At 73.0% G+C, this 56,959-nt stretch carries 52 protein-coding genes (1 of these 52 cut by a window edge); 28 read left to right on the top strand and 24 right to left on the bottom strand.

The features are described from left to right. Positions 1–667, bottom strand: the 5' portion of a protein-coding gene (locus tag VK611_14065; protein ID HMG42460.1) for a class I SAM-dependent methyltransferase. Its footprint begins 77 nt before the window's first position; the window shows 667 of its 744 coding nt (coding positions 1–667); the start codon lies at positions 665–667; the stop codon falls past the left edge of the window. Positions 668–827: 160 nt separating this feature from the next. On the opposite strand from VK611_14065, the gene VK611_14060 reads away from it, so the two are divergent. The 3 genes from VK611_14060 (at position 828) to VK611_14050 (ending at position 7,139) form a co-directional block, all read left to right on the top strand. Beyond that, positions 828–2,045 (top strand): glycosyltransferase family 4 protein, encoded by a 1,218-nt coding sequence (locus VK611_14060; GenBank protein ID HMG42459.1) that lies wholly within the window; start codon positions 828–830, stop codon positions 2,043–2,045. 8 nt (positions 2,046–2,053) lie between these two features. Then, complete coding sequence (locus VK611_14055) at positions 2,054–6,415, top strand: alpha-(1->3)-arabinofuranosyltransferase family protein (GenBank protein ID HMG42458.1); 4,362 nt, start codon at positions 2,054–2,056, stop codon at positions 6,413–6,415. Between the two features lie 76 nt (positions 6,416–6,491). Beyond that, positions 6,492–7,139 (top strand): hypothetical protein, encoded by a 648-nt coding sequence (locus VK611_14050; protein HMG42457.1) that lies wholly within the window; start codon positions 6,492–6,494, stop codon positions 7,137–7,139. Positions 7,140–7,194: 55 nt separating this feature from the next. Here the strand turns inward: VK611_14050 and VK611_14045 are convergent, their stop codons facing one another. Continuing rightward, the gene (locus VK611_14045; GenBank protein HMG42456.1) at positions 7,195–8,064 is read right to left on the bottom strand and encodes a glycosyltransferase family 2 protein; all 870 of its coding nucleotides are present in this window, start codon (positions 8,062–8,064) and stop codon (positions 7,195–7,197) included. Between the two features lie 169 nt (positions 8,065–8,233). On the opposite strand from VK611_14045, the gene VK611_14040 reads away from it, so the two are divergent. The 9 genes from VK611_14040 to VK611_14000 all read left to right on the top strand — a co-directional run bounded on the left by VK611_14040 (position 8,234) and on the right by VK611_14000 (position 16,586). After that, positions 8,234–9,535 carry a M18 family aminopeptidase gene (locus tag VK611_14040; GenBank protein HMG42455.1) on the top strand — a complete coding sequence of 434 codons (1,302 nt, stop codon included), beginning with the start codon at positions 8,234–8,236 and terminating at the stop codon, positions 9,533–9,535. Between the two features lie 133 nt (positions 9,536–9,668). Continuing rightward, the gene (locus tag VK611_14035; GenBank protein ID HMG42454.1) at positions 9,669–10,247 is read left to right on the top strand and encodes a J domain-containing protein; all 579 of its coding nucleotides are present in this window, start codon (positions 9,669–9,671) and stop codon (positions 10,245–10,247) included. A gap of 26 nt (positions 10,248–10,273) precedes the next feature. Beyond that, entirely contained in the window at positions 10,274–10,690 is a 417-nt protein-coding gene (gene msrB / locus VK611_14030; protein ID HMG42453.1) for a peptide-methionine (R)-S-oxide reductase MsrB, read from the top strand. 67 nt (positions 10,691–10,757) lie between these two features. Next, positions 10,758–11,243: a bifunctional adenosylcobinamide kinase/adenosylcobinamide-phosphate guanylyltransferase gene (locus tag VK611_14025; protein ID HMG42452.1), complete on the top strand. Its 486-nt coding sequence runs from the start codon at positions 10,758–10,760 to the stop codon at positions 11,241–11,243. After that, on the top strand, positions 11,243–11,947 hold the full coding sequence (locus tag VK611_14020; GenBank protein HMG42451.1) for an adenosylcobinamide-GDP ribazoletransferase: 705 nt from the start codon (positions 11,243–11,245) through the stop codon (positions 11,945–11,947). The genes VK611_14025 and VK611_14020 overlap by 1 nt, the downstream gene beginning before the upstream one ends. 44 nt (positions 11,948–11,991) lie before the next feature. Next, a complete protein-coding gene (locus tag VK611_14015; GenBank protein HMG42450.1) occupies positions 11,992–12,969 on the top strand; it encodes a CobD/CbiB family cobalamin biosynthesis protein in 978 nt (325 codons plus the stop codon). Beyond that, the gene (locus tag VK611_14010) at positions 12,966–13,874 is read left to right on the top strand and encodes an aminotransferase class I/II-fold pyridoxal phosphate-dependent enzyme (protein HMG42449.1); all 909 of its coding nucleotides are present in this window, start codon (positions 12,966–12,968) and stop codon (positions 13,872–13,874) included. The genes VK611_14015 and VK611_14010 overlap by 4 nt, the downstream gene beginning before the upstream one ends. Continuing rightward, positions 13,871–15,307: a nicotinate-nucleotide--dimethylbenzimidazole phosphoribosyltransferase gene (cobT, locus tag VK611_14005; protein ID HMG42448.1), complete on the top strand. Its 1,437-nt coding sequence runs from the start codon at positions 13,871–13,873 to the stop codon at positions 15,305–15,307. Before VK611_14010 ends, cobT begins: the two co-directional genes overlap by 4 nt. A gap of 88 nt (positions 15,308–15,395) precedes the next feature. Continuing rightward, positions 15,396–16,586, top strand: a complete 1,191-nt coding sequence (locus tag VK611_14000; GenBank protein ID HMG42447.1) for an LCP family protein — start codon at positions 15,396–15,398, stop codon at positions 16,584–16,586. A 186-nt stretch (positions 16,587–16,772) separates the two neighbouring features. On the opposite strand, the gene VK611_13995 is transcribed toward VK611_14000, so the two are convergent. Both VK611_13995 and VK611_13990 read right to left on the bottom strand, forming a co-directional pair. After that, the gene (locus tag VK611_13995; protein HMG42446.1) at positions 16,773–19,865 is read right to left on the bottom strand and encodes a BTAD domain-containing putative transcriptional regulator; all 3,093 of its coding nucleotides are present in this window, start codon (positions 19,863–19,865) and stop codon (positions 16,773–16,775) included. A gap of 72 nt (positions 19,866–19,937) precedes the next feature. After that, positions 19,938–20,843, bottom strand: coding sequence for a hypothetical protein (locus VK611_13990; GenBank protein HMG42445.1), 906 nt, complete (start codon positions 20,841–20,843; stop codon positions 19,938–19,940). Between the two features lie 155 nt (positions 20,844–20,998). On the opposite strand from VK611_13990, the gene VK611_13985 reads away from it, so the two are divergent. Continuing rightward, a complete protein-coding gene (locus VK611_13985; GenBank protein HMG42444.1) occupies positions 20,999–21,250 on the top strand; it encodes a hypothetical protein in 252 nt (83 codons plus the stop codon). Between the two features lie 39 nt (positions 21,251–21,289). On the opposite strand, the gene VK611_13980 is transcribed toward VK611_13985, so the two are convergent. From VK611_13980 to VK611_13940, 9 genes are all read right to left on the bottom strand, one after another. Beyond that, positions 21,290–21,514, bottom strand: a complete 225-nt coding sequence (locus tag VK611_13980) for a hypothetical protein (GenBank protein ID HMG42443.1) — start codon at positions 21,512–21,514, stop codon at positions 21,290–21,292. A gap of 98 nt (positions 21,515–21,612) precedes the next feature. Continuing rightward, complete coding sequence (locus tag VK611_13975; protein ID HMG42442.1) at positions 21,613–22,374, bottom strand: HIRAN domain-containing protein; 762 nt, start codon at positions 22,372–22,374, stop codon at positions 21,613–21,615. Beyond that, the gene (locus VK611_13970) at positions 22,371–23,264 is read right to left on the bottom strand and encodes a HipA domain-containing protein (GenBank protein ID HMG42441.1); all 894 of its coding nucleotides are present in this window, start codon (positions 23,262–23,264) and stop codon (positions 22,371–22,373) included. Before VK611_13970 ends, VK611_13975 begins: the two co-directional genes overlap by 4 nt. A 194-nt stretch (positions 23,265–23,458) precedes the next feature. Further along, positions 23,459–23,827, bottom strand: a complete 369-nt coding sequence (locus VK611_13965) for a VOC family protein (protein ID HMG42440.1) — start codon at positions 23,825–23,827, stop codon at positions 23,459–23,461. A 224-nt stretch (positions 23,828–24,051) separates the two neighbouring features. Further along, the gene (locus VK611_13960) at positions 24,052–25,248 is read right to left on the bottom strand and encodes an NADH:flavin oxidoreductase (protein ID HMG42439.1); all 1,197 of its coding nucleotides are present in this window, start codon (positions 25,246–25,248) and stop codon (positions 24,052–24,054) included. Positions 25,249–25,275: 27 nt separating this feature from the next. After that, on the bottom strand, positions 25,276–26,103 hold the full coding sequence (locus tag VK611_13955; GenBank protein ID HMG42438.1) for a MerR family transcriptional regulator: 828 nt from the start codon (positions 26,101–26,103) through the stop codon (positions 25,276–25,278). A gap of 35 nt (positions 26,104–26,138) precedes the next feature. Next, complete coding sequence (locus VK611_13950) at positions 26,139–27,530, bottom strand: FAD-binding oxidoreductase (GenBank protein HMG42437.1); 1,392 nt, start codon at positions 27,528–27,530, stop codon at positions 26,139–26,141. Then, complete coding sequence (gene fahA / locus VK611_13945) at positions 27,527–28,765, bottom strand: fumarylacetoacetase (GenBank protein ID HMG42436.1); 1,239 nt, start codon at positions 28,763–28,765, stop codon at positions 27,527–27,529. Before fahA ends, VK611_13950 begins: the two co-directional genes overlap by 4 nt. Before the next feature lie 52 nt (positions 28,766–28,817). Further along, entirely contained in the window at positions 28,818–29,585 is a 768-nt protein-coding gene (locus VK611_13940) for a hypothetical protein (protein HMG42435.1), read from the bottom strand. 73 nt (positions 29,586–29,658) lie between these two features. Here VK611_13940 and VK611_13935 point away from each other — a divergent pair, with 73 nt between their 5' ends. Then, entirely contained in the window at positions 29,659–30,888 is a 1,230-nt protein-coding gene (locus VK611_13935) for a homogentisate 1,2-dioxygenase (GenBank protein HMG42434.1), read from the top strand. On the opposite strand, the gene VK611_13930 is transcribed toward VK611_13935, so the two are convergent. Next, the gene (locus tag VK611_13930) at positions 30,834–32,069 is read right to left on the bottom strand and encodes an ABC transporter substrate-binding protein (GenBank protein ID HMG42433.1); all 1,236 of its coding nucleotides are present in this window, start codon (positions 32,067–32,069) and stop codon (positions 30,834–30,836) included. The genes VK611_13935 and VK611_13930 overlap by 55 nt on opposite strands. 65 nt (positions 32,070–32,134) lie before the next feature. After that, positions 32,135–32,569, bottom strand: a complete 435-nt coding sequence (locus VK611_13925) for a flavodoxin domain-containing protein (protein ID HMG42432.1) — start codon at positions 32,567–32,569, stop codon at positions 32,135–32,137. A gap of 80 nt (positions 32,570–32,649) precedes the next feature. On the opposite strand from VK611_13925, the gene VK611_13920 reads away from it, so the two are divergent. The 4 genes from VK611_13920 (at position 32,650) to VK611_13905 (ending at position 37,286) form a co-directional block, all read left to right on the top strand. Next, positions 32,650–33,618: an aldo/keto reductase gene (locus VK611_13920; GenBank protein ID HMG42431.1), complete on the top strand. Its 969-nt coding sequence runs from the start codon at positions 32,650–32,652 to the stop codon at positions 33,616–33,618. Positions 33,619–33,725: 107 nt separating this feature from the next. Further along, entirely contained in the window at positions 33,726–34,478 is a 753-nt protein-coding gene (locus VK611_13915; protein HMG42430.1) for a hypothetical protein, read from the top strand. Between the two features lie 17 nt (positions 34,479–34,495). After that, entirely contained in the window at positions 34,496–35,407 is a 912-nt protein-coding gene (locus VK611_13910; protein HMG42429.1) for a 1,4-dihydroxy-2-naphthoyl-CoA synthase, read from the top strand. 97 nt (positions 35,408–35,504) lie between these two features. Further along, positions 35,505–37,286: an ATP-binding protein gene (locus VK611_13905; GenBank protein HMG42428.1), complete on the top strand. Its 1,782-nt coding sequence runs from the start codon at positions 35,505–35,507 to the stop codon at positions 37,284–37,286. A gap of 66 nt (positions 37,287–37,352) precedes the next feature. Here VK611_13905 and VK611_13900 read toward each other — a convergent pair whose 3' ends face one another. Further along, positions 37,353–37,910, bottom strand: a complete 558-nt coding sequence (locus VK611_13900) for a YceI family protein (protein HMG42427.1) — start codon at positions 37,908–37,910, stop codon at positions 37,353–37,355. A gap of 98 nt (positions 37,911–38,008) precedes the next feature. On the opposite strand from VK611_13900, the gene VK611_13895 reads away from it, so the two are divergent. Beyond that, entirely contained in the window at positions 38,009–38,506 is a 498-nt protein-coding gene (locus VK611_13895; protein HMG42426.1) for a MarR family transcriptional regulator, read from the top strand. Positions 38,507–38,560: 54 nt separating this feature from the next. Here VK611_13895 and typA read toward each other — a convergent pair whose 3' ends face one another. From typA to VK611_13880, 3 genes are read right to left on the bottom strand one after another with little or no spacing between them, the layout of a single operon-like run. Next, positions 38,561–40,399 carry a translational GTPase TypA gene (gene typA / locus VK611_13890; protein HMG42425.1) on the bottom strand — a complete coding sequence of 613 codons (1,839 nt, stop codon included), beginning with the start codon at positions 40,397–40,399 and terminating at the stop codon, positions 38,561–38,563. Positions 40,400–40,420: 21 nt separating this feature from the next. Continuing rightward, positions 40,421–41,128, bottom strand: a complete 708-nt coding sequence (locus tag VK611_13885; protein HMG42424.1) for a zf-HC2 domain-containing protein — start codon at positions 41,126–41,128, stop codon at positions 40,421–40,423. Beyond that, entirely contained in the window at positions 41,125–41,685 is a 561-nt protein-coding gene (locus VK611_13880) for a sigma-70 family RNA polymerase sigma factor (protein ID HMG42423.1), read from the bottom strand. The genes VK611_13885 and VK611_13880 overlap by 4 nt, the downstream gene beginning before the upstream one ends. A 74-nt stretch (positions 41,686–41,759) precedes the next feature. Here VK611_13880 and VK611_13875 point away from each other — a divergent pair, with 74 nt between their 5' ends. Together VK611_13875 and VK611_13870 are read left to right on the top strand one after the other, a co-directional pair. After that, positions 41,760–42,254 carry a hypothetical protein gene (locus VK611_13875; protein ID HMG42422.1) on the top strand — a complete coding sequence of 165 codons (495 nt, stop codon included), beginning with the start codon at positions 41,760–41,762 and terminating at the stop codon, positions 42,252–42,254. Continuing rightward, entirely contained in the window at positions 42,235–42,912 is a 678-nt protein-coding gene (locus VK611_13870; protein ID HMG42421.1) for a cytochrome b/b6 domain-containing protein, read from the top strand. The genes VK611_13875 and VK611_13870 overlap by 20 nt, the downstream gene beginning before the upstream one ends. Before the next feature lie 39 nt (positions 42,913–42,951). Here VK611_13870 and VK611_13865 read toward each other — a convergent pair whose 3' ends face one another. Continuing rightward, positions 42,952–44,502 carry a long-chain fatty acid--CoA ligase gene (locus tag VK611_13865; protein HMG42420.1) on the bottom strand — a complete coding sequence of 517 codons (1,551 nt, stop codon included), beginning with the start codon at positions 44,500–44,502 and terminating at the stop codon, positions 42,952–42,954. Positions 44,503–44,536: 34 nt separating this feature from the next. Here VK611_13865 and VK611_13860 point away from each other — a divergent pair, with 34 nt between their 5' ends. After that, positions 44,537–45,145, top strand: coding sequence for a DNA-3-methyladenine glycosylase I (locus VK611_13860; protein HMG42419.1), 609 nt, complete (start codon positions 44,537–44,539; stop codon positions 45,143–45,145). Here the strand turns inward: VK611_13860 and VK611_13855 are convergent. Genes VK611_13855 through VK611_13845 form a run of 3 tightly spaced genes read right to left on the bottom strand, consistent with a single transcriptional unit; the run spans position 45,129 to position 48,841 of the window. After that, positions 45,129–47,546, bottom strand: coding sequence for a glycoside hydrolase family 3 C-terminal domain-containing protein (locus VK611_13855; GenBank protein HMG42418.1), 2,418 nt, complete (start codon positions 47,544–47,546; stop codon positions 45,129–45,131). The genes VK611_13860 and VK611_13855 overlap by 17 nt on opposite strands. 21 nt (positions 47,547–47,567) lie before the next feature. Then, entirely contained in the window at positions 47,568–48,275 is a 708-nt protein-coding gene (locus VK611_13850) for an anti-sigma factor (protein ID HMG42417.1), read from the bottom strand. Next, positions 48,272–48,841, bottom strand: coding sequence for a sigma-70 family RNA polymerase sigma factor (locus VK611_13845; GenBank protein HMG42416.1), 570 nt, complete (start codon positions 48,839–48,841; stop codon positions 48,272–48,274). Before VK611_13845 ends, VK611_13850 begins: the two co-directional genes overlap by 4 nt. A 213-nt stretch (positions 48,842–49,054) precedes the next feature. Here VK611_13845 and VK611_13840 point away from each other — a divergent pair, with 213 nt between their 5' ends. Continuing rightward, positions 49,055–50,734: an Hsp70 family protein gene (locus VK611_13840; protein ID HMG42415.1), complete on the top strand. Its 1,680-nt coding sequence runs from the start codon at positions 49,055–49,057 to the stop codon at positions 50,732–50,734. Positions 50,735–50,797: 63 nt separating this feature from the next. Here the strand turns inward: VK611_13840 and VK611_13835 are convergent, their stop codons facing one another. After that, complete coding sequence (locus VK611_13835; GenBank protein HMG42414.1) at positions 50,798–51,514, bottom strand: ankyrin repeat domain-containing protein; 717 nt, start codon at positions 51,512–51,514, stop codon at positions 50,798–50,800. A gap of 126 nt (positions 51,515–51,640) precedes the next feature. Here VK611_13835 and VK611_13830 point away from each other — a divergent pair, with 126 nt between their 5' ends. The 5 genes from VK611_13830 (at position 51,641) to VK611_13810 (ending at position 56,794) form a co-directional block, all read left to right on the top strand. Continuing rightward, positions 51,641–52,450, top strand: a complete 810-nt coding sequence (locus tag VK611_13830) for a phytanoyl-CoA dioxygenase family protein (protein HMG42413.1) — start codon at positions 51,641–51,643, stop codon at positions 52,448–52,450. Between the two features lie 75 nt (positions 52,451–52,525). Beyond that, a complete protein-coding gene (locus VK611_13825; GenBank protein HMG42412.1) occupies positions 52,526–53,404 on the top strand; it encodes a M24 family metallopeptidase in 879 nt (292 codons plus the stop codon). Further along, positions 53,401–55,197 (top strand): SDR family oxidoreductase, encoded by a 1,797-nt coding sequence (locus tag VK611_13820; GenBank protein ID HMG42411.1) that lies wholly within the window; start codon positions 53,401–53,403, stop codon positions 55,195–55,197. The genes VK611_13825 and VK611_13820 overlap by 4 nt, the downstream gene beginning before the upstream one ends. Beyond that, positions 55,197–56,096: a metal-dependent hydrolase gene (locus VK611_13815; GenBank protein ID HMG42410.1), complete on the top strand. Its 900-nt coding sequence runs from the start codon at positions 55,197–55,199 to the stop codon at positions 56,094–56,096. Before VK611_13820 ends, VK611_13815 begins: the two co-directional genes overlap by 1 nt. Next, positions 56,093–56,794 carry a MerR family transcriptional regulator gene (locus VK611_13810; GenBank protein ID HMG42409.1) on the top strand — a complete coding sequence of 234 codons (702 nt, stop codon included), beginning with the start codon at positions 56,093–56,095 and terminating at the stop codon, positions 56,792–56,794. Before VK611_13815 ends, VK611_13810 begins: the two co-directional genes overlap by 4 nt. The last annotated feature ends 165 nt before the right edge of the window (positions 56,795–56,959 follow it).

Raw genomic sequence — 56,959 nt, 5'->3', positions numbered from 1 at the left:
TCGTCACGTTGCGGAGGAACCACGGCAGCTCGGCGAGCTGGCGGCCCACGTTCCCCACCCGGGCAGCCCCCTTCACCGACACCTTGCGGTACTCGGCCAGGGACCGGGAACGGCCCACGTAGCGCCAGTGCCCCGACGGCGTCAGCGACGAGAGGATCGCCGCGGTCACGCCCACCGACGAGAACGAGTCGTGGATCAGCATCGAGCCGCCCTCCACCACCCGGTTGCCCCACGCCAGGATGTCCTCGCGGGCGGGGCCGAAGCGGTGGGCGCCGTCGATGTGGAGCACGTCGATCTCCCCGTCGACGTCGCCGTGGGCGTCGTGGGAGAACTTGCGGACGTGGCGCACCCGCTCGGCGACACCGGCCTTCTCGAGGTTCCGGAGGAAGACCACGTTGTCCTCCGCCGCCTCGTCCTCGAACCCCTCGATCTCCTGCGGGCCCCGGTCGTTGCCGGCGTGCGGGTCGATCGCCACGATCTCCACGCCGTCGGGGGCGGAGCGGGCGATGGCGATCATCGACCGCCCCCGGAACGACCCGATCTCCACGATCCGCCCCCCGGGCGGAGCGGCCGCGGCCGCGGCCGAGACCCGTTCGACCTGTTCGGGGCTGAACCAACCCTCGACACCCTCGAGTGCTTCGATGAGGTCCGGACTTGCGCTAGACACGATGTGCTCCATGTTCGACGAGTAGAGGCAAGTAAGTAGCTGAAGGACGCTGGTACGAGGGGGCGAGGTTCCGTAGCATACGGGCCACCCGGCGCCTGATCTTCGGGACCGATAGAGCGACCCACCGGGCGCCGGTGCTGCTGGGGGAGGACAACGATCCGTGACCACTGCCGACTTCGACGAGCCTGAGTCCCAGACCGTCGACAAGATCGGAGACCTGGCTGCGTCGGCGGGCATCCGGCGGGTCCACGCCCTGGCGTGGCGCGACCTCGACGACGTCGAAGCCGGCGGGTCGGAGGTCCACATCGACGAGATCGCCAAGCGCTGGGCGGCCGCCGGGGTGGAGGTCACCCTGCGCACGTCGTGGGCGCAGGGCCAGCCCACCGAGACGCTGCGCAGCGGCTACCGGGTCATCCGCCGGGCCGGGCGCTACATGGTGTTCCCCCGGGCCGCCGCCGCCGAGCTGGCCGGCCGCACCGGCCCCCGCGACGCCCTGATCGAGATCTGGAACGGCATGCCGTTCCTCAGCCCCCTGTGGTGCTTCGGCCCCCGCATCGTGTTCCTCCACCACGTGCACGCCGAGATGTGGGGCATGACGCTGCCGCCCGGGATCGCCAGGTGGGGCGAGCTGCTGGAGTCGAAGCTCGCTCCCCCGCTCTACAGCCGCACCCACATCGTCACGCTGTCGGAGTCGTCGAAGCAGGAGATGGTCGAGGACCTCGGCTTCCGCGACGACAAGGTCAGCGTCGTCCACCCCGGCATCGACCCCCGCTTCACCCCCGGCACCGACGACCAGCGGGCCCCCGAGCCGCTCGTGGTCGCGGTCGGCCGGCTGGCGCCCGTGAAGCGCTACGACCTCCTCGTGCGGGCCGCCGCCAAGGCCCGGGAGCAGGTGCCCGGCCTGCGGCTGCACATCGTCGGCGAGGGCTACGAACGCCCGATCGTCGAAGCCGCGGTCGACGAGGTGGGCGGCGGCGACTGGGTCACCCTGCGGGGCTACCTCAGCGACGCCGAGCTGATCGACCTGTACCGCCAGGCCTGGGTCGTGGCGTCGGCGTCGGCGCGCGAGGGTTGGGGGATGACGCTCACGGAGGCCGCCGCCTGCGGGACGCCCGCCGTGGCGACCCGCATCGCCGGCCACGAGGACGCCGTGGTCGACGGCGTGAGCGGCGTGCTCGCCCCCGTCGACGGCGACCTGGGCGCCGTGCAGGCCAACCTGGCCGCGGCATTCGTCGACGTGCTCGGCGACCCCCGTCGCCTCGCCCAGCTCCGCCAGGGCGCGCTCGCCCGGGCCGCGGCGCTGACCTGGGGCCAGACCGCGACGCAGGTCATGCGGATCCTGGCAGCCGAAGTGTCCAGGCGCCGCGGCGCCAGATGAGGAACCCGTTGGCGCGCGCCTCCACGGGCACGACGCTCAAGCTCCACGCCGGCCTGGCCGCCGTCGCCTACCTGCCCCTGCTGCTGACGCGGCCGGGCTGGGTGAGCGCCGACACCAAGACCTACCTGTACCTCGACCCCGCCCGGCTGATGAGCCGCGCCTGGTCGATGTGGGACCCGTCGATCGGCATGGGCACGGTCACCCACCAGAACATCGGCTACCTGTGGCCGATGGGGCCCTTCTACTGGGTCACCGAGAAGCTCGGGTTCCCCGACTGGGTCTCGCAGCGGCTGTGGTGGGGCACGATCATCTTCGCCGCCGGGGCCGGGGTCGCCTACCTGCTCCGGGTCCTCGGCTGGCGGGGGCCGGGCGTGAACGCCGCGGTGTTCGTCTACGCGCTGACGCCGTACCTCCTGACGCTGGTGTCGCGCCTGTCCGCCATCCTGCTGCCGTTCAGCGCGCTCCCCTGGCTCGTCGCCCTCACCATCCAGGCCGTGCGGCACAAGGGCTGGCGCTACCCCGCGCTCTTCGCCCTGGTGGTGACCACCTGCGGTTCGGTGAACGCCACCGCGCTCCTGCTGGTCGGCCTCGCGCCCCTGCTGTGGCTGGTGCACTCGGTGTGGGGTGCCCGCGAGGTCCCACCCCGCACCGCCGTCCGGGCGGCGCTGAAGATCGGCGTGCTGACCGTGCCCCTGTCGGCGTGGTGGATCGCCGGCCTGAGCGTCCAGGGCAGCAACGGCATCGAGATCCTGCGCTACACGGAGACCGCCAAGGTGGTCAGCTCGGCGTCGGTGAGCCACGAGGTGCTGCGGGGCCTCGGCTACTGGTTCTTCTACGGCACCGACCGCCTCGGCCCGTGGATCGAGGCCAGCCGGGGCTACACCCAGTGGCTGCCGCTGGTGCTGCTCACCTACCTCGTCCCGATGAGCGGCATCTGGGGTGCGGTCGTCGCCCGCTGGCGGCACCGGGCCTACTTCGTGCTGCTGGTGCTGATCGGCACGGCGCTGGCGATCGGCGCCTACCCGTGGGACCACGGGCCGCCGTTCGCCCGGATGGTGCAGGCCTTCCAGAGCTCCGACGCCGGCCTGGCGATGCGCAGCCTCCCGCGGGCCGTGCCGCTGGTCGTGCTGGGCATGGCCGTGCTGCTGGGCTCCGGGGTCGCCAGCGTCGCCCGGCGCTGGCCGCACGTGGCCCGACCGTTGGGGTTCGCCGTCCCGCTGGTCGCCGTGCTGTGCCTGCCGCCGCTGTGGATGGGCCAGTTCGTGCCCGACAACCTGCGCCGGCCGTCCGACATCCCCGAGTACTGGAACGAGGCGGCCGCCCATCTCGACGAGCAGGGCAGCGACACCCGCGTCCTGGTCGTCCCCGGCAGCGACTTCGCCAGCTACCGCTGGGGCAACACCGTCGACCCGATCCTGCCCGGGCTCCTCGACCGGCCGTCGGTGCAGCGCGAGCTGATCCCCTACGGGTCACCGGCATCGGCCAACCTGCTCAACGCCTTCGACCTGCGCCTGCAGGAGCGCACCGCGGATCCCGACGCCCTCGCCGCCATCGCCCGCCTGCTGCGGGCCGGCGACGTCCTGGTGCAGAGCGACCTCCAGTACGAGCGCTACAACACCCCACGTCCCCGCAACTTCTGGGACTTCGTGCTGTCGGCCCCCGGCCTGGGCGAGCCGGTGCCGTTCGGGCCATCCGACCCCAACCTCACCGTCGAGGACGTGCAGCTCGACGACGAGCTGCTGCTCGTCACCGACCCCAGCCTCCCCGACCCGCCCGCCGTCGCCGTCCTCCCCGTGGAGGACGCGGTGAAGCTGGTCGAAGCCCAGTCGGCGTCGAACCCGCTGGTGGTGGCGGGCGACGGGGCCGGGCTGGTCGAGGCCGCGGGCGCCGGGCTCATCGACGGCACCGAGCTGATCCGCTACAGCGCCACCCTGGACGACGACGACGTCGCCGCGGCCCTCGAGAACGACGCCGCCCTGCTGATCACCGACTCGAACCGCAAGCGCGGCGAGCGCTGGACCACCGTGCGCCACACCCGCGGCTACACGGAGACGGAGACCGGCGGCCAGCTCGAGACCGACGCGGGCGACAACCGGCTGCCGATCTTCCCCGACGCCGGCAGCGAGTCGCAGACCGTGGTCGACCGGGCCGGCGACGTCGACGCCGAGGCCTCCTCCTACGGCAACCCGATCACGTTCTCGCCCGAGGAGCGGGCCATCCTGGCGGTCGACGGCGATCCGCAGACCGCCTGGCGCACCGGCGCCTTCGTGTCCACCACCGGCGAGCGCCTCGAGCTGACCCTGCGCCGGCCCGCCACCGCCGATCGCCTCCGCCTGCTCCAGCCCATCAAGGGGCCCGCCACCCGGTTCATCACCAAGGTGCGGCTCCACTTCGACGACGGCACCGACGTGGACGTCGACGTCACCGAGCAGTCGCGGACGCAGCCCGGGCAGACTGTGACGCTGCCGTCGCGGCTCACGTTCCAGTCGTTCGAGATCGAGATCCTCGAGGACTCGAAGGGCGTGCTCCCCCGCTACGCCGGGCAGAGCAGCGTCGGGTTCGCCGAGGTCGAGGTGCTGGCCGACGACGAGCCGCCGCTCAACACCCGCCTCCAGGAGGCGGTGCGCCTGCCCACCGACCTGCTCGACGCCGCCGGCCCGGCATCGCTCGACCACCCGCTGGCCGTGCTGCTCACCCGGATCCGCCAAGACCCGCTCGACCCCACCCGGTCCGACGAGGAGCGCGAGCTGCACCGCAAGTTCTCGCTGCCCACCGGGCGCTCCTTCACCCTCACCGGCGAGGCCCGGCTGTCGGGACGGACCGACGCCGAGGTGATCGACTCCCTGGTCGGTCGCCCGCACGACGGCTCGGCCACCTGGGTGCGATCCGTCAGCGACCTGACCGGCACGGTCGGCACGGCGTCGAGCGCCTTCGACGGCGACCCCGCCACCGCGTGGACCACCGTCCGCAGCCGCCCGCTCAACCAGTGGGTGGAGGTGGTGCTGCAGCAGCCCACCACCATCGACCACCTGCCGCTCACCATCGTGACGGACCGCCTCCACTCGGTGCCCACCCAGGTGGAGCTGTGGGTGGACGGCCGGCCGGCGGCCGTGCTCGACGTGGGTGACCTGGAGCGCAGCGACGAGCAGAACGCCACGGTCGACGTCGACCTGGCGCTGCCCGAGGCGGTCACCGGCAGCGAGTTCCGCCTCAAGCTGGTGGGCGTCGACGAGCAGATCACCAACGACTGGGTGAGCGACAACCCGATCGCCCAGCCCGCCGCCATCACCGAGATCGGCCTGCCCGGCCCGAAGGTCCCCGCCCTGCCGGAGACCTTCGACAGCGGCTGCCGCGGCGACCTCCTGGCCGTCGGGCCCACCCGGGTGCCGGTGCGGATCACCGGCCCGATGGACGACGCCATGGCCGGCCGCCCGCTGCCGATCACCACCTGCGACGGCGCCCCGCTGGAGCTGAACGGCGGCGACGTCGAGCTGCTCGCCGAGGACGGCTTCGACAGCGGCATCGACATCGACCAGCTGTCCCTGCGGTCGGCCGCCGGCGGTGCCGCCTCCACCGACACGTCGACGCTGGTGGCGGAGTCGATCCCCGACGACGAGGCCGACGAGGCCGCCGCGTCGCAGCCGACCGTCACCGTCGAGGACGACGACCCCGACCACCTGCGGGTGCAGGTCGAGGGCGCCACCCCGGAGGAGCCGTTCTGGCTGACGCTGGGGCAGAGCTACAACGAGGGCTGGAGCGCCACCATCGACGGCCAGACGCTCGCCGCGCCCGAGCTGGTCGACGGCTTCGCCAACGGCTGGTACGTCGTGCCGACCAGCGAGTCGTTCGAGGTGTCGCTGCGGTTCATGCCCCAGCGAGGGGTGAACGTCGCCATGATCCTGTCGATCCTGACGGGCCTGTTGTGCCTGGTCCTGGTGTTCCGGCGGCCCAAGCTGGCGGTGGTGGCGCCGTCGGCCATGCCCGAGCCCTACTCGCCGATCCTGGCGTTCCGCTACCACGGCGCCCTCCCCAGCCGGACGGCCGCCTGGGTCGCCGGCCTGGCGGTGGGCGTCCTGAGCTGGATCGTGGCGGGCGCGCTCATCGGGCTCGTGGTGGGCGTGGCGGCGGGCATCGGCGCCCGGCACGAGAAGTTCCGCCGCTGGCTGCTGCTGGCCAGCCCGGCGGCGCTGGGCCTGGCGATGCTCTACGTGCTCTACATCCAGGCCCGCTGGGGGCCCGAGCCGAGCTTCGACTGGCCGTGGGAGATGCGCCGGGTGCACCCGTTGGGGTGGCTGGCCGTGCTGTTGCTGGTCGCCGATGTGTTCGTCGGTCGCATATGGCAGTCGCGCAGCACCGAGGTACAGGATTGACAGCGAAGCGGCCCCGGCCGCCTTCACCGCTTGGGGCGGCGGCGGGGTGGTTGGCATGGGGATTGACTGCGCACCTATGAGCGACGGGTTCGTCCTCGGCGTCGACCTGGACGAGGTGTGCGGCGACTACACGGTGGCGTTCCGGGCCGTCGTCGCCGCCGATCGGGGCGTCGACCCCGAGGAGCTGCCGCTCGACCGCTCCTGGAACTTCCGGGAGTGGGGCCTGGCGGCCGACGACTTCGTCCGCCTGCACCAGTCGGCGGTCCTGGAGCACCGCATCTTCCGGTCGATGCCGGTCGTGGACGGGGCGGCCGACGCGCTGTGGCGGCTGTCCGACGCCGGCGTGTGGATCCGCATCATCACCCACCGCCTCTACAACAACTGGGGCCACGCCGTGGCCGTGGGCGACACCGTGGCCTGGCTCGACGCTGTCGGCATCCCCTACCGCGACCTCTGCTTCCTCGGCGCCAAGCCCCAGGTGGAGGCCGACTGCTACATCGACGACGCCCCCCACAACGTCGAGGCGCTGCGGGACACCGGCGCCTACGTGATCGTCTTCGACCGCCCCTACAACCGTGGCATCGACGGTCCCCGGGCGACGACGTGGGCCGACGTCGAGCAGCTGGTGGGCGACCGGATGGCCGCGGCGGGGATCGCCCTGCAGTCGTCCCTCCCGGGCCTCGAGGACACCCCCGACCGCCTCCACCGCCGCCTCAAGAGCTAACCCCGAAATTGCGTGGGAGGCGGCCCCAGAGCGACCACCTCCCACGCAATTTCGGTCACTGGCGGCTTGTCACCGACGCCGGGGGCGGTCCGAAGCGGCGCAGGACGAAGTCGCGCAGGGCGAGGAGTCGGGCCCGGACGTCCCAGTAGGGCCCCCGGCGGTCGGGCTTCACGAGGCCGGTGACCAGGTCGAGGAGGGCCACCACGGTGCGTACGGTTGCGGCGTAGCGGCCGAAGTGGTCGCGGGCGAGCAGCAGGGTGTTGCGCAGCTGCAGGTAGTCGACCACGGCGACATGGGAGCCGACGGTGGCGTTGCGGACCTCCGCTCCCCGCACCACCCCGACCTGCCAGCCCCGGGCCCGGGCCCGCAACGCCAGGTCGGCCTCCTCGCAGTAGGCGAAGTAGCGCTCGTCGAACAGCCCCACGTCCTCCAGGCACTCCCGCCGGGCCACCATCAGCGTGCCGTGCGGGTAGCCGGCCGGCTCCCAGCCGTGGCGCACCCGGGCCCGCTCGGGGATGGCACCGAAGTAGCGGTCGACGACCGGGGTGACGCCGTCGCCCACGTCGGCCGACGCCAGCCCCGACCGGGGTCGCCGCGCCATCTCCGCCAGCAACACCTCCACGCAGTCGGGGGCGGGCCGGGCGTCGTGGGGCGCCACGCCCAGCCAGGGCGCGGGCCCGTGGTCGAGGAACCAGCGGAAGCCGACGTTGGCGGCCGGGCCGAAGCCGAGGTTGGCGCCCTGCTCCAGGAGCACCACCTGGGGCGGGATGCCTTTGCGGACCAGCTCCACGTCGTCGCCCGACGAGCCGTTGTCCACCACCACGATCCGCACGGGGACGCTCTGGTCGAGGAAGCGGGCGACCGTCTCCACCGCGTGCGCCGGCTGGGAGTGGTGGACGATGACCAAGTCGAGAGCCGGGAGCACCGGGTGATTCTTCCCGGTCGGCCCTCGCAACCCCGCACCGGCAACGGGCGTACAGCAACCTGAACGAACTTCTCCCGCTCTTGGCGCCTCCGGCACCGGGCCGCTCGGGCTGGCGGTGCCGGCGACCTAGGTCCGGGCAGCCTCAGTGCGTCACTACTATCGGGCGACCGTGACCGCCACCGTTGACCTCGACGCCGCCCGTCGTCTGCTGGCGTTCTGCGACGCCTCGCCGTCTCCCTTCCACGCCTGCACCACCGCCGCCGCCATGCTCAGCGAGGTCGGCTTCACCCGGTTGGCCGAGGACGCGCCCTGGCCCAGCGGTGCCGGCCGCTGGTTCGTGGTGCGGGGCGGGACGCTGGTGGCCTGGGCGGTCACCGAGGCGCACGACGCCCACGACGGGTTCCGCATCGTCGGCGCCCACACCGACAGCCCCAACCTGCGCATCAAGCCCCGCCCCGACATCGCCCGCGCCGGCGCCCTCCAGCTCGGCGTCGAGGTGTACGGCGGCGCCCTCCAGGCCAGCTGGTTCGACCGCGACCTGGGCCTCTCCGGCCGGGTGGCGATGCGCCGGGAGAGCAGCGGCGTCTACGTCAAGCTGCTGCGGGTCGACCGGCCCATCTGCACGATCCCCCAGCTGGCCATCCACCTCAACCGGGAGGTCAACGCCAAGGGCCTCCACGTGGACCCGCAGGAGGACCTGACCCCCATCTGGGGCCTGGGCGCCGGCGACCAGAACGGCTTCCAGGGCTTCGTCGCCAACGAGCTGGGCGTGACGCCCCACGACGTCCTCGGCTGGGACCTCATGCTCCACGACCTCACGCCCGCGTCGCTCGTCGGGCGCGACCACGAGCTGATCGGGTCGTCGCGGATCGACAACCTGGCGTCGTGCTGGGCCGCGGTCGAGGCGCTGGTCGACGTGGCGCCCCGGCTGACCGGCGGCCCCGTGCCCGTCGTCTGCCTGTTCGACCACGAGGAGATCGGCTCGGTGTCCGACCGGGGCGCCGCCTCGTCGGTCCTGCCGGTGACGCTGGAGCGCACGGTGCTGGCCCGCGGCGGCGACCGGGAGTCGCTGCACCGGGCGATGGCCCGCTCGGCGTGCCTGTCGGCCGACATGGCGCACGCCACGCACCCCAACCACGTCGACAAGCACGACCCGCAGCACCGCATCGCGCTCAACGGCGGGCCGGTGCTGAAGGTGAACGCCAACGTCCGCTACGCCACCGACGCCCCCGGCAGCGCCATGGTCGAGCTGGCGGCCGAGGAGGCGGCGGTGCCGCTGCAGCGCTTCGCGGTCCGCAACGACATCCCGTGCGGCTCTACGATCGGGCCGGTGACGGCGTCGCGCCTGGGCATCACCACCGTCGACGTGGGCATGGCGCAGCTCGCCATGCACGCCGCCCGGGAGCACGCCGGCAGCCACGACCCCGGCTGGTACCGCGGCCTCCTGGGCGCCTTCCTCGCCCCCGCCTGAGCCGCTCACCCGTGCCGACCACCCCGCCGCCGCCCCAGATGGCGAAGGCGGCTGGCGCCGCTTCAACCGTCACTCTCGGAAACGTCGGTTACTGACTGCGCGAACGCGGCCGGATGGTGAGAGGATTCCGGCCGTGGAGGTGGACGAAGCGCGTGCAGTGCTCGGCGTCCTAGCCACCGACGAGTGGTCCGCGGTGCGCCTGGCCTACCGCAAGCTGATACGCGAGCTGCACCCCGACCGGGCCGGGCCGCGCGCCACGGACCGGGCCGCGGAGGTGAACGAGGCCTACGCCGTGCTCAACCGGGCGCTGCACGGCTCCGGCGCCCGCCTGCCCGAACCGCCGCCGCCCCCACCCCGGCCGACCGCCACCGCCGCCCGGCGGATGACCGCCGAGATCGAGGAGGGCCAGCGGCTGCTGATCGGGGCCCCGCCCGAGGAGGCGTTCACCCGGCTGCTGGAAGCCGGCCACGTCGTCGGCCACGTGAGCTACGTCGACCGGAGCTGCGCCATCTTCGAGGTGGTCGTGCAGCACGAGGGCGAGGCGTGCTCGCTGGTGGTGTCGCTGCAGCCGCACGCCGACGGCACCGAGGCGCTGTGCACGCTGGAGTCGATCGAGCGGGTGTACAAGCCGTCGCCCGAGCCGGTGGTGCGCCAGCTGGTCGAGGCCCTCCACACGCCGTGGATCAGCGGTCCGCCGACCTGGTCTCCGTGACGCCATCCTCGCGGCATCCTGTACCCATGACTCAGGTTGACGCCCACGGCAACGAGCTCCCCGCCGACGACGCAGGCTGGCGGGAGCGCCTGACCCCCGAGCAGTTCCAGGTCACCCGGCAGGCCGGCACCGAGCGGGCCTTCACCGGTGCCTACTGGGACACCAAGGACGAGGGCACCTACCGCTGCATCTGCTGCGACGAGGTGCTGTTCACGTCGGACACGAAGTTCGACTCCGGCTCCGGCTGGCCGTCGTTCTGGGAGCCGGCGGAGAGCGACAAGGTGACGCTCCACGTCGACAGCGCCCACGGCATGGTCCGCACCGAGGTGAGCTGCGCCCGCTGCGGCGCCCACCTGGGCCACGTCTTCGAGGACGGCCCCCAGCCGACCGGCCAGCGCTTCTGCATGAACTCCTGCGCCCTGCGCCTGGACCCCCCGGACTGAGCGCTTCTGTCTTCGCTGAGCCCGAGATAGCCGGCTCAGCGAAGACAGAATGGCATGCTTGCGGGCTGTGATCGCGCTCGTCCTGGGAGGCACCCGTTCCGGCAAGTCGGAGTACGCCGAGCGGATGGCGGCGCGCCACCCCGGTGGCGTGACCTACGTGGCCACCGGGATCGCCACCGACGCCGACATGGCCGACCGGATCGCCCGCCACCAGGCCCGCCGCCCGCCGGAGTGGGCGACCGCCGAGGTGGGCACCGACCTGGTCCGCCGGCTCGCCGCCATCGAGGGGTTGGCGCTCGTCGACTCGCTGGGCACGTGGGTGGCGGCCTGCCGCGACCTGACCGTCGACGTGCCGGCGCTGTGCACGGTGCTCCGGGAGCGCACCGACCCCACGATCCTGGTGTCGGAGGAGGTCGGCCTGGGCGTCCATGCGCCCACCGAGGCGGGCCGCCGCTTCGCCGACGCCCTTGGGGAGCTCAACCGGGCGGTCGCCGACGTCGCCGACCAGGCCTTCCTCGTGGTCGCCGGCCGGGCCCTGCCGCTGGTGCCGTGATGCGGGCGGCGCTCGGTTTCCTGACGGCGTTCGGGGGTGCGGCTCCGCCGGACCGCCGGGCCGTGGTGTGGTTCGGGCCGGTCGGCGCCGTGGTGGGGCTCGTGGTGGGCGCCGTGTGGTGGGGCGCGGGCGAGCTGTGGCCGGCGCTGGTGGCGGCGACGCTGGCGGTGGTGGCCGACGCGGCGCTGACCGGGATGCTCCACCTCGACGGCCTGGCCGACACGGCCGACGGGCTCCTGCCCCCGCTCGACCGGGCGCGTCGTCTCGAGGTGATGTCGGATCCCCACGCCGGCGTGTTCGCCGTAGTCGTGGTGCTGCTGGTGCTGGCCCTGCGGGTGGCGGCGCTGGCGGCCCTGGCGCCCGACCCCTGGCTGCTGGCGGGCCTGTGGGGCGGGGCGCGGGCGGCGATGGGCGTGACGCTGGCGTTGGTGCCCTACGCCCGCTCCGGGGGTGGCCTGGCGACGGCCTTCACGGGCACCTCCGCGGTGCCGTCGCTGGTCGTGGGCGCCGCAGCGCTGACACTGGCCGCCGTGGCCGGGGGCTGGCCGGCCGGGCCCGCGGCCGCGGTCGCCCTGGTGATCGGCGCCGGTGCCGTGGTCGGCCTGGCCCGTCGTCGGCTCGGCGGCTTCACCGGCGACGTGCTGGGCGCGGCGGGCGTGGTCGGCGAGACGTGCGCCCTGGTCGTGGCGGCGGCCAAGTGGTGAGGACCCGAGTCGATCGTGGTCGCTCCGGCGAGGACGAGTCGTCTGTGATCGGAGACCGACCAGAAACGACTCGGGCCCGGCTCGGCGACCACAGACGACTCGGGAAGCGGGCGATCGGGGCGGCGCTGGGGATCGTGGCCGACCGGGTGCTGGGCGAGCCTCCGGTGCCCGACGGGCTGCATCCGGTCGCCCTGTTCGGCAGCCTCGCCAACGCCACCGAGGAGAAGCTCTACGCCGACGACCGGGTCCGCGGCGCCGTCTACGCGGGCGTGAACGCCCTGGTGGCAACCACCGTCGGCCGGATCGTCGGCTCCCCCGCCGCGGCCGGCTACCTGGCGACGTCGGGCCGGGCGCTCCACACCGCCGCCCTCGACGTCGGCCGGGCGCTCGGGGACGGCGACCTCGACGCCGCCCGCGAGCTGCTCCCGAACCTGGTGGGCCGCGACCCCGACGGCCTCGACGCCGCCGACATCGCCCGAGCTGCCGTCGAGTCGGTGGCCGAGAACACCACCGACGCCGTCGTCGCCCCCGCGCTGTGGACCGTGGTCGCCGGTGCTCCGGGCGCCTTCCTGCACCGGGCCGGCGACACGCTCGACTCGATGGTCGGCTACCACGACGACCGCTACGAGCGCTTCGGCACCGCCGCCGCCCGCCTCGACGACGCCCTCGCCTGGCTCCCGGCCCGGGCGACGGCCGGCCTGGTCGCCCTGGTGCGCCCGGGGCAGGCCCGTCTTGTCCTGGCGACCGTGCGGGCCGACGCCCCCGGCCACCCCTCCCCCAACGCCGGCGTCGCCGAGGCCGCGTTCGCGGCGGCGCTCGGCGTCCGGCTCGGCGGCACCAACCGCTACGGCGAGGTCGTCGAGGACCGCCCCACGATCGGTGCCGGCCGCGCACCGGGGGCCGCCGACATCGACGCCGCCGTCGCCCTGTCGCGCCACGTCTCCTGGGCGCTGGCCGGGATCCTCGGGACCACCGGCGTGGCCCTCACCGCCGTCACCCGGCGCCGCCGGAGCAAGGAGTGATCCCCCCGGCCGGCGACCACGGCGGCGACGGCGCCCGCATCGCCGCGGCACTCGGCGTCGACCCCGACCAGATCCTCGACCTGTCCGCCAGCCTCAACCCCTTCGCCCCCGACGTCGCCGCCCTCGCCGCCCGGCACCTCGGCGCGCTCCGCCGCTACCCCGACGTCGACCGGGCCGAGGCGCTGCTGGCCGAGGCGATCGACGTCCCCGAAGAGCGCCTGGTCCTCACCGCCGGCGGCGCCCAAGCCATCGCCCTGGTCGCCGAGCACACGGGACACGGGTGGGTCGACGACCCCGAGTTCTCGCTCTACCGCCGCCACATCCCCCACCTCGACCCCACGGCCCCCCGCTGGCGGTCCGACCCGCACAACCCGTCCGGACGGCTGGTCGCCGACGTACAACCCGGTGTGTGGGACGAAGCCTTCCTCCCCCTCAGCGCCGGCACCTGGACCCGCGGCCGCCCCGGCTGGGCGCTCGGGTCGCTGACCAAGGCGTTCGCCTGCCCCGGCCTCCGCCTCGGGTTCGCCGTCGCCCCCACCCCCGGCGACGCCGACGCCCTCCGTCGCCGGCGCCCGATGTGGGCCGTCGACAACCTCGCCTGCGCCCTGCTGCCCGAGCTCCTCGATGCCGCCGACCCGCCCGGCTGGACCAAGCGGATCGCCGACGCCCGGGCCGACACCGCCGCGATCCTGCGCCGGCACGGCTTCGCTCCCGAGCCCTCCGACGCCCCCTGGCTGCTGGTCCCCGAGTCCGCGGGACTCCGCGAGCGGCTGGGACGGCAGGGAGTGGTCATCCGCGAGTGTTCGTCGTTCGGTTTGTGCAACTATTCACGCATTGCCGTGCCAGGCACGGCGGGTATGGAGCGGCTGGACCTTGCACTAGCGGGCGAGAGCGGGGACGCATGAACGAGCAGCTGCCATTCGACGCCATCGTGTTCACGCCGGGCGCCCTGCTCGTCGCGGAGCCGACCCCCGACACCGTCGACCGCAGCATCCCCGGGGCCCGCCGCGCCGTGACCGCCCTCACGCAGTGGAACCTGCCGGTCGCGGTGGTCGCCGAGCCGGGCGTCGCCGCCACCGTCGCCGCCGAGCTGCGGGCCGCCGGCTTCGGCGACCTGCCCATCGTCGGCGACGAGGGCGAGCTGGCCCGCATCGCCCGCACCCTGGTGGTCACCGCCGACTGGGACGACTCGCCGCCGCCCCCCGACGGCAGCCCGCTGCGCGTGCAGGGCGTCGCCAACGTCGTCGGCTGGCTGGCCTCCACCATCGGCCCGTTCCGGGGCGCCGCGATGATGGTCGGCCCGCTCGACGCCGTCGCCGCCGAGGCCGCCTTCGCCCTCCACCTCAACCTCACCAAGCCCCCAGGCTCGCTGGGCCGGCTGGAGGCGCTCGGGGTGCAGCTGTCGGCGATCAGCGGCCAGGTCCCGCCGCCGCTGCCCAAGCCCGCCACCGTCGCCGTGTTCGCCGCCGACCACGGCGTCCACGTGCAGGGCGTATCGCCGTGGCCCCAGGAGGTGACCACCCAGATGGTCGCCAACTTCCTGGCCGGCGGGGCCGCCATCAACGTGCTGGCCCGCCACGCCGGGGCCGACGTGGTGGTGATCGACGTCGGCGTCGCCGGCGACCTCCCGCCCGCCGACCGCCTGGTGAGCCGCAAGGTGGCCCGCGGCACCTACGACCTGGCCGTCGGTCCCGCCATGAGCCGCGACCAGGCCCTCTACGCCCTCGACGTCGGCGCCGAGGTGGCCCTCCACCTGGTCGGCAACGGCGCCCGCTGCCTGCTGACCGGCGACATGGGCATCGCCAACACCACGGCCTCCGCCGCGCTGGTGGTCGCCCTCACCGGACGACGGGCCGGCGACATCACCGGCCGCGGCGCCGGCCTCGCCCCCGACGACGTCCCCCGCAAGGCCACGATCGTCGCCGACGCCGCCGCCCGGGCCGTCCACACCCACCGCGACGACGCCCTCGGCATCCTCGCCGAGGTGGGCGGCTTGGAGCACGCCGCGCTGGCCGGGTTCATCGTCGCCGGCGTCGCCCTCGGGGTGCCGGTGATCGTCGACGGGGTGATCGCGGCGTCGGCCCTGCTGGTGGCCGCCAAGCTGGTGCCGGGCGTCGAAGCCGCCGCGATCGCCGGCCACCGCTCCGTCGAACCGGGCTCCGACGCCGTGCTCCAGGCCCTGGAGATGGCACCGGTCATCGACCTCGACCTGCGGCTCGGCGAGGGCACCGGCGCGGCCCTGGCACTGCCCCTGGTGGAGGCCGCGGCCCGTTTGCTCGCCGAGATGGCTACCTTCGACCAGGCCGGCGTCAGCTCGAAGACGGACCAGATCGACTGATGCGCAGCATGGCGGCCCTCCCCCACCGGCAACGGGGTCGTCGGTACCCTGGTCCGGCCCTCCACCCCCCTTCACCACTGGCAGTCCCGTGAGCGACAACGACAACCGACGGATCTTCATCCCACCCCCCTCGGCTCCGCCCACGAGGACACCACCCCCGCAGTCGCCCCGGCCCGCGCCGCCGCCCGGGATGCGACCGAGCCGTCCGCCGGGGCAGCGCACCATCCCGGCCCCGGGACCCGGCCCTGGTCGTCCCGCCGGTCCCGGCACCCGCCCCTACCCCGGCGGACCGGGTGGCCCCGACGGCCCCGACGGTCCCGGCCTCCCGCCCCGCCGCGGCTCCCGCCCCTGGTACAAGCGCCTGCGCTGGAAGCGGGTGGGCGGCATCTTCGCGGTCTTCCTGATCGTGGTGCTGCTCGGCTCGTGGTGGTACGCCAACAGCATCTTCAACCGCATCGAGAAGGTCGACGTCAGCGCGGCGCAGGCCCACGGCGGGGGCGGCACCAACTACCTGATCGTCGGCTCCGACTCGGCGGACGTGCTCCAGGAGGGCGACCCGGGCTTCGACCCCGCCCGCCCCGACGGTCAGCGCTCCGACACGATGATGCTGCTGCGCTTCGCCGAGGGGAAGGCGAAGATCCTGTCGATCCCCCGCGACCTCTACGTCACCAACGCCGAGACGGGCGGAGAGGGCCGCATCAACGGTGCCTACAACCAGGGCCCGGTCAACCTGATCAACACGATCTCCGAGAACCTCGGGATCCCCATCCACCGCTACATCGAGGTCGACTTCGTGAGCTTCGCCGGCCTCGTCGACGGGCTGGGGGGCGTGACCATCAACTTCCCCCACCCGGCGTCGGACCCCAAGTCGGGCCTCAACGTGACCGAGTCGGGGGCGGTGAAGCTGAACGGCGACCAGGCGCTGGCCTACGTCCGCTCCCGCACCTACACCGAGAACATCAACGGCGAGCTCGTCGTCGACCCGACCGCCGACCTCGGCCGCATCACCCGCCAGCAGGCGTTCCTGCGGGCGGTGTTCTCCAAGCTCGGCAAGAGCAGCAACCCGTGGGCCCTGGCCCGCACGGCCAGCAACGTCGCCGAAGGTCTCCGCATCGACGACGAGATGTCGCTCTGGAACGCCATCACCTTCGCCTGGAAGCTGCGCGGCCTGGAGCCGCAACCCCTCGCTCTGGAGGTCGTCGGCGAGCGGCGGGGCGGTGCGGCGGTCCTCATCCTCCAGGAGGAGGCGTCCGAGGCCGTGCTGGCGCAGTTCCGCTAGCACCGGCACGGTGAGTGACGTTCGTGTCAGCGGTTCGCGCCCGGTGTGTTGAGGCACATGCAACCAGGCACGTGCTAAGGCCCCGTTAAGGCACCTGGGTTCTGCTGTCGGGGCCGCCGCCCTGGGTTGGGGTATTCGTACCGCCTCACCGGCTCAGGGCGGTGGTTTTGTGAGCCTGACGGCGCCTCACGCGGCTTCGCCGATGACACGGCGACGGAGCTGCTCCGTCGCCGCCGACGGCAGCGCCCCCAGGTCGACCAGCATGGCGCTGCCGAGGTCGAGCAGGCGCCGGGCCGCCGACCGGTCGCCCCGGGCCAGCGCCCCGCCCACCAGCACCGCGTAGGCCGCCTCCGACCAGCGGTCGACCACCAGCGCCCGCTGCGCCACCGCCTCGGCGGCGTCGACGTCGCCCCGGCCCAGCAGCAGCTCTCCCGCCCGCACCGCCGCGGCCACGAACCGCGACCGGTAGTGCTCCCGCTCGAGGGCGAACCAGTCGGCCTCGGGCAGGTCGACGTAGAGGTCGTCGCGGTAGAGGGCCACGGTCGCCAGGTGGTGCTCCAGCGCCAGCGACGGCGCGCCGTCGGACTCGGCCCGGGCCGCCGAGGCGACGTGGGCGTCGAACTCGTCGACGTCGATGTGCAGGTGGGCGCCGGTCACCAGCTCCACGGCGTTGCCCTCCAGCCGCACCAGGTAGGCCGGCTCGCCCCGCGCCCGCCACGGCTCCAGCAGCCGCAGCAGGTGGTTGAGGGTCACGCCCAGGTTGTTCGACGCGGCGCGCTCGTCGAGGTCGGGCCACAGCGTGGCCGTGATCGCGGCCCGGGTGGTCCGGCGGTGCGCCACCAGGAACGCCAGCAGCTCCTGGAGCCGCAGCCGGCGCAGGTCCGGCGAGTCGACCTCGGCGCCGTCGGGGCCCTCGCGCCGCAGCGACAGCGACCCCAGAACCCCCAGGTAGGCGGCCTGTTGCGGCGGCGCCGGCACCGACCCCAACAGTGACCTCGCCGCCTTGGCCAGCCGCGCGCCGTCGCCCCGCCGGCGCGCCAGGTCGCGCACCGCGTCACGGCCCGGCGGCCCCAGGAAGTCGAGCAGCTGGCGGCCCTCCGGTCGGCCCACCGCCGCCAGCCCGACCGCCAGCTCGGCCGCGAACCGGTGGTGTAGCGCCGCGCGGACCACGCCGAGGTTGGGCAGGTCGAGGCCCCGCAGGTGCGCCGGGTCGCCGCTCTCCCGCAGGACCACGACGGCCGCCGCCAGCGACCGGGCCGTCGCCAGGTGACCCCGGAGGTCGCGGGCGTCCCACACGGGCCGGGCGGTGGGGACCAGCACGTAGCTCAGGTTCAGCATCTGGCGCCACCAGCGGCGATGCGTGCTCTCGTCCACCCGGTAGTGGTCGACCGCCTTCTGCATGGTGACCAGCGCACCGGGCTCGTCGCCCTCGGCCAGGTGCAGCGACGTGGCGGCCATCGCCTGGTGCACGGACAGGTCGCCGGCCTTCGCCGGTGGCGCCGCGGCGATGCCCTCGTCGAGGCAGGCGCGGCCGGCGACGGCGTTGCCGGTGTGCGAGTAGGCCAGGCTGGCCGTGGTCATCCCCAGCGACAGGCTGTAGGTCACGCCGAAGCTCCGGCCCGCGGCGATGACCGCCGGCGTGCGGTCGAGCACCGCGTCGCAGTGGCCGGTCGCCCACAGGGTCATCAGCTCCAGGGTCTCCACCACGTAGCCCATCGCCGGATCCGCGGTGGCCAGGCTGTCGACGATGATGCGGGTCGCCGCCGCCTGGCCGATGTACAGGCGGGTGATGCCCTCGTACCAGCGGGCGAGGGTCTCCCAGCCCGGGTCCAGGACGCCCGGCTCGATGCGGCCCAGCAGGCCCAGCAGGGTGTCGTCGTCGCCGCTCATGTCGGCGACCAGCGCCCAACCGATCGTCGCCATGGCGCCGGCCTTGGGGTGGCCGCTCTTCTCCAGCTCGAACACCCGCAGCGACAGCTTGGCGAGCAGGTCGGCGTCCTGCCACCACCAGGCCAGCCGGCCGATCTGGCCGATGGCGGTGAGCTCGGCGTCGACGTCGCCGGCGGCCCGGTAGAGCCCGGCGGCATGGCGCAGGGGCTCGATCGCCTCGAACGGCGCCGTGTAGGCCAGGTGCAGGCCGGTGGCGAGCCGTCCCGCCGTCGACGTGCGCACCGACTCGGGGCTGGATGCGAGCCAGCGGCCCAGCTGGTTGGCCTCCAGCGAGTCGACCGCCAGGCAGGCGGCCCGCAGCACGGTGGGCGCCAGGTCCCACAGCTGGGTGTCGGCGACCATGGTCAGCGCCTCGTCGAAGCGACCCCGGTCCACCAGGTGCTCGACCGCCCGCCGGCGCACCTGGCCCCGGTCGACCGGCTCGAGCGACAGGCCGGCGACGTCGTGCCAGAGGGCGTGGGGGACGTGCCAGCCGTCGGCGTTGCGGGCCACCAGCGGCACGCCCCGGAGGGACTCCCGCAGGTCGACGGGGGCGTTCACCGCCGCCGAGGCGAGGGCGTCGTCGGCGCCGCCCAGGTCGCACAGCACCGCCAGCACGTGGCGCCGCAGGGTGCCGAGCGGCTCCAGCACCTCCTCCCACAGGTAGGCGCCGGACACCTGGGCGTCGACGCTGGCGACCAGCTCGGCCATCGCCGGCCACCCGCCGGTGCGCCGGAAGCGGTCCGGGTCGACGCCGCGCTGCTCGGCGAACCGGGCCAGCTCGACCTCGTCGAAGCGCAGCTCCTCCTCCCGCAGCCACAGCACGCCGCCCTGGGTGTCGAGGCGGGTGAGGGGGACCGGCGGGTCGCTGCGGCCGGCCAGCACCAGGTGCCCGTTCGCCGGCAACCGGGTCACCAGCTCGGCCAGCCACTCGGCGCCGGACGACCCCGGGGGCAGCAGGTGGACGTCGTCGAGCAGCAGGCAGGCCTGGCTGGGCGACCTGTGCCACAGCGCGTCGGCGACCGCCGAGGGCTGGGGCATGACGTCGGTCTCGATGAGGGCCGTCTCGCTGCGGCGGTCGTGCTGGGCCACGGCGTCGGCGACGACCCGGGCGAGCCGCTCGCCGTCCGCGTCGTGGGGCTCGAGGCCCACCCAGACGTCCTCACCCCGGGGGGCGAGGCGGTTCTCGGCCAGCGCCTGAGCCAGCAGGGTGGTCTTCCCGAGGCCGGGACCACCGGTCAGCGAGGTGACGCGGTGGTCCCAACGGGCCGCCAGCGCCTTGAGGAGGCGCGGGCGCAGCAGCATGTCCGGCCGTGACTCAGGCGGCACCCGCCGGAACGAACGTGTCATCCGCCCTTGAAAATAGGGCCAATCCGACGTCCCGTGTCGGCGGTCGTACGGTGCGTTCTGTCGTTGTCGGGACTATCCGGCGGTATCGGGGTGTCGGTGGGTGGGTGTCGCGGCCGGCGGGACGTGGTCGTCGTGGCCGTCGTCGCCCATGTCGTCCCCGGGATCGTGGCCCGGATCGTGCGGCGCCTGCGGGTCGTTAGGGTGCTCCGGGTGCTGCGGATCGTGCGGCGCCTCGGGATCGTGCGGCGCCTCGGGATCGTGCGGGCCCTCGGGATCGTGTGGCGCCTCGGGGTCGTGTGGCGCCTCGGGCTCGTGCGGCTCCTCGGGGTCGTGTGGCTCGTGCGGGTCCTCGGGGTCCTCCGGCATGTGGCCGCCGTGGACGTCGCAGTGCAGGCCGCCGATGTCGACCCCGCCGAAGCGGTGGTCGCACTCGTTGTCCTCGATCCACACGTGCATCATCGGCGGCCGGTCGAACGGCACGCCCGAGCTGCACTGGCCGCCCGACGACAGGCCGGCGAAGCGGTGCTGCTCGTTGATGCAGATGTCGGCGTGGGTGTGCCAGCCCGGGTACCAGGCCAGGTCGGCCGGGATGTTGGTGGCGTCGAACTGGGTCGGCAGGAAGAACATCGCCGAGACCAGCGTGGTCTCCTGCTGCTGGGTCTCGTCGTTCCAGGTGCGCTGGTAGACGAGCGACTCCGGGTGCTCCGGGTCGAGGATGTGCCCGTCGTCGAGCCACTCCCAGTTGATGTAGTGGTCGTAGCCGCCCGGGGCGGTCACGCCGAAGTCGTAGAAGCCCTCGGGCAGGTCGGCCGGGTCGGCGAAGGCGGGCAGCTCCGCCTCGGTGCGGTCGATGAGGTCGAGCAGGATCTCGATCTCCTCGTGCGTCCATTCACCCGGCGGGACCAGCCCGTCGCCGTGCCCGGGTTCGTGCGGGTCCTCCTGGGCCAGCGCCGTGCCCGGCAGCCCCACAGCTGCCACCGCCACAACCGCGACCGCCAACGCCCGCGCCAACCCGCCCCCGGAAAGGAGTCGTGGTGCCATCTGATTTCCCCCCTGTATCTCGCCCGAGGTGTACCACACCCTCGACGCCGAAGTGCCTCGCCTGGTTCCGAAGACCTGCTTAGGCTGACGCCATGCGCAGCGCCGACACCTCACCGGAGATCTACGCCCGGCAGATCGAGGTGTACCGGTCGATGTCGCCCGAACGCCGTCTGGTGATCGCTCTCGAGCTCTCCGAAGACGTCTGGACGCTCGCCGAGCACGGGATCCGTACCCGCCACCCGAACTACGACGAGTCCCAGGTCCGCTGGGCGCTCCGGAAACTGCGGCTGGGCGAGGCGACCTTCCGCAAGGTCTGGCCCGACGCCCCCTTGTTGGCTCCGTGAGGGCTCCCGACCTGCTCTCCGAGGTTGGCGCGTGGAGATCTACGTCGCCACGGCGGAGGACACCGTGTTGGCCAAGTTGGAGTGGGCGGCGATGGGGGGTCCGATCGGCAGGTTGCTGACGCGGCGACCGTGCTGGCGGTGGGTGGGGAGGCACTCGACCGGGAGCACCTTGACCGGTGGGCTGACGTACTCAGGGTGGTGGAGCTGCTGGAGCGGGCGCGGCAGGGTGACCCGGAGCGTCGCGGTCGTCGGCGACGGGGTCAACCTGGCGGCGGTTCTTGGCCACCTTGAGCTCGGTCATGTAGCCCAGACCAAGAACTGTGACTCGACGATACGAGTACTGCGATGGACGAACGAGTCGCTCAAGCGAGCGACGCCAACGGCCTGAACTGCGCGTCGGAGAAGGGTTCGTAGCCAGGTGGCCAAGGAGCATCTAGACGGCAAAGGAGGCGGAGATGCGGTGCCGTTGTCTCGTCGTTGACGTGCTCGACCAGGATCTCTGGGTCGGAACCGTTTAGATCGCGAAGCTCGTGGATGTGCTCGAGGAGATAGTCGGGGACGTATCCGACGGAGCGTCCGTCGCTGACTCGCATCAGCATGGCCCGAGGGTTGAAGTCATTCATCGGGTCGAGGGTCAGCACGAGTCGATCCCCCGGTACCAGGTCAGCGACTGCTTGCTCAGCACCCTCGATGTGCCGGATACCTCGAGCGAAGAAGAGACAAGTCGTTCGGTTCTCCGCTGTCCGCACAGGTCCCGAGAAGACCTCGATCCGATCGGTGGCACGCACGCCTCCGCTACGGGCCATGACCTCGAAGGGATCCGCATCGCCATCGAGGTCGACGCGATGAGCAAGGAGGTCGAAGTCCGGTCGGCTCCGAGGCATAACACGGTTAGCGAACACAGGGAACAGCGATCGGCTCTCGTAACGCCTGTGCAGCTCTGGCAAGCCAGGTAGCGGCCTGAACTCGGGGAGTTGCTCGGCCAGCTTCAGATAGGCGAAGAGGAACCGCTCGCCTTCTGCACCTCGACGTCGAACAAGCATGCCGATCGGATGGATCGAGCCGATCGGGTCGCGCCAGGACACGTAGAGACGACGCTCGGTCGAGCCGTGTTCGCTGGTCATGTACTCAGACTACGAAAGCCCTGTGACAATTTGGCGTGATTCTCCTGGTAGAGACTCGAAGCAAAGGCTCGAGCCGTCTCGCTCATGCTGCTGGCAGGGACCCGGTGCAGGACATCATCGATGGACTCCAAGGACGTCACCCGGGTGATCCAGTGCTGTCGAGTCTCTGGATCCAGTTGGGCGAGGAGATCGAGGGCGGCATCGGCTGTGTGCGGGCGATCGTCGAACTTCGTACGGGTCCGGGAGGCAAAGGCCTGGACTGTGCGGTTGATGTCGCGGCCTTCCAGAAGCTCGGCCCGCTGGTCATCGTCGAGCAGGAATCCCAAGCTGGAGGCGTGGTCGAAACTTGGAGCGAGTCGGTCCGGATCACCCGTGCGACGGATGACTCCCCAATTCTCGATGTGACGATCGGTGTTGCCGACGAGTGCATCGAGAACCAGGTAGCCGGCGAACCAGTCGATAGCAGTTGGCAACGCATGGTGATCGTCCGGCGGCGCCACGTCCGAGAGAACCGACATCACCGTCCCAACCGTGTAGGTCGGGGCGCTACACGGATCGTTCTGCTGCGCGAGGAGCTCGTTGCCATGAACCAGTCCCTCGGAGCTGTTCACGAAACGTCGGCTGACAACGCCGAGACGTCCGTGGTGGGAGGCAAGCTCGACCTCGGCAACTGGAATGCCGAGAGCTCGCCCGACCTCGCACGCGATTCGCTCGGACCAGTCATCGCCCTTTCGGTAGGGGTCCCCGCCTTTGCCGACGTTCCAGGTCGACTCCTTCCATAGCCAGAGCCCACCATCGGAAGGGCGGGCCAGCCATTGCTTCGGCTTGGTGCCGAGTTGCTCCTCCCTGGCGGGTGGCCAGCCTGATACGTCAATGATGAGGAACGGCATCGTGGCCTCTGAACAGTTCCTGGGATGGGCCGTGAGCTGGCTCGTACCAGGTCAACTGGTCCGGACGATGCACCCTACAGGCGGGCACTGTCACGACCCGACAGGCCATCGAGGCTTAGGCCCGTTGACACCACGTGCGCTATCCGCCCCGACCCCGGCCTTCGTTGGGCATCCGGACGGGCCGAGCGGGCTACTCAGGGGGCGGCGAGGCAGAGCTCGTTGCCCTCGGGGTCCTGGAGGGTGCCCCAGTAGACGCCGAACTCCTCCTTGGGGTCGCGCAGCACGGTGGCTCCCAGGCCGACGAGGCGGTCGACCTCGCTCTGGACCCCGTCCCGGTCGTCGGCGTGGAGGTCGACGTGGCAGCGGTTCTTGGCGACCTTGGGCTCCGGGACCTTGGTGAACAGCCAGCCCTGACCGCCCGTGCCATGGGAGCCGGCGCCGATGGAGGCGAAGTCCTCGCTCGCGTCGGCGTCGAGCGGACGGTCGAGCACCGCCGACCAGAAGGTGGCGACCTTCAGCGCGTCGTCGCAGTCGAAGGACACGTTGGCGAGTTGCAGCGTCATACCGCCACCCTCCGGGCTCTCCCAGGGGGAGGGTCAAGCGGGAGAGCGAGGAATCTTGTTTCCGGCCTCGGGCCAGGGGTAGCCAACCGTCGACAGCGAGCCCGCCATGCTGTCACGCCGACGGTGGAGAAGGACCCGCCCCCTCCCTGTCGGCACACCGATGTGAAGGGCCCCCGTCCTCCGCCGGGACGGGGTCCTTCGCGTCGGACCCCCAGACGCGAGCCTCAGTCCTCCACGAGGACGCAGCGGGTGCCGCGGTAGATCGTGGCCATGCACTTGTTGCAGTGCACGCACAGCGACTCGCCGGTCGCGCCCTCCTGCCAGCGCCGCAGCAGGTCGGGCTCCCGCAACAGCGCCCGGCCCATGGCGACGAAGTCGAAGCCCTCGTCGAGCGCCAGGCGCACCGTGTCGAGCCGGTTGATGCCCCCGAGCAGCACCAGCGGCAGCCCGACGGCGGCCCTGAACTGCCGGGCGTAGGGCAGCAGGTAGGCCTCCTCGAACGGGTACGACTTCAGGAACCTCGCCCCCACCAGCCGGAACGCCGGCCGGATCAGCTTCGGCATCGTCCGGGCCATCTCGGCCATCGGCGCCTCGCCCCGGAACAGGTACATCGGGTTCTGGAGCGAGCTGCCGGCGGTCAGCTCCAGGGCGTGGGCGGCCCCGTCGGCCTCCAGCATCCGGGCCACGGCGACGCTCTCGTCGAGCCACAGCCCGCCCGGCACGCCGTCGGCCATGTTGAGCTTGACCAGCACCGCCACCCCGTCACCCACGGCCGATCGCACGGCCCGCACCACCTCGAGCGGGAACCGGGCCCGGTTCTCCAGCGACCCGCCCCACTCGTCGGTCCGCTTGTTGAGCGAAGGGCTCAGGAACTCGCTGAGCAGGTAGCCGTGGCCCATGTGGACCTCGACGGCGTCGAACCCGGCGTCGGCCACCAGGCGGGCGGACCGGGCGAAGTCGTCGACCACCCGGACGATCTGGTCGACGCCGATCTGCCGGGTCCGCCGCATGGCCAGCGGGCTGAACACCGGCGACGGCGACACGCCCCGGTGCCCGGTCGCCGCGGCCACGGCGCCGGCATGGCCCAGCTGGGCCGACACCGCCGCCCCCTCGGCGTGCACGGCCTCGGCGAGGTGGGCCAGGCCCGGCGCCATCTCCGGGATGATCACGATCTCGTTGGGGGTGGCGCAGCCGTCGGGCGACACGGCGCAGAACGCCAGCGTCGTCATCCCCACTCCCCCGGCCGCGACCACCCGGTGGAACTCCACCAGCCGGTCGTTCACCACGTGCTTCCGGGTCAGCCCCTCGAAGGTGGCGGCCTTGATCACCCGGTTGCGCAGAGTCAGCGGCCCCAGCGGTGCCGGAGCGAACGGCTCGACGGCAGTGGCAGCGGCAACGCCGCCGGTGGCGGAAGCGGTCATGTGGTCCCCCTGGTCAGAGCGAAGCGACTAGCCCCCGGTGGTGATCGGCCAGTGGATCTCGGTGCGGAAGCGCCCGGGGTCGTCGGTCTGGTCGTAGCTCACCACGTAGATCTCTCGCACGGGCAGGTCGGCCGGCGTGGCGTTCTCGGCCACCCAGCCTCCCAGCCGCCGGTACTGCTCGGAGATCGTGTCGTACGGCCCCAGGTGGGTCGCCACGGCCACCCGCGCCGCCGGCACCTCGCCCAGGAACACGTCACCGCGGTCGTCGGGCAGGCCCACGGGCGCCGGCAGCGGCAGGTACGCCTCGACGTCCTCGGCGTCGTCGTCGACGATCTCCGGCGGGTAGAGCCCACCCGGCGGCCCCGACGGCGACACCCCCAGCCGCGCCGCCATCCGCTCCAGCTCGTCGTAGGCATGGCCCAGGAACGACGCGAACGTCGCCTCGCTGACCCGCCCCCGGCGGCTGAGCGTGTGCACCGCACCCTCGTCCCGGACGTGCACCGGCGTGTGCGCCTCGGGGTGCGTGGCGGTGTCCTGCAGCTCGGTGACGATGCGGGCGACGTCGTCGAGCCGGGACTGCATCCGGGCGGTGTGCTCGGACAGCAGCCGGCGGGTCACCTCGGGGTCGCGGGCGGTCACGATCTGGCGCACCTGCTCGAGCGGCAGGTCGAGCTGCCGCAGCCGCAGCACCACGGCGGCGTCGGTGAGCTGCGACGAGTGGTACACCCGGTAGCCCGTGCGGGGGTCGACCTGGGCGGGCACGAGGATGCCGGCCTCGTGGTAGGCCCGCAGCGTCTTCACCGACAGCAGGCTCGCCCGGGAGAAGGTCCCGATGGTCATCGACCCGTCGCTCATGGCCGACAACGTAGGCGCCTCCCCCTGGGGGAGGGTCAAGGAGGCCCCAGCAGCACCGACGGGTTGAGGATGCCGTCGGGGTCGAGGGCGGCCTTGATGGCGCGCATGGCGGACAGCTCGTCGGGGCTGCGGTCGCGGGCCAGCCAGCGCTGCTTGGCGATGCCGATGCCGTGCTCGGCGCTGATCGACCCGCCCCGCGCCACCACCAGCCCCAGCACCAGGTCGTCGAGCTCCTCGCCCGAATCGGCGCCGGCGGTCTCCGGCAGCACGACGTTGACGTGGACGTTCCCGTCGCCGACGTGGCCGAACAGCAGCGTCACCGCGTCCGGCCACCGCGCTGCCACCTCGGCCCGCACGTCGACGCAGAACTCGGCGAACGCCGCGGTGGGCAGGGTGACGTCGAGCTTGTGGACCACACCGAACGTCGCCCCGACCTCGGAGTGGGCTTCGCGGAACCGCCACAGCCGGGCACGGTCGGGACCGGACGTGGCGACGGCCGCGTCGAGCACGTCGGCGTTGGCGAGCGCCCGGGCCAGGCCCTCGGTCGGGTCGTCGGCGCCCTCCACCTCGACCAGGAGGAACGCTCCGGCGTCGGGAGCGACGGGTGGGGGCACGCCGAGGTGGTCGGCGACCAGGCGGAAGTTGTCGCCGTCCATCAGCTCCAGCGCCTGCACGCCCGGCAGGTGCCGTCGCAGCCCCGCGGCCAGGGCCACCGCCGTCGCCACGGAGTCGACCGCCAGCAGGCCGACCACCTGCTCCCCGGGCGGCGGGACCAGCCGCAGCCGCACCTTCGTGACCAGCCCCAACGTGCCCTCGCTGCCGCACAGGAGCTGCGCCAGGTCGTAACCCGTGTTGTCCTTCACCAGCCCCGACAGGCGGCTCACCACGGCACCCGTCCCCAGCACCGCCTCGACGCCGACCACCTGCGACCGCATGGCCCCGAAGCGCACCACGTGCAGCCCGCCGGCGTTGGTCGCCACCATGCCGCCCACGGTCGCCGAGTCGCGGGCGCCCAGGTCGACGCCGAAGCGCAGGCCCGCCGCCCGGGCGTGGGCCTGCAACGCCGCCAGGGTGACGCCGGCCCCGACCGTCACCTGGGCGGCCAGCTCGTCCACCGGGGCCAGCACCGAGAGCCGGCGCAGGTCGACCACCACCTGGTCCGCCGCCTGCGGGATGGCGCCGCCGACCAGCCCCGTGTTGCCGCCCTGGGCCACCAGTGCGACGTGGTAGCGACGGGCGGCGGCGACGAGGCCGGCGACCTCGTCGGTGTCGGCGGGCCGCACCACCCCGCCCGTGCTGCCGGTCCAGCGCCGGGTCCAGTCGACCACGTGTCCGGCGGTGTCGGCCGGGTCGGTGAGCACGTGCCGCTCCCCCACCACCTTGCCGGCCTCCGCGAGGAAGCCGTCGAGGTCGCCGCTACCGCTCATGCCGGCACGATACGGCCCCGCACCTCGCCCAGGGTCAACGTCACGTCGGGGGCGACCGCCGCCGAGCCCCGCAGCGTCACCTCGTCGCCGTCCTCCAGGAACGACCGGGTGGCACCGCCCACCACCAGCGGCTCCGCTCCGCCCCGGGTCAGCTCCAGCAGGCTGCCCTCGCTCCCCCGGGTCGGCCCCGACACCGTGCCCGAGGCCAGCAGGTCGCCGTTGCGCAGGTGCGCCCCGTTCGACGTCAGGTGGGCGATCTGCTGCGGGAACTGCCAGTACATGTCGGCGAACGACGTGGCGGACACCGTGGCCGGGTCGCCACCGCCGTCAGCCTCGACTCCCGACGGCCGCAGGTCGACGGCGAGGTCGAGCGCCAGGCCCCACGGCTCCTCGGGCACGGGCGCCAGGTGCGGCAGCGGGGGCGGCTCCTGCCGAGGCCCCGGCACGCGGCAGGCCGACAGGGCCGCCAGCGGCGTCACCCAGGCCGACACCGACGTGGCGAACGACTTGCCCAGGAACGGCCCCAGCGGCTGGTACTCCCAGGCCTGGACGTCCCGCGCCGACCAGTCGTTCACCAGCACCACCCCGAACACGTGCGCCGGCGCGGTCGCCACCGTCACCGGCCGGGCCGGCATGCTCGGCACGCCGACGACGAACCCCACCTCCAACTCGATGTCGAGCCGGGCGCTCGGCCCGAACCCCACCGCCCCGTCGGGCCCCGGCCCGAGCTGCCCCGACGGCCGGACCACCGGCGACCCCGACACCACCACCGTCCCTGCCCGCCCGTGGTAGCCGACCGGCAGGTGCCGCCAGTTGGGCAGCAGCGGCTCGGCGTCGGGACGGAACAGCCGGCCCACGTTCGTGGCGTGGTGGATCGAGCTGTAGAAGTCGACGTAGTCGGCCACCGTGAACGGCAGCTGCAGGGCCACGGCATCGAGGGGCAGCAGCGCCGGGCCGACGGCATCCCGGAAGTCGGTGTTGCAGACGAGCTCGGTGAGCGTCTCCCGCACCAGCCGCCAGCGGGCCGGCCCCTCGGCCATGAACCCGTTGAGCGACGGCTGCGCGAACGGCCCGTCGAGCACCCGGTCCTGCGCCAACCGGGCCAGGTCGACCACGTGGTCGCCGATGCGGGCGCCCACCCGCGGCACCCCGCCGGGCTCGGCGAACACGCCGTAGGGCAGGTGCTCCGCCGGGAACCCCGACCCGTCAGCGCCCACCACCCACGACGTCAGCACGCCGGCAAGAACCTCCTCAGAACGTGCACGAGCGACCTGGCCGCGGGGCCTCTCACTGGAGGATGCCCAGGCGGCGGAGGTGTTCGGCGGGCTCGTCGATCGAGCAGGTGCCGATCGAGGCGACGAGCGAGCGGGAGGAGCGGTCGATGCGCCGGATCACCTGGTCGCCCTTCTCCTCCTCGGTGTCGAGCAGGTCGACGAGGGACTCGACGCTCTCGCCCGCCGACGCCGCCGACGCCGCGGCCAGCAGGTTCAGGAACCCGTGCTGGCCCCCCTCCTGACGAAAGGGGTGGTGGAGCCCCGCGGTGGCCTTCAGCGGCACCCGGCGCCGGGCGCAGGCCGTCAGCACCTCGGCCAGGCGGTGCGACGACGGCACCGAGTCGGGCATCAGCCCGCCGCAGCGCACCTTCACGCGGGCGTTGGCCCGGGCGATCTCCTCGACCGCCCGCTCGACGTCGCCCCGCCCCGGCAGCTCGACGTAGCGCACCAGCCGGGCGGCGTCCTCGGGCAGGGCCTGGCCCAGCGGCGCCTCGATCTGCACGACGCCCGGCCGCAGCGTCAGCCGGCGCCGCCACGGCGCCTCACCCTGGTAGGCGACCAGGCTCAGCTCCGGGGGCCGGGGCGCGCCGCCGGCGACGCAGGCCTCCAGCTCGTCGAGACGGGCGATCGGGCACAGGAACGGGCCCACCAACCGGCCGTAACGACCGGTGCGGGACTGCTCGTGCAGCACGAGGGCGTCGCCCATCGCATGGGCCGCCGGCGGGAACAACCCCGCGTCGTCGAAGAGTCGCTCGACGACCGGGACTAGTGATGCCGGCACGGATGCTGACCTCCTACGTGCCTCCGCCTCGAAACGAGGCCCGAAGGTTACCCTCGGGGAGGGAGAAGGTTTGATGACGTACTACCGACGAATTGGTGACATTCCGCCCAAACGGCACACCCAGTTCCGGACGGCCGACGGGGCGCTGTACGCCGAGGAGCTCATGGGGCAGGACGGCTTCTCCGCCGCGTCGGCGCTGCTCTACCACCGTCACGCCCCCACGGCGCTGCTCGGCGCCGACGACGTGGACGAGCCTCCGGGCGACGGCGACGGCGCTGGCCGGGACCTTGAGCCGAACCGGCCCCTCCTCCCCCGCCACCTCCGCACCGGCGACCTCGACGGCGGGGGCGATCTCGTCACCGGCCGCACCGTCCTGCTCGCCAACGACGACCTCCGCCTCGCCGTCGCCGCGCCCACCGAGCCCAGCGGCCTCTACCGCAACGCCACCGGCGACGAGCTGGTGTACCTGCGCCGGGGCGCCCTGCGATTGGAGTCGAGCTTCGGGGTGCTCGACTGCCGGGAGGGCGACTACGTGGTCGTGCCCACCGGCACCACCCACCGCTGGGTGCCGACGTCGCCGGCGGGCGATCCGATCGACGTCCTGGTGGTCGAGGCGCAGGGCCACGTCGGCCCGCCGGCCCGCTACCTGTCGGCCCGGGGCCAGTTCCTGGAGCACAGCCCCTACTGCGAGCGCGACCTGCACGCCCCCACCGAGCCCCTGCTGGCCGACGACGACCCCGCCGATGCCGGGCCGGCCGAGGTCCTCGTCCGGCACCGGGGCGGCCTCACCCGCTACCGCTACGCCCACCACCCGTTCGACGTGGTCGGCTGGGACGGCTGCCTCTACCCCTACCGGTTCTCGATCCACGACTTCGAGCCGATCACCGGCCGGGTCCACCAGCCGCCGCCGGTCCACCAGACCTTCGCCGGCCCCAACTTCGTGGTGTGCAGCTTCGTGCCCCGCAAGCTCGACTACCACCCCCTCGCCGTGCCGGTGCCCTACAACCACTCCAACACCGACAGCGACGAGGTCCTCTACTACTGCGCCGGCAACTTCACGAGCCGCCGGGGGTCGGGCATCGCCGAGGGGTCGATCAGCCTCCACCCCGCCGGCTTCACCCACGGGCCCCAGCCGGGCAGCGTCGAGGCGGGCCTGGGCGAGGAGCGCACCGAGGAGCTGGCGGTGATGGTCGACACCTTCCGCCCGCTGCAGCTGGCCGCCGGCGCCCGGGCCTGCGAGGACCCCGACTACGCCTGGTCCTGGGCGGCCGGTGCCAACTCCGGCGCCACCACGTCGCGGTAGAGGGTGAGGTCGGCGATGTCGCGCTGGGGGAGCGACTCCTCGTAGAGCACCGACCCGAGCTGCACGAACGTGTCCTGGATCCGGTCGGTCGTGCCCGAGCGCACCTCCCAGTCGAACAGCCACGGGGGCGTGGCCCGCAGCTCGTCGGCGGACAGGCCGGTGGCCTCGGCGAGGGCGGCCACCACTTCGTCGTCGGCCTGGTAGTCGTCGGCCAGGTAGGTGTTGACCGTGCGGATGATCGCCCGGACGAAGGCGAGCCCCACCGCCCGGTCGCGGTCGTGGTCGACCAGCCGGGGCGCGAGCACCACCCCGCCCAGCGACTCCGAGGCCGGCAGCGTCGCCACCAGGCGGAACCGGTGGTCACCCTGGACGGAAGGCCACGCCGTGTCGTCGAGCCAGGCGCCGGTCACCTTGCCGTCGCGGAGCAGCGCGGCGGCGTCGGCCCCGCCGGTGAGGTCGATGCGCACCTCGTTGAGCGACAGGTCGTCCTGGCGGAGGACGGCGGTCATCGACGCGGCGGCCGCGTCGTCGATGCCGTCGGGGATGGCGAAGCCCGACCCCTCGAGGTCGTGGTAGCTGTCGGAGGCGCTCATCTTGTCGCCCCGGATCCAGAGGCCCGGCTGCGGCGTCGCCACGTCGTTGGCCCGCCGCGCCAGCGCCCCGCCCAGCACCAGGCGCACGCCCGTGCCGTCGCTCACCTGGTCGAAGAAGGGGGCGTCGAGGTCGCCGACCATCACGTCGATCTCGCCGCGGCCGAGGGCCTGCCACAGCTTCGCGGGGTCCGACTCCTCGACGATCTCGACGTCCAGGTTCTCGGCCGCGAGCTCGTCGAGCCGGTCGGCGAGCAGGACCGGGGCGAGGTCCTCACCGCGGTCCTCGATGCCGACCCGCAGCGTCACCTGGCTCGGCAACGGCTGCGGCTCGGGAAAGCCGGGGGCACAGCGGGCGACGGTGCGGTCGGCGGCCAGGTCGGCCGACTCGGTGGCCGACGCCTCGCCGCAGCCGTCGCCGATGGCCTCATCGGAGGGCACCCGGACCTGCTGCTCGACGGCGACCGGTTCACCCGACGCGGCGTCGTCGTTGCCCTGCTCGTCGCCGATGCTGCACGCCGCCGTGGACGCGAGCGCGAGCGCACCCGCCACCACCAGGCCGATCCACCTGTCGCCCACACGTGCCCGCACGCCCGTCTACTCCCCCGGCTCGACTCAAGGACCTCACCAGCCTGCCCGCTGCGAGCGGGCGTGTCTCAGCCGTTGGCGGCCGGGACCGACGCCAGCGTGTTGTGGACGAAGTCTTCGACTCCGACCTGCAGTTGATCACGGCGGAACAGCTGGCGGGCGACGACGGTGGCTCCCCGCTCCTCCACCACCGCGGCGAGGCGATCGAGCGCCTTGCCGGCGTGGATGGCGTAGGTCATGAACACGGCGGCCCGCTTGCCGTCGATCACGGGCATCCGCTGCAGCTTGGCCTTCCGGCCGGGCCGGTGGCCGAACAGGACCAGCCCGTCGACCCAGGTGCCGACGAACACGACGTCGGCCTCGGCCAGCTCCTTGAGCCCGATGTCGTCGATCGGGAACACCGCCACCTCGGCCCCGGCCTCCCGGGCCGCCTGACCGATCAACTGCGCAGCCCGGGCCGTGTTGCCCGTCATGCTCTCGTAGATCACCACTGCTCGGGTCACGGCGGATCACATTAACGCCCCCGCCGGGGCGGCACGGAGGTGGTCCGGGCGTCACGTGGGGTGGGACTAGGGTCCCGGGGATGCAGATGCCGTACAGGAGGCTCGGGCGTTCAGGGCTCGAGGTGAGTGCGCTGTCGTTCGGGTCGTGGGTCTCGTTCGGCGCCCAGCTCGACAAGGGCCTGGCGCGCGACTGCATGGCCGCCGCCTACGACGGCGGGGTCAACTTCTTCGACAACGCCGAGTCGTACGCCGGCGGTGAGTCGGAGCGGCTGATGGGTCAGGCGATCGCCGAGCTGGGTTGGGCCCGCCACTCCTACGTGATCTCCACCAAGTTCTTCTGGGGCATCCACGACAGCCCCAACATGCGCAGCACCCTGAACCGCAAGTACCTGCTCCAGGCCATCGACGGCTCGCTCGAACGCCTCGGGCTCGACTTCGTCGACCTGATCTTCTGCCACCGGTCCGACCCCGACACCCCGATCGAGGAGACGGTGCGGGCCTGCTCCGACATCGTGTCGTCGGGCAAGGCGCTCTACTGGGGCACGTCCGAGTGGTCGGCCGACGACATCCGGGCCGCCTGGGAGATCGCCGAGCGCCACCACCTGCACAAGCCGGTGATGGAGCAGCCGCAGTACAACATGTTCGAGCGCCGCAAGGTCGAGCGCTCCTACCTGCGCCTCTACGACGACCTCGGCCTCGGCCTCACCACCTGGAGCCCGCTGGCATCGGGCCTGCTCACCGGCAAGTACCTCGGTGGCGACGTGCCCGCCGACAGCCGCGCCGCCCTGCCCGGCTACGAGTGGCTGCGCAACTCGCTCACCAGCGGCCGCTACAACGACCAGATCCGCGCCCTGCAGGGCATCGCCGCCGAGCTGGACGCCTCGCTGGCCCAGCTCGCCATCGCCTGGTGCGCCCACAACCCGCACGTGTCGACGGTGATCACCGGCGCCAGCCGGGTGGAGCAGGTGCGCGAGAACCTGGCCGCGCTCGACGTCCTGGACCGGCTCGACGACACCGTGATGGCCCGCATCGCCGAGGTGATCGGCTGACCCAAACCGCCGCGGCGCGTGGCCGGTATCGGTGGGGGAACCAGGCAAGTCTGTACAGGGCCATCGGGCTCCTGATCGTCGCGGGCGCGGTCACGGCCTACACGGTCGTGTCGGCCGACGCCGACGACGACGCCGGCGTGCGGGTGGGCGGCAGCATCAGCCTCGCTTCCCAGCAGGGCTCGGAGGCCGGCACCGGCGACGCCGATCCCGACGGCCGCGCCGCCGACGGCACCGACTCGGGCGACGTCGACCTGTCCGACCCCGCCGCCGACCCGAACCTGACGCTCGACCCGGCCGCTCCCGACGCAGCCGCGCCGCCCGGCGACCCCGCCGACGACACCGTGCGCCCGCCCAGCGGATCGCCGCCGCCCCCACCCGACACGCCGACCACCGTGCCGCCCACCGCGGTCGACCTGCCGATCGACGAGGTGGCCGTGCCGTCGACGGCGGAGCCCACGGCCGACGGCTGCGGCGAGCCGATCGGCTTCGCCGCCGGGAACCTGGTCGACCGGGCCGACGACACCGCCTGGCGCATGGACGGCGACGGCACCGGCTCGTCGCTCACCTTCACGCTCGAAGGCCCGCGGCGGGTGCTGTCGGTGGGCCTGGTGCCGGGCTTCGACCAGGTCGACCGCTGCGACGGCACCGACCGCTTCGCCCAGAACCGGCGCATCATCGACGTGACCTGGGAGTTCGATGACGGCCAGCGTATTTCCCAGCGGCTCGTCGACGTGGCCACCATGCAGCGGGTCGAGGTCGACGCCGCCACCCGCACGATCGTCCTGCACATCGAGGGCGTGACCGCCGACCCGGAGCGCGACTTCACGGCCGCGTCGGAAGTCGCCGTCCGCGGGGTCTGAGGGACAAGCTGGACGCCATGGCGACCCCCGGCATCTCCCCGCTGTTCGACCCGAAGGCCTGGCAGGAGGTGGACGGCTTCGACTTCACCGACATCACCTACCACCGGGCCATCGACGTGGGTGTGGTGCGCGTCGCCTTCGACCGCCCCGAGGTGCGCAACGCCTTCCGCCCCCACGGCGTCGACGAGCTGTACCGGGCGCTCGACCACGCCCGCCAGAGCCCCGACGTCGGCTGCGTACTGCTCACCGGCAACGGCCCCTCGCCCAGGGACGGCGGCTGGGCGTTCTGCTCCGGCGGCGACCAGCGCATCCGCGGCCGCGACGGCTACCGCTACGCCGAGGGCGAGACCGCCGAGACGATCGACCCGGGTCGCAGCGGCCGGCTCCACATCCTCGAGGTCCAGCGCCTGATCCGCACGATGCCGAAGGTGGTGATCTGCCTGGTGCCGGGGTGGGCGGCCGGCGGCGGCCACAGCCTCCACGTGGTGTGCGACCTGACCCTCGCCAGCCGGGAGCACGCCCGCTTCAAGCAGACCGACACCGACGTCGCCAGCTTCGACGGCGGCTTCGGCTCCGCCTACCTGGCCCGCCAGGTGGGCCAGAAGTTCGCCCGGGAGATCTTCTTCCTCGGCGACGAGTACGACGCCGAGGCCGCCCACCGGATGGGGATGGTCAACGCCGTCGTCCCCCACGACGAGCTCGAGAAGGTGGGCCTGGAGTGGGGTCGCCGGGTGATGACCAAGAGCCCCACCGCCCAGCGGATGGCCAAGTTCGCCCTCAACCTGATCGACGACGGCCTGGTCGGCCAGCAGGTGTTCGCCGGCGAGGCCACGCGGCTGGCCTACATGACCGACGAGGCCGCCGAGGGCCGCGAGGCGTTCCTGGAGAAGCGTTCGCCCGACTGGGCCCCCTTCCCCTGGCACTACTGAGCCCCTCCGCCACCGTGCTCGCCCGACCACCGATTGCCTCTAGAGTGGCGAGGGCTAGGGGGACACTGGGATGTCATCAAGTGGTCACGCGGGCGAGTTGGGACTGCCCGCCCAGGCACTGGGGGCGCGCTTCCGCGCCTGGCTGACCGCGCCCACGAGCTTCGACGGCATCTTCCCGCCCGCGGCCCGGCGCCTGGGCGCGCTCTACGTGGGGCTGACCGTGCCGGTGCTGGCGGCGCTGTCGACCTTCGCGCACGGCGCCCACGAGTACCTGGTGCTGTTCGCGGGCGTGCCGCTGCTGCTCTACGGGGTTCCCTCCATCGCCCTGTCGCTCCTGGCCATCCACAAGGCGCCCATCACCACGACCGACCGTCCGTCGTACCTGCTGTGGCTGGCCGGCACCGCCCTGTTCTGCGCGTCGGCGGTGGGCATCCTGGGAGGCGTCTTCACCGACGCCCGCTGGGCCACCGGGCTCGGCTGGCCCACCACCACCGCCATCCTCCTGCTGCTCAGCGGCGGGATCATCCGGCTCACCCGCAGCCGCTCGGGCGGGCGGGCGTTCTCGGTCGACATGGTCGAGGCCGCCATGCCGGTCGTGGTGATCGCGGCGCCGTGCATCCTGATCTGGGGCAGCCGCATCCTCGACGCCGACGACCGCTGGTTCACCGTGCCCGCCGGCGTGGCCACTATGGGCCTCATCTTCGGCAGCTACTGGGCGCTGGCCCTGGTGCTGCGGCTCGGCCCCAACGCCCGCACGCTGGAGCGCGCCGGGCTGGCGCTGTGCCTCATCGGCACGGCCAACGGCGCCCTGCAGGTGGCCCAGGGCCTGTCGGGCTTCACGCTGCCGGCACCGCCGCTGATCGCCGCGCACGGCGCCTGCCTGAGCATGTGCGTGCTGGTGCCGCTCCATCTGCCGCGCGAGCGCCGCCGCGGCGGTCTCGACCGCCTGCCCCCGCTCGCCCAGGTGCGGGCCGGCTACCTCGCCACCCTGGTGACGCTGGTGGGCCTGCCCGTGCTGGTGCTCACCACGGTCGCCGTCGACGAGCGCACCAGCTGGGCGGCGCCGTTCTCGCTCGGCGTCGCCACGCTGCTGGTGGTGCTGGCCGGCCTGCGGCACCTGGCCGGGGTTCACGAGACCCGCCAGCTGTACGCCGACGTGCGGCAGGCGTCGCACCAGCGGCACCTGCTGCTGGCCCAGCTCATGCAGCGCGCCGACGAGGACCGCCACCGGGTCGCCGCCCAGCTCCACGAGCAGGCGGTGTCCGCCTACACGTCCGTCGTGCTGCTGCAGGGGTCGTACACCACGCCCGGCGGCAGCAGCACCGCCTCGTCCGACGCCGGCAACCAGGTCCGCCACGACCTGGCCCACCACGCCGACTCGCTGCGCGACCTCATGCTGGCCATCCAGCCGTTCGAGGCCGACCGCAGCGGCACCCGCACGCTGTCGGCCCCCATCCGCGCCTACCTCGACAGCCTCTACGGCGACATGCCGGCGCCCCGGCTCACGGTCACCACCAGCGACGACATCTTCCTCGACTGGACCACCGAGACCATCCTGCTGCGAGTCGTCCAGGAGGCGCTGCGCAACGTGTGGCGGCACAGCGATGCGACCAACGTCGACGTGGCGATCGAGGCGAACGCGGGCGCCACGGCCACGACGCTGCGGGTGCGCGACGACGGCGGCGGCTACGACCCGGCCCAGGTCGAGGAGTCGGGGATCGCCACCATGCGGGCGTTCGCGGCGGTCGTCGACGGCAGCATCCACGTCGAGAGCGGACCGGGCCGCGGGACGACGGTCGTCGCCCGGCTAGGCGCTACCAGCGAGAGTCACGACGACGCGCGACTGCTCCGCCTCGTGCCGAACCGGAAGCTCCCCTGACGCATCCAGCAACCCCTCTCCGGTTCGGCTCCCACAGGCCCCAGGCCTGTGAGCTGGGGGTTCGTACTACTGACGGACCAGCTCGGCCTCGATGTCGATTCGGATCAGCTTGCCGACCAGCACGCCGCCGGTCTCGAGCGCCTGGTTCCAGGTGAGCCCGAAGGCCTCGCGGTCGATCTGGCCGCTGGCGCTGAAGCCCATGCGCTGCCCGCCGTCCGCAGCTGTCCCGACGCCGTCGAACATCACGTCGAGGGCGATCGGCCGAGTGACGCCGTGAAGCGTGAGATCGCCGTCGAGGCGAAAGCAGTCACCGTCGACACTGAGGATCCGCGTGCTCCGGAAGGCCATCGTCGGGAAGTTCTCGACGTCGAAGAAGTCCGCGGAGCGCAGGTGGGCATCGCGCTGCGGGTCCTTGGTGTCGATGCTGGCGAGGTCGACGGTGACCTCGACCTCCGAGTCGCCGGGTTCGTCGCCGACCTTCAGCGTTCCATGGAACGCCGAAAAACGGCCACGAACCTTGGCGATCATCATGTGCCGGACGCAAAATCCGACGTGGGTGTGGGCCGGATCGAGAGCGAAGAAGCCCGGCGCGGGCAATACTTCGCCATCGACCGTGCGGGTCAATGTGGCAGTTGCGTCACTCATGGTGGGGACGGTACCCAGACGCTTGTAAACACAAGTATCGCGGTCCCCTGGCCTGGCCCGTGAGGAGCGAGGCGGATATGAGCGAGCGAACCACCACCCGAGACGACCTGCTCGACGACGAGCGGATGACTCTCACGGGCCTCCTGGTCGAGTCCGGTGAGGGCTTGAAGGAGGTGCTCCACCGCCACCTCGTCGACGAGTGCGGTCTGACGATCCAGTCGTTCGTGCTGCTGCTCCGGCTGTCCCGCTCCCCGGAGCGGCGGCTGCGGATGAGCGACCTGGCCGACCAGACCGGCCTCACGCCCAGCGGCCTGACCAGGGCGATCGACCGTCTGGCCCAGGCCGGCCTCGTCGAACGGCTCCCCTGCCCCGACGACCGCCGCGGCTCCTACGCGGCGCTCACCACCGAGGGCCTGACCCGGGTGCGGGCGGCCGTGCAGCCCCACCTGCGGCACCTCGACGAGGAGTTCGTGGGCCGGCTCACCCCCGACGAGCGCGACGACCTGGCCCGGATCCTCCGCAAGGTCCGCGACCACGTGAACCCGGGAGCGGCCCGCCCACCCGAGCCGATCTGACCGTTCTGTCTTCGCTCAGAAGGCCATAGCCGGCTGAGCGAAGACAGAACGGGTCTAGGCCTTGGCGCGCTTGGCGGCCCGGGCCCGCTCGGTCTGGTCGAAGACCAGCTTGCGCAGCCGGACGAACGACGGGGTGACCTCGACGCACTCGTCCTCGGCGATCAGCTCCAGCGCCTGCTCCAGCGACAGCGGCCGGGGCGGGATCAGCTTCTCGAACGCCTCGGCCGTGGACGACCGGATGTTGTTGAGCTTCTTCTCCTTGGTGGGGTTGACGTCCATGTCCTCGACACGGGCGTTCTCCCCCACGATCATCCCCTCGTACACGTCGACGCCGGGCGCCACGTAGAGCTGGCCCCGCTCCTGCAGGCTGATCAGGGCGAACCCGGTGGTCGGCCCGGAGCGGTCGGCCACCAGCGAACCGTTGCGACGGGCCTTGATCTCGCCCGCCCACGGCGCCATGCCCTCGAACACGTGGTGCAGCAGCGCCGTGCCCCGCGTCTCGGTGAGCATCTCGGTGCGGAAGCCGATCAGGCCCCGCGCCGGGATCAGGAACTCGCCCCGCACCCAGCCGGTGCCGTGGTTGACGATCTGCTCCATGCGGCCCTTGCGCAGGGCCAGCAGCTGGGTGACGACGCCCAGGTACTCCTCGGGCACGTCGACGGTGAGGCGGTCGATCGGCTCGTGCACGACACCGTCGATCTCGCGGGTCAGCACCTGCGGCTTGCCCACGGTGAGCTCGAAGCCCTCGCGCCGCATCATCTCCACCAGCACCGCGAGCTGCAGCTCGCCGCGGCCCTGCACCTCCCAGGTGTCGGGACGCTCGGTGGGCAGCACCCGGATGCTGACGTTGCCGATGACCTCCTGGTCGAGGCGGCCCTTCACCAGGCGGGCGGTCAGCTTCTTGCCGGCCTTGTCCTTGCCGGCGAGCGGGCTGGTGTTGATGCCGATCGTCATCGACAGGCTGGGCTCGTCGATGGTGATGAGCGGCAGCGGCCGCGGGTCGTCGATGTCGGCCAGGGTCTCGCCGATGGTGATGTCGGGCAGGCCGGCGATGGCGATGATCTCGCCGGGGCCGGCCTCGTCGACGGGGATCCGGTCGAGCGCCTCGGTGACGTACAGCTCGCTGATCTTCGCCGGCTCGATCGTGCCGTCGGTGCGGCACCAGGCCACCGGCTGGTTCTTGTGGATGGTGCCGGCCCGCACCCGGCACAGCGCCAGGCGGCCCAGGTAGGGCGAGGCGTCGAGGTTGGTCACCAGGGCCTGCAGCGGGGCGTCGGGGTTGTGCTCCGGCGCCGGGACGCGCTCGACCAGCAGGTCGAGCAGCGGCTTCAGGTTGGTGCCCTCGGGCAGGCCCGCGCCGTCGGCAGGTCGCTCCAGCGACGCCCGGCCCTCGCGGGCCACGCAGTAGACGATCGGGAAGTCGAGCTGCTCCAGGGCGGCGTCGAGGTCGAGGAACAGCTCCTCCACCTCGCTGACCACCTCGGCGATGCGGGCGTCGGGCCGGTCGACCTTGTTGACCACCAGCATCACCGGCAGCTTCGCCTCCAGCGCCTTGCGCAGCACGAAGCGGGTCTGGGGCAGCGGACCCTCGGAGGCGTCGACCAGCAGCAGCACGCCGTCGACCATCGACAGGCCCCGCTCCACCTCGCCACCGAAGTCGGCGTGGCCGGGGGTGTCGATGATGTTGATCTTGATGTCGCCGTAGCGCACCGCGGTGTTCTTGGCGAGGATCGTGATGCCCTTCTCACGCTCCAGGTCGTTGCTGTCGAGGACGCGCTCGTTCACGTCCTGGTTGGCCCGGAACGCGCCGGACTGCCACAGCATCTGGTCGACGAGGGTGGTCTTGCCGTGGTCGACGTGGGCGACGATGGCGACGTTCCGGAAATTCAGCACAAGGGGAACAGCCTACGGCCGTCAGAGGTCAGCGGAGCACCAGCGCCGGCCGGTTCCGTCGGTGATCCAGACCTTCTCGACGGCCGCCGAGCCGCTCTCGAGCGACACCTGGGGCGTGGAGTCGTCGGCCAGGGGCACGACGTGCTCCTCGTGGCTGCCGCCCGCCCGGGTCACGTGCAGCGACCAGGGGCCCGTCGGCGGCGTCCCCCAGGTGTCGATCTCCTCCATCCAGTCGGCCATGTCCAGGTCGAGGACCATCGGGTCGGCCTCGGTGAGCACGACGTCGCCGACGTCGCGGTTCCCCCGGGCCGACACCAGCGTCGCCGCGAGCCGCTCGGCGGGCGCCGGCTCGGTGGGCGCCGGCTCGTCGCCGGTGTAGCGCAGCACCAGCCCGGCGGTGCCGAGCACCAGGGCCACGGCCGCGGCGACGGCCAGCGTCGTGCCCCGCCAGCGACGCCGGCGGGGCGCCACGGGCGGTCCCAGCGGGGCGAGACGGGCCAGCACCCGCTGCTCGAAGCCGGCCGGGGGCTCGACGATCGGCGACACCACCAGCATCTGCTCGCCCGCCTCGGCCAGGTCGGCCACCTGGGCGCCGCACTGCCGGCAGCCCTCCAGGTGGGCCACGACCGCGGCCCGCTCGGCGCCGACGAGCAGCCCGAGGGCGAACTCCGCCGCCAGCTCCCCCACCTCCTCGCAGCCGAGGGGCGTGAAGCGCCGCGGCCCGTTCACGCTTCCACCTCCAGGTGGTCGCGCAGGCGGCGCAGGCCCAGGCGCACCCGGGTCTTGGCGGTGCCGAGGGGGACCCCGGCCGCCTCGGCGTACTCACGTGTGCTCAGGCCTCGCAAGGTAACGGCGACCAGCGCCTCCCGTTGCGCTGCGGGCAACCTCGTCAGCGAGCGGGCGACCTGGGCGAGGGCGTCGTGGCGCTCGGCGGTGGGGCCGGCCTCGTCCTCCACGGCCAGGTCGATGCCCAGCTCGTCGGGTCCCCGCGGGTCGAAGCGCTCGCGCCGCTCGCCGGCCATCCGCATGCGGTCGACGGCGGCGTTGCGGGTGATGCCCAGCAGCCAGCCGCTGACCGTGCCACGGCGGGCGTCGAAGCTGCGGGCGTAGCGCCAGGCGCGCACGAAGGCGTCCTGGGCCACCTCGTCGGCGTCGCTGCGGTCACGGGTGATCATCAGCGCCAACCCGAAGACCCGGGCCTGGAAGCGGCGGACGAAGACGAGGGCCATCTCCGCGTCGCCCGTGGCGTAGCCCGCCAGGAGCGCCTCGTCCGACACGTCCCACATACCCGTCATTACCTCCGACCTGCCCGTCCCGGATTCACGACATCCGGAGCGGCCGCGCGAACGGTAGTGCTGACATGCGAGCCTCATACCCACGCCTCACCGTGCTGGTGGCCGCCGGCGTCCTGCTGGTCGGTGCCACGGCCTGTGGCGACGACGACAGCAGCGACGCCTCCACCGGGAGCGGCGGCAACAGCAGCGACAGCAGCGGATCCGACAACGGGGGGAGCACCACCCAGGCCATCGAGATCACCAGCCCCGCCGACGGCGACGCAGTCGACGGCACCTTCGACGTCGACTTCGCCAGCAGCGAGGACCTCGGGCCCACGGACACCGGCAAGCACCACGTCCACCTCTTCTTCGACGGCAGCGACGACTACGAGGTGGTCGAGACCCCCTCCTACACGGTCGACGAGCTCGATGCAGGTGAGCACACCATCAAGGCCGCGCTCGCCAACGCCGACCACAGCCTCACCGGCGACGAGACCGAGATCACGGTCGAAGTCGGCTCGGGTGGCTCGGGCGGGGCCGGAAGCAGCGACACGACGACGGATGACAGCCCCGACTACTGATGCCTCGGCGTCGGCGTCCGGCGAGACCACGCACGTCCGCCGCTACAACCGTCCGGCCCGCTGGTTCCACAGCAGCACCTACCTGGTCGTCCTGGTGCTGCTGGGAACGGGCTGGTGGTTGCGGCGCGGCGGCGAGGGTGAGCCCAGCTTCCTGGCCGACCTGCTCGAGCAGCCCGACACCGAGGTGCACCGTGCAGCCGGTTGGGCGCTCGCAGGCGTGGCAGGGGTCGGGCTCACCCTCGGCATCCGGGCGGCCTGGACCTTCGTGCGCGAGACCGTCCGGGTCGACCGCGGCGACGGCCGCTGGTTCGCCCGCTGGCCGGTCGGAGCGCTCACCGGGCGCTTCGCACCGCACCGGGGGCACTTCGACCCCGGCCAGCGCCTCGCCAACATCGCCTTCGCCGGCAGCCTCGGCGCGCTGATCGTCAGCGGCATCGCGCTCACCACGCTCCACGGCGGCGACACGTTCGTCCTGATGGTCAAGGTGCACCGCTACGCCACCTACGTGCTCACCCCGCTGGTGATCGGCCACGTCCTCGTCGCCCTCGGCATCCTCCCCGGCTACCGCGGCGTGTGGCGAGCGATGCACTGGGGCGGCCGCGTCCCCCTGGCGACCGCCCGCCGCCTCTGGCCCGGCTCTACGAAATTGCGTGGCTGAGGGCCGCCCTACGACCATCAGCCACGCAATTTCGGCGGTTCAGGCCGGCCGCAGCTCCCGCTTGAGGATCTTGCCGGTGGCGTTCATGGGCAGCTCGCCCAGGAAGTCGATGTGGCGGGGGTACTTGTAGTCGGCCATCTGCGTCTTCGACCACGCCACCAGGTCGGCCTCGGTGGCCACGGCGCCCTCGTCGAGCACCACGAACGCCTTCACCTCCTCGCCGAGCCGGTCGTCGGGGATGCCGACCACCGCCACCAGGCTCACCGCCGGGTGCGTCATCAGCACCTCCTCGATCTCGCGGGGGTACACGTTGAAGCCGCCCCGCACGATCATGTCCTTCACCCGGTCGGTGATCGACAGGTAGCCGTCCTCGTCGAGCGTCCCGATGTCGCCCGTGTGGAACCACCCGCCCCGCAGCGCCTCGGCGGTGGCCTCGGGCCGGTCCAGGTAGCCCTTCATGATGTTGTGGCCCCGGATGACCACCTCGCCGGGCTCGCCGGTGGGCACGTCCTTGTCGTCGCCGTCGACCACCCGCACCGACACGCCCCACACCGCGGGGCCGACGGTCCCCGGCTTGGTCGGCTTGTCGTGACGGTTGAACGTGGCGACCGGGCTGGTCTCGGACAGGCCGTAGCCCTCCAGGACCGTCACGCCGAAGCGCTGCTCGAAGCCTTTGAGCACCTCCAGCGGCAGGGGCGCGCCGCCGGAGATCGCCACCCGCAGCTGCGCCGCCAGCGCCGGGATGTCGACGCCCGTCGCCTCGGCGTTGATCAGCGCCCAGTACATGGTGGGCACGCCGGCGAAGATCGTCACCCCGTGCCGCTGCATGAGCTGCAGGGCTGCGTCGGGCGTGAAGCGGGGCAGCAGCACCAGCGTGGCCTGCTTGTAGAAGCCGGCGTTCATCTGGCACGACTGGCCGAACGAGTGGAACAGCGGCAGCGTGACCAGGTGGGTGTCGTGGTCCTCCGGCGGCGGGTACAGCTGCTCGCACAGGCGGGCGTTGATCACCATGTTGGCGTGGCTCAGCTCGGCGCCCTTGGGCTGGCCGGTGGTGCCGGAGGTGTAGAGGATCACCGCCGTGTCGTCGGGGCTCGTGGCCGCCGAGTCGATGGTGGGCGGGTGGTCGGCCACGAAGTCGAGGAACGTCGGGACGCCTGCGAACGGCGACGGCGCCGTCAGGTCGGCGGGCAGCAGCACCATCGTGTGGCAGCTGTCAACCCGGGAGAAGGCCTCGTAGCCCATCTGGCCCAGCGGCAGGTCGGGGAGGCCGGCGAAGCACAGGTAGGCCGAGGCGCTCGAGTCCTCCAGGTGGTAGGCGATCTCACGGGGCTTGAGCAGCACGTTCAGCGGCACCACCACGGCCCCCGCCTTGAGGATCCCGTAGTAGGCGATCGGGAACCACTCCAGGTTGGGGCAGCTCAGCGCCACCCGCTGCCCCGGCTCGATGCCCCGGGCGATCAGAGCGTTGGCCAGCTGGTTGGCGAGCGCGTTCACCTGCCCGTAGGTGAGGACCGAATCGCCCCGGACGACCGCCGGGCGATCGGGCACCTCACGGGCGGAGTCGTCGAGGAAGACGGACAGGTTGAGCATGGACTGGTTATACCCGCTCTGTAGATTTCGGCCGATGACACGATGCGGCTGGGCCGAGGGGTCCGACGAGATGGGCACCTACCACGACACCGAGTGGGGCTTCCCGGTGGTCGACGATCGGCGGCTGTTCGAGAAGCTGAGCCTGGAGGGGTTCCAGGCCGGGTTGAGCTGGAGCACGATCCTGCGGAAGCGGCCGGCGTTCCGGACGGTGTTCGCCGACTTCGACGTCGCGACGATCGCCGGGTTCACCGAGGACGACGTGCAGCGGCTGCTCGGCGACGCCGGCATCGTGCGGCACCGGGGCAAGATCGAGGCGGTCGTCAACAACGCGGCGCGGGCGATCGAGCTCGTGGAGGAACGGGGGTCGCTGGCGGCCCACCTGTGGGGCTTCGAGCCCGACCCCGTCACGGGGAGCCGCCCTGCCTACGACGACGTGACCGACGCCTGGCTGGGGCAGGCCACCACGTCGGCCGAGTCGGTGGCCCTGTCGAAGGACCTGCGGAAGCGGGGCTGGCGCTTCGTCGGCCCCACCACGGCCTACGCCTTCATGCAGGCGATGGGGCTGGTCAACGACCACTCCCCCGTCTGCACCTTCCGCCCGCAGGTCGAGGACGCCCGCCGGGCCCTCACGCGTCCCGTGTGACCGTCGCCGTCGTGCGGACGGCCCGGGACGACGAGCCGACGCGCACCTCGTAGTCGCCGGGCGCCACCACCCAGTCGTGGCGGTCGACGTCCCAGTGGGCGAAGGCCCGGTCGGGCAGGGTGAAGCGCACGGTCGTGGTCTCGCCGGGGGCGAGGTCGACGGCGGCGAACTCCTTGAGCTCCTGCTCGGGCCGCTCGACCGGCGACACCACCGGGTGGACGTAGAGCTGCACCACCTCACGGCCGGGCCGCTCCCCCACGTTGGTGACGTCGACCCGCACCTGGGTGCCGTCGGCGTCGCTCTCGTCCACCAGGTCGCCGTAGGTGAACCGGGTGTACGACAGCCCGTGGCCGAACGGGAACAGGGGCTCCACCGCCAGGGCGTCGTAGTGGCGGTAGCCGACGAACAGGCCCTCGTCGTAGGGCGCCCGGCCGTCGTGACCCGGATAGGTGGCGAAGGCGGGGGCGTCCTCCAGGCGCCGGGGGAACGTGGTGGGCAACCGTCCCGAGGCGTCGACGTCGCCGAAGAGCACGTCGGCCAGCGCCTTCCCCAGTGCCTGGCCCGTGTACCAGAGCTGCACCACCGCGGCGACGTCGTCGACCCACGGCAGCGCGACCGGCGATCCTGTGTCGAGCACCACGACGGTGCGGGGGTTGACGGCGGCCACGGCCTGGACCAGGGCGTTCTGGGCGTCGGGCAGGTCCATGTGGCGCCGGTCGCCGCCCTCGCTGTCGGCCACCTCGGTGCCGACCACCACCACGGCCACGTCCGACTCCCGGGCCGCCTCGACCGCGCGCGCCAGCGCCTGCTCGTCGGCCGGCGGTTCGGCCGCCAGCGCCAGACCGCTCGCCCACGCATCCCCCCGGGGCACCACGTACAGCTCGGCCTCCAGGAGGTAGGTCTTGCCGGCGGTCAGCTCCGCCGACCCGGTCACCTCGGTGCTGCCCCGACCGAAGAACGTGGGCCCGGGTTCCGGCGCCATGTTGTCGACCAGCAGCTTGCCGTCGAGCCGCACACGGGCGCGGCCGGCGTTGGTGAGCCCGAACTGCCAGCGGCCGCTGCGGTCGGGTACGAAGTCGGCGCTCGCCCGCACGGCGAAGGGCTCGCCGGGGGCCAGGCCGGGGGCGGGGGTGCCCAGCCAGAACAGCCGCAGCCGGGGCACGATCTCGCCGTGCACCCGGGTGCCCGTCAGGTCGTCGCCGTCGAAGTACTCCAGCGTGACGCCGCGGTAGGGCGTGCCGGGCACCCGCAGGTCCTGGGTCGCGAGCACGTCGCGGGGCCGGGTGGGCACGCCGGCCTCGTGGCGCACGACGACGTCGGCGCCGGCTCGGTCGGTCAGGCCGGTGAGCGGGCTGGCGACGTGCGGCGGGTCGACGTGGGCGCTGCCGCCGCCCTGGAAGTCGGGACGCTCCGCCTTGGGGCCGAGCACGGCCAGCGAGGTGAGCCGGTTCGGGCCGGCGTCGAGCGGCAGGACGTCGGCCTCGTTGCGGAGCACCACGATGGCCTCCCGGGCCGCGAGGCGCGCCAGCACCACGGGCGGCTCGCCGGGGTCCAGGTCGGCCGGGTCGGTGGCCGACGTGCGGTCGATCAGCTGCAGCACGGCACCGGCGGCCCGGTCGACCGCGGCCTCGTCGACCTCGCCCCGCTGCACCCGGTCGGCGAGCGCCTCGCCCAGGAACCGGGGCGGACCGGGCATCTCCACGTCGAGACCGGCGCCCACCGCGTCGGGGCTGTGGGTGCCGAACCAGTCCGACACCACCAGGCCGTCGAAGCCCCAGTCGCGGCGCAGGACGTCCTGGAGCAGCTCGGCGTTCTGGCTGCAGTGGACGCCGTGGAGGCGGTTGTAGGCGGACATCACCGCCCACACCCCGGCGCGCTGGACGGCGGTCTCGAACGGCGGCAGGTAGATCTCGCGGAGGGTGCGCTCGTCGACTTCGGCGCTGATCTCCATCCGCTCGTGCTCCTGGTCGTTGGCCACGAAGTGCTTGACCGCGCAACCGACGCCCCGGCTCTGCACGCCCTCGATGTAGGCGACGGCCAGCTCGGTGGTGAGGTAGGGGTCCTCGGAGAAGCACTCGAAGTTGCGGCCGGCCAGCGGGTGCCGGTGGATGTTCACGGTCGGCGCCAGCAGCAGCTGGGCGCCCTTGGCCCGCGCCTCGTCGCCGAGCAGCCGGCCGATGCGCCCGACCAGCTCACGGTTCCAGGTCGACGCCAGGGCCGACCCGCAGGGCACGCAGGTGGAGGTGCCGCCGGTGTACCGGTCGCCCCGGGCCCCCGAGGGACCGTCGGTCATCCGCAGCGACGGCACCGCGGCCCGCTCGACGGCGACGGTGTGCCAGATGTCGGCACCCCCGGTCAGCGCCGCCTTCTCCTCCAGCGTCAGTCCCTCGATGCCCGGCATGGCCGGGAAGCTATCCGAGCATCAGGTCACGCCGGTGGCCAGGATGTCGGTGGGGGTGTCGGAGCCGCCCGCCGGTTCCTGCGAGAGGGCGAAGCTGGCGACCCCCTCGGGGAGGTCGAGCCGGGCCGCGCCCTCGCCGCCGTCGCCCAGCACGCCCAGCGACACCGGCTCGCCCTGGTCGGTGCGCCACAGCTGGTAGGTCTCGTCCGACGACAGGGCCGGCAGGTCGTCGAACAGCACGAAGTCGTCGCTGTCGGTGACCACCACCCGGGCCGCCGCCAGGTCGACCACGGTGGAGCCGGGATCGTCGGCCGCCGCCGCCGCCAGGTCCGACACGCTCTCGGAGTCGCCGCCGCCCATCGTCAACGCCGCCGCACCCACGCCGAGCACCACCACGACGGCAGCCGCCGCGGCCAGGACCCAGGGCGTCCGTCGCCGTTCGTCCAGCCGCACGACCGGGGCCGGCACCGGGGCCGGCACCGGGGCCGGCACCGGGGCCGGCTCAGCGTCGGCACGGATCTGGCGGGAGATGCCCTCCCACACCCGGGCCGGCGGCTCCTCCGGCACGGTCATCTGGCCGAGCGTGGCGAGGTAGGCGTCGAGCTCCCGCCGGCAGTCGGCACAGTGGGCGAGGTGGGCCTCCACGGCGGCGTGCTCGTCGGGCTCGAGCGCGTCGAGGGCGTAGACCGCCAGGTCGTCGTGGGGATGCACGTGGCTCTCGGGTGTCATGGGGTCACCCCCTCCGCGGTCAGGGTACGTCGCAGGTTGTGCAGGGCCGACCGGATCCGGCTCTTCACCGTGCCCTCGGGTTGGTCCAGGAGCTGGGCGGTCTCCCGGTAGGAGTGGCCGCCGAAGTACGCCAGCAGGATCGCCTCCCGCTCCCCCGCGGGCAAGGCCTCGACGGCCCGGCGCACGTGGTCGGCCAGCGCGGCGGCGTGCACGGCCACCTCCACCTCGGCCGACGGGGGCACCGCCGACAGCTGGGCGTCGCGGGCCTGGCGGCGGCGCCGGGCGGTCTCCGAGCGCACGTGGTCCACCGCCCGGCCGTGCGCCTGGGCCAGCAGCCACGACCGGACCGCGCCCCGGGCCGGGTCGTAGCGCTCGGGATGTGACCACAGCTGGAGGAACACGGTCTGGGTCACCTCCTCGGCGGCCGGGGGGTCGTTGGTGACGCGGCGCGCCAGCCCCCACACCGCGGCGCCGTGGCGCTGGTAGAGCTCGGCGAGCGCGGCCTCGCTGCGGTCCACCACGGCCGCCACCAGCGCCGCATCGTTCGTCGCCCCGTCGTCGGACATCTGCCGTCTCCCCGAGGCAGACCGTACCGAAGCGTCGACCATGGTCACGTGAGGTCCCGTATCCGGTCGCGCCACATACCCCCTGTTCGTCACCGCCCGCGATCTGGATCACACACTTTGTGACCGTTTCTCGAACGACCGTGAGTGGTCGTGGGGTTACACTCGCCGCCGCCGGGCGACACTCCTTTCGGGCGAGCAAAAAGACGACGCGGAATGGCTTATTTCCTCGGCATCGACCTGGGTACCACCTACACGGCTGCAGCACGCTGGCAGGACGGCCGTGCCACCATCGCACGGCTCGGGAGCCACGCCGCTCCCATCCCCTCCGTGGTGCTGCTGCGCGAGGACGGGGAGGTCATCACCGGCGAGGCCGCCGAGCGTCGCTCGCTGATCGAGCCCCAGCGGGTCGCCCGCGAGTTCAAGCGCCGCATCGGCGACCCCACGCCGATGTTCCTCGACGGCAAGCCGCACGCGCCCGAGAAGCTCATGGCGACGCTGCTGCGCTGGGTGGTCGACCGGGTGGCCGCCGACGAGGGCGGCCGCGCCGACGGCATCGCCGTCTCCCACCCCGCCAACTGGGGCGAGTACAAGAAGGACCTGCTGCGCGAGGCCATACGGCTGGCCGACCTCCCCGACGCCACCCTGGTCACCGAGCCCGAGGCGGCCGCGATCCACTACGCCTCGCAGGAGCGGATCGAGCCGGGGTCCGTGATCGCCGTGTACGACCTGGGTGGCGGCACGTTCGACGCCGCCGTGCTGCGCCGCACCGGCGTCGGCTGGGAGATCCTGGGCCAGCCCGAGGGCATCGAGCGCCTCGGCGGGGTCGACTTCGACGCCGCCGTGCTGGCCCACGTCGCCAAGACGATCGGCCCCGCCTACGACGCGCTCGACCCCGAGGACCCGCCCGTCCTCGCCGCCGCCGCCCGCCTGCGCCAGGAGTGCGTGTCGGCCAAGGAGGCGCTCACCGGCGACACCGACACGTCGATCCCGGTGCTGCTGCCCAGCGTGCAGACCGACGTGCGGCTGAACCGCGGCGAGTTCGAGGCGATGATCCGGCCCGCGGTGAACAACTCGATCGCCGCCCTGGAGCGGGCGCTGCGGGCCGCGGGCGTCACGGCCGACGAGGTCGGGTCGATCCTGCTGGTCGGCGGGTCTTCCCGCATCCCGCTGGTGGGCGAGCTGGTGAGCTCCACACTGGGGCGACCGGTCGCCATCGACGTCCACCCCAAGCACGGCGTGGCCCTGGGCGCGGCGATCGTCGCCGCCCAGGACGGCCAGGAGCGGATCTCGTCGGGCGTGCACGCCGTGCTGCCCGAGAGCCCGGCCGAGGGATACGCGGCGTTCGCGGCGTCGCCGCCGGCGGCTACCTCGACACCCCGGCCGAACCCGGCCGTCGACCCGGGTGCCGGCTACCGGGTGCCGGCGCTGGCCGGTGCGGGGGCTGCGGGACCCGGGGGCGCGTCGTCGTCGGGTGGACCGGGCGACGACCCGCAGCGACCGGCGCTCGCCCTGCTGGTGGGCGGAGCGGCGATGCTGGTGGCGGTGGTGCTCGTCGCGATGCTGCTGGTGGGCGGCAACAACGACGGCGGTGACAACACCGACCTCCCCGACGCCTCACCGACGACCGTGCCCGGCGACGTCCCCGGCCCGGCGGCGATCAGCCAGCAGCCGGACGTCGACCACCCGCCCACCACGATCCCCGGCCTCCCCACCACCCTGCCCCCGGGGGTCGCGACCACCCTCGGCCCCCACGCCACCAGCACCACGGTCCCCCAGACCACCACCAGCACCCCGGCGACCACCACCACCCTGCCGCCGACCACCACCACCGAGCCCCCGCCGACCACCATCGAGCCCCCGGTCACGACCGTGCCGCCACAGGCCAGGCCCTAGCCGAGCCTTAACGGCGGCCAAGCCGAGCAGGGCGGTGCACCAGCAGGCTGTTCCGCTCGTGTCCTACGGAATGGGGAACCCCTGGGCGGCGAGCAGGTCCGCAACGTCGGGCCGCTGGGGCACGACCGAGAGGTGCCCGGTGGAGGCGCCTGCGTCCACCAGCGCCTTGATGACCGCCAGCCAGTCGGCGCCCGGGTTGTAGTCCGGGCGGTCGTGGCTGCCGGCGATGGCCCAGTCGACCGGGGTGGCGGCCTGCCGGGCGTCGCGGGCGTCGATGTCGGCCCCCCGCTCGGCGAGCCGCCGGACCAGGTCGGGTCGCCCCGAGTAGGCGGCGGCGTGGAGCGCGGTGGCGCCGTCGTCGCGGCGGGCGTCCATGCCGAAGCCGAGGTCGAGCATGAGGTCGACGGCCTCGGTGCCCACGTAGTCGGCGGCGTCGACGATGGCCCACTCCTCGGAGCCCGAGAAGCGCTCGGACATGGCCGGGTAGCGCTTGGCCAGCGCCTCGGCCTCGGTGCGGTCGTTGCGGGCGCAGGCGCCGAGGAACCGGTCGACCTCCGTGGCGTCGTAACGGGCGCCGTAGCGGCGCAGCACCCGTACCAGGTCGGTCCGACCCCGCTGCACGGCGAGCCGCAGGGGCGTGCGGCCGTCGTCGGCGGTGTCGTTGGGGTCGAGGCCGGACTCGAGCAGGCGGCGCAGCCCGCCGACGTCGTTGCGGTCGATGCACGCGGCCGCGTCGCCGCTCCCTGGCACGCTCCCGTCACTTCTGCCGATCCCGCTCATGTCGGCCTCCCCTACCGACACCGATGGTACCGAGACCTCCCCCGCAGATCAGCCCCCCGAACCGGCGAAAATCGGCCCCCCAACGTAAACCAGCGCCTACGGGAACCTGGCCGTACTGTGAACGCCATGCGGGAGCTGAGCGCGCGGGAGGTGGCCGACCACCTCGGGCAGATCGCCGAGCAGGGGTACTCGATCGTCGAGGAGGCCGTCGAGCCGGAGCTGGTGGCCGAGCTGAACGCCACGCTCCTCCGGCTCGAGGAGGAGCTCGGCATCGTGCCGGCCACCAACGAGTTCGAGGGCACCCACACCGCCCGCGTCTACAACCTGCTCGTCCACGGCGACGTGTTCGCCCGCGTCCCCACCCATCGCAACGTGCTGCCGATCGTGGACGGCGTGCTCGACGACGGCTGCCTGCTGTCGTCGCTCTCGTCGATCGCCATCGGCCCCGACGAGACGCCCCAGCCCATCCACGCCGACGACCAGCTCATGCCCATCCCCAAGCCGCACCCGCCGACGGTGTGCAACTCGATGTGGGCGCTCACCGACTTCACCGAGGCCAACGGCGCCACCCGCCTTGTGCCGGGCAGCCACCGCGACCCGTCGCCCGACTTCGGCCGCGACTACCCGTCGATCCCGGCGGAGATGCCGCAGGGCAGCGTGCTGGTGTGGCACGGCAGCCTGTGGCACGGCGGCGGCGCCAACACCACCGGGCAGCGGCGGGTGGGCCTGGCCTGCAACTACTGCGCCGGCTACATCCGCCCGCAGGAGAACCAGCAGCTCGGCATCCCGATGTCGATCGCCAAGGGGTTCGACGAGCGGCTGCAGCGCCTGTGCGGCTACAGCGTCTACAGCGGCCTGATCGGCCACATCGACAAGCACGACCCCATCGAGCTGCTCCGTGACGGCAGCGCCCTGCGGATGGCCTGGGACATCTGAGGCCCGCCGTTGCACATATGACCCACCGGTAACTTTTCGTTGACCTTGCCATCGGGCAATGGCACAGTCATCGGTGTGAACGATCTCGGGGGGTTCAGAGAGGTGCAGCAGCTCGCCTACCGCTGCGCCGAGGAGACCGCCGCCGCCCTGGAACCGGGCGTGACCGAGAAGGAGGTGGCGGCACGGATGCGGCGGTGGCTCGAGGGCCACGGCGTCGACGACTGGTTCCACCTGCCCTTCGCCTGGTTCGGCGACCGCACCGCGTTCCGGGGCATCCGCATCCCGTTCCAGTTCTTCCCGTCGGATCGGGAACTGGAGGAGGGCATGCCCTACATCCTCGACTGCGCCCCCGTGCGCGACGGCTACACCGCCGACATCGGCTACTCCGGTTCGCTGGGCCACAACCCCGTCCTCGACCGGCTCCTCGGCGACCTGGCCGAGCACCGGGCGCTGATCGTCGACCAGGTGCGAGAGCGCCGCCCGCTGCGGGAGGTCTACGAGGCGGTCGACGCCCTCGCCGCCCGCCAGGGCTTCGAGAACCGCCACCGCAAGTACCCGTTCCGGGTGATCGCCCACCAGGTCGACCGGCTGCCGGCGCCCCGACGCTCCCGGTCGCCGATCGTCGGGCGGTTCGGTGTCCGCAGCCTCCGCTGGCTGGCCCGCACCAGCGCCGTCGCCCTGCGCCAGGGCTGGTCGCCGCTGTGGAACGACACCCGCTTCTCCGACCACCCACCCCGGCCGGGGCTGTGGGCGGTCGAGCCCCACCTGGGCCTGCGGGGCGTGGGCGCCAAGTTCGAGGAGCTGCTGGTGGTCACCGACGACGACGCCTTCTGGCTCGACGACGACCTCCCCCACGTCCGCCGCTGGTCGCGCCTCGCCGCCGACGCCGCGGCCGGCATCGTCGACACGGCCGAGCTGCCCGAGCTGCCCGAGCTGCCCGAGGTGAGGTCGTGAGCGGGACGAGCGAGGGCCTCGACGCGTTCGAGCGGCGCTGGGTCAACGGCGCCGGGGGCATCGAGCTGGCGGTGCAGGAGGGCGGGGTGCCCGACGCCCCGACGGTCCTGCTCGTCCACGGCTACCCGGACACCTCGGCGGTGTGGGACGGCGTCGCCGGGCACCTCGCCGACCGCTACCACGTCGTCACCTACGACGTCCGCGGCGCGGGCGCCTCCGGGGCACCCGACGACCGCCGCGGCTACGTCCTCCCGCTGCTGGTGGAGGACCTGGCGGCCGTCGCCCGGAAGGTCAGCCCGAGCCGTCCCGTCCACCTCGTCGGCCACGACTGGGGGTCGATCCAGGGCTGGGAGGCCGTCACCACCGAGCGGATGGCCGGCCGCATCCGCAGCTACACGTCGATCTCGGGCCCCGGCCTCGACCACGTGGGCCGGTGGTTCCGGGCCCGCCTGACGCCCCGGCCCCGCGCGGTCGGCCCGCTGCTGCGCCAGGGCCTCCGCTCCTGGTACGTGGGGCTGTTCCACCTGCCGGGCGCCGCCCTGTTCTGGCGCCTCGGCGGCGCCGACGCCGTCAGCCGGGGCCTGGTGCGCCTGGGCGAGCTGCCCGAGGGGACCACGCCCTCGCCCACCCTCGCCACCGACGGCGCCCGGGGCGTCAACCTCTACCGGGCCAACATCGTCCGCCGGCTGCACCGCCCCGCCGACGACCGCACCACCGACGTGCCCGTCCAGCTGATCGTGCCCTCGGGCGACCGCTACGTCACCCCGGCGCTGCTCGACGACACCGCCCGCTGGGCCTCCCGCCTGTGGCGCCGCGACGTACCCGGCCGCCACTGGCTGCCCCGCACCGCGCCCGACCGGGTGGCCGGCTGGATCGCCGAGCTCGTCGACCACGCCGAGGGCGGCCCCGAGCCCCGCACCCTGGCCCGCCACCGGATCCACCCTGACGACCGGGCCGACCGGGGCCGGGCCGGTGACCGGGGGAAGGTCGTGGTGGTGACCGGCGCCGGGTCCGGGATCGGCCGCCAGACGGCCCTGGCGTTCGCCGACCGGGGCGCCGAGGTCGTGGCCGTCGACATCGACGGCGAGGCCGCCGCCCGCACCGCCCTCCTGTGTCGCGACCTGGGCGTGGTCGCCACCCACCACCGGGTCGACGTGGGCGATGCCGAGGCCATGGAGGCCCTGGCCAAGCTGGTGTCCCACGACCACGGCGGCGCCGACGTGGTGGTGAACAACGCCGGCATCGGCATGGCCGGCGGCGTGCTCGACACCAGCGTCGACGACTGGGAGCGCATCCTGCGGGTGAACCTGTGGGGCGTCATCCATGGGTCGCGCCTGTTCGCCCGGCAGATGGTCGACCGGGGCGAGGGCGGCCACATCGTCAACGTCGCCTCGGCGGCGGCGTTCACGCCCTCCCGCGGCCTGCCCGCCTACAGCACCACCAAGGCCGCGGTGCTGATGCTCAGCGAGTGCCTGCGGGGCGAGCTGGCCGACGCCGACGTCGGTGTCACCGCCATCTGCCCGGGCGTCGTGAACACCGGCATCGTGACCACCACCCGGTTCGTCGGCGTCGGCGAGGGCGAGGAGGCCCGTCGTCAGCGGGTGACCAAGCGGCTCTACGCGCGGCGGGGCTTCGGGCCCGAGAAGGTGGCCGACGCCATCGTGCGGGCGGTCGACCGGGACTCGGCGGTGGTGCCGGTGACACCCGAGGCCCATCTGGCCCGGTTCGTGCAGCGCTTCGCCCCGGGCGTCTCCCGCCGCCTCGCCCGCATCGACCCGGCTGAGCGCATGTGATGGAGGACCTCGTGGTCGACCCCGACGCCCGGGTCCCCATCAAGGCCCGGCGGGTGCGGTTCGACTGGGCGGGCACGCCGCGGCACTGGGTGCCCGGTGATCCCCAGACCACCCACACGATCAACGTCCTGCACCTGCTGCTGCCCGCCGGCGAGCGGTGGTTCGTCGACGTGTACCGCCAGGTGCTCCCGGCGATCCGCGACGAGCGGCTCCGGGCCGACGTGAAGGGGTTCGTCGGCCAGGAGGCGGTCCATGCCCGGGCCCACGCCGCGGTGCTCGACCACCTCGCCGCGCAGGGCATCGACACGACCGGCTACACCCGCCTGGTCGAGTGGGCGTTCGACCGCCTGCTGGCCGACGAACCGCTGGGCGTGCCGCTCCCCCGCTGGCTGCGGCGCCCCTGGCTGGTCCACCGGCTGGGCATCATCGCCGCGGTCGAGCACTTCACCGCCGTGCTGGGTGCCTGGGTGCTGGAGGCCGACGCCCTCGACGCCGCCGGTGCCGACCCCGTGATGCTCGACCTGTTGCGCTGGCACGGCGCCGAGGAGGTGGAGCACCGGGCAGTCGCCTTCGAGCTGTTCCGCCACGAGGGCGGCGGCTACGGGCAGCGCCTGGTGGGCCTGGCCGAGGTCATGCCCGTCCTGCTGGGGCTGTGGGTCTGGGGGACCGTGTTCCTCCTGCGTGCCGACCCGACCGCCCCCGGTCTCCCGACCCTGCGGGCGTTCAGCCGGGCCGGCCGCCGGGGCCTGCTGCCGACCGCCCGGGCGCTGGCGGCGACCCTCCCCCGCTTCGTCCGCCCGAGCTACCACCCGCTCGACGAGGGCTCCACCACCGTCGCCGTCGACTACCTGCGCCGCTCACCCGCCGCGGCCGCGCCTGCGCCCGCGTCCCGGGCATGACCGAGTACCGCATCGACGAGCTGGCCCGGAAGGCCGGCACCACCGTCCGCAACGTGCGCGCCTACCAGGCGCGCGGGCTCCTGGCGCCGCCGCGGCGGGCCGGTCGGGCCGGCCTGTTCGACGACAGCCACCTGGCCCGCCTCCGCCTCGTCGCCCAGATGCTCGACCGGGGCTTCACCCTCGCCAACATCGGCGAGCTGGTGGCCGCCTGGGAGAACGGCCACGCCGTGGAGGAGGTGCTGGGCGATCCCCTTCCCACCCACGTGACCGCCGATTGGCTGGTGGCGACCTTCGGCGACTCGCTGGCCGACGGCGAGGAGGGCGAGGCGCTCACCGCGGCCCTCGACCTCGGCATCCTCGAGCCCGACGGCGACCGCTTCCGGGTGGCCAACCCCCGCCTGCTGCGGGTCGCGGCCGAGCTGGCCCGGGCGGGGGTCCCGTTCGCGGCGCTGGTGGAGCACGCCCGGCTGCTGCGGCGCGACGTCGAGCGCATCGCCGGCCGCTTCGTCGACCTGGTCGAGGTCAACGTCTTCCGCCCGCGGACCGGCCCCGACAAGCTGCCCTCGCCCGAGGAGGCCGTGCAGCTCACCGACCTGGCCCGCCGGCTGCGGGCGCTCGCCGACATGGCGGTGCTGGGCGAGCTCGGTCTCGCCATCGACCAGGAGACCCGCAAGCACCTGCGCGCCCACCTCGAATAGCGGAGCACACGATGTGCAGATTTCTGGCTCAACTGACTGATCCGTGGGTCAGTTGAGCGGCTATCCGCGGGCGCACCCCGTTTGCTTCCTACGTTCCGGGCTGTCTGAAGGTCCGAATCGGGAGGCAGAACGGGGTGCGCATCCGGAGCGTATGGCAGCGTGCGT

The organism is Acidimicrobiales bacterium, assembly GCA_035316325.1.
In the GTDB taxonomy this organism is placed as follows: Bacteria; Actinomycetota; Acidimicrobiia; order Acidimicrobiales; family VFJN01; genus DASXTK01.
This window is presented reverse-complemented; position numbering and strand designations above follow the sequence as displayed.

What these genes read in the sequence shown, in the direction of transcription:
- VK611_13935 (HMG42434.1), top strand. Translation starts at nt 29,659, where the DNA reads ATGACGTACTACCGACGAATTGGTGACATTCCGCCCAAACGGCACACC.
- VK611_13850 (HMG42417.1), bottom strand. Translation starts at nt 48,275, where the DNA reads ATGACACCCGAGAGCCACGTGCATCCCCACGACGACCTGGCGGTCTAC.
- VK611_13870 (HMG42421.1), top strand. Translation starts at nt 42,235, where the DNA reads ATGACAGCCCCGACTACTGATGCCTCGGCGTCGGCGTCCGGCGAGACC.
- msrB (HMG42453.1), top strand. Translation starts at nt 10,274, where the DNA reads ATGACTCAGGTTGACGCCCACGGCAACGAGCTCCCCGCCGACGACGCA.
- VK611_13960 (HMG42439.1), bottom strand. Translation starts at nt 25,248, where the DNA reads ATGACCGCTTCCGCCACCGGCGGCGTTGCCGCTGCCACTGCCGTCGAG.
- VK611_13995 (HMG42446.1), bottom strand. Translation starts at nt 19,865, where the DNA reads ATGACACGTTCGTTCCGGCGGGTGCCGCCTGAGTCACGGCCGGACATG.
- VK611_13880 (HMG42423.1), bottom strand. Translation starts at nt 41,685, where the DNA reads ATGTGGGACGTGTCGGACGAGGCGCTCCTGGCGGGCTACGCCACGGGC.
- VK611_13895 (HMG42426.1), top strand. Translation starts at nt 38,009, where the DNA reads ATGAGCGAGCGAACCACCACCCGAGACGACCTGCTCGACGACGAGCGG.
- VK611_13840 (HMG42415.1), top strand. Translation starts at nt 49,055, where the DNA reads ATGGCTTATTTCCTCGGCATCGACCTGGGTACCACCTACACGGCTGCA.
- VK611_13955 (HMG42438.1), bottom strand. Translation starts at nt 26,103, where the DNA reads ATGAGCGACGGGTCGATGACCATCGGGACCTTCTCCCGGGCGAGCCTG.
- VK611_13950 (HMG42437.1), bottom strand. Translation starts at nt 27,530, where the DNA reads ATGAGCGGTAGCGGCGACCTCGACGGCTTCCTCGCGGAGGCCGGCAAG.
- VK611_13865 (HMG42420.1), bottom strand. Translation starts at nt 44,502, where the DNA reads ATGCTCAACCTGTCCGTCTTCCTCGACGACTCCGCCCGTGAGGTGCCC.
- VK611_14020 (HMG42451.1), top strand. Translation starts at nt 11,243, where the DNA reads ATGCGGGCGGCGCTCGGTTTCCTGACGGCGTTCGGGGGTGCGGCTCCG.
- VK611_13985 (HMG42444.1), top strand. Translation starts at nt 20,999, where the DNA reads ATGCGCAGCGCCGACACCTCACCGGAGATCTACGCCCGGCAGATCGAG.
- VK611_13830 (HMG42413.1), top strand. Translation starts at nt 51,641, where the DNA reads ATGCGGGAGCTGAGCGCGCGGGAGGTGGCCGACCACCTCGGGCAGATC.
- VK611_13860 (HMG42419.1), top strand. Translation starts at nt 44,537, where the DNA reads ATGACACGATGCGGCTGGGCCGAGGGGTCCGACGAGATGGGCACCTAC.
- VK611_13920 (HMG42431.1), top strand. Translation starts at nt 32,650, where the DNA reads ATGCAGATGCCGTACAGGAGGCTCGGGCGTTCAGGGCTCGAGGTGAGT.
- VK611_13875 (HMG42422.1), top strand. Translation starts at nt 41,760, where the DNA reads ATGCGAGCCTCATACCCACGCCTCACCGTGCTGGTGGCCGCCGGCGTC.
- VK611_13835 (HMG42414.1), bottom strand. Translation starts at nt 51,514, where the DNA reads ATGAGCGGGATCGGCAGAAGTGACGGGAGCGTGCCAGGGAGCGGCGAC.
- VK611_13810 (HMG42409.1), top strand. Translation starts at nt 56,093, where the DNA reads ATGACCGAGTACCGCATCGACGAGCTGGCCCGGAAGGCCGGCACCACC.
- VK611_13855 (HMG42418.1), bottom strand. Translation starts at nt 47,546, where the DNA reads ATGCCGGGCATCGAGGGACTGACGCTGGAGGAGAAGGCGGCGCTGACC.
- VK611_13815 (HMG42410.1), top strand. Translation starts at nt 55,197, where the DNA reads ATGGAGGACCTCGTGGTCGACCCCGACGCCCGGGTCCCCATCAAGGCC.
- VK611_13970 (HMG42441.1), bottom strand. Translation starts at nt 23,264, where the DNA reads ATGCCGTTCCTCATCATTGACGTATCAGGCTGGCCACCCGCCAGGGAG.
- VK611_13975 (HMG42442.1), bottom strand. Translation starts at nt 22,374, where the DNA reads ATGACCAGCGAACACGGCTCGACCGAGCGTCGTCTCTACGTGTCCTGG.
- VK611_14050 (HMG42457.1), top strand. Translation starts at nt 6,492, where the DNA reads ATGAGCGACGGGTTCGTCCTCGGCGTCGACCTGGACGAGGTGTGCGGC.
- VK611_13845 (HMG42416.1), bottom strand. Translation starts at nt 48,841, where the DNA reads ATGTCCGACGACGGGGCGACGAACGATGCGGCGCTGGTGGCGGCCGTG.
- cobT (HMG42448.1), top strand. Translation starts at nt 13,871, where the DNA reads ATGAACGAGCAGCTGCCATTCGACGCCATCGTGTTCACGCCGGGCGCC.
- VK611_13910 (HMG42429.1), top strand. Translation starts at nt 34,496, where the DNA reads ATGGCGACCCCCGGCATCTCCCCGCTGTTCGACCCGAAGGCCTGGCAG.
- VK611_13965 (HMG42440.1), bottom strand. Translation starts at nt 23,827, where the DNA reads ATGACGCTGCAACTCGCCAACGTGTCCTTCGACTGCGACGACGCGCTG.